50 protein-coding genes and 1 pseudogene (1 of these 51 running past the window's edge) are annotated in these 57,671 nt (G+C 53.2%); 18 read left to right on the forward strand and 33 right to left on the reverse strand.

The features are described from left to right. Positions 1–20 precede the first annotated feature (20 nt). Positions 21–173 (reverse strand): annotated as a pseudogene (locus BMZ40_RS09900) ((2Fe-2S)-binding protein); the annotation flags it as partial. Between the two features lie 118 nt (positions 174–291). On the opposite strand from BMZ40_RS09900, the gene BMZ40_RS20100 reads away from it, so the two are divergent. Beyond that, complete coding sequence (locus BMZ40_RS20100) at positions 292–432, forward strand: YnfA family protein (RefSeq protein ID WP_092374843.1); 141 nt, start codon at positions 292–294, stop codon at positions 430–432. Positions 433–612: 180 nt separating this feature from the next. Here BMZ40_RS20100 and BMZ40_RS09910 read toward each other — a convergent pair whose 3' ends face one another. The 12 genes from BMZ40_RS09910 to BMZ40_RS09975 all read right to left on the reverse strand — a co-directional run bounded on the left by BMZ40_RS09910 (position 613) and on the right by BMZ40_RS09975 (position 13,052). After that, positions 613–1,302, reverse strand: coding sequence for an MCP four helix bundle domain-containing protein (locus BMZ40_RS09910; protein WP_092374846.1), 690 nt, complete (start codon positions 1,300–1,302; stop codon positions 613–615). Positions 1,303–2,027: 725 nt separating this feature from the next. Further along, positions 2,028–2,186 carry a TFIIB-type zinc ribbon-containing protein gene (locus BMZ40_RS09915; RefSeq protein ID WP_092374848.1) on the reverse strand — a complete coding sequence of 53 codons (159 nt, stop codon included), beginning with the start codon at positions 2,184–2,186 and terminating at the stop codon, positions 2,028–2,030. A 168-nt stretch (positions 2,187–2,354) separates the two neighbouring features. Beyond that, entirely contained in the window at positions 2,355–2,918 is a 564-nt protein-coding gene (locus BMZ40_RS09920; protein WP_092374850.1) for a M23 family metallopeptidase, read from the reverse strand. 39 nt (positions 2,919–2,957) lie between these two features. Next, a complete protein-coding gene (locus BMZ40_RS09925; protein WP_177193102.1) occupies positions 2,958–5,147 on the reverse strand; it encodes a heavy metal translocating P-type ATPase in 2,190 nt (729 codons plus the stop codon). A gap of 24 nt (positions 5,148–5,171) precedes the next feature. Further along, positions 5,172–6,065 (reverse strand): UshA-like (seleno)protein family 2, encoded by an 894-nt coding sequence (locus tag BMZ40_RS19585; protein WP_420705188.1) that lies wholly within the window; start codon positions 6,063–6,065, stop codon positions 5,172–5,174. A gap of 15 nt (positions 6,066–6,080) precedes the next feature. Further along, the gene (locus BMZ40_RS09935) at positions 6,081–6,650 is read right to left on the reverse strand and encodes a tetratricopeptide repeat protein (protein WP_092374852.1); all 570 of its coding nucleotides are present in this window, start codon (positions 6,648–6,650) and stop codon (positions 6,081–6,083) included. After that, positions 6,643–8,538, reverse strand: coding sequence for a heme lyase CcmF/NrfE family subunit (locus BMZ40_RS09940; RefSeq protein ID WP_092374854.1), 1,896 nt, complete (start codon positions 8,536–8,538; stop codon positions 6,643–6,645). Before BMZ40_RS09940 ends, BMZ40_RS09935 begins: the two co-directional genes overlap by 8 nt. A 412-nt stretch (positions 8,539–8,950) precedes the next feature. After that, on the reverse strand, positions 8,951–9,370 hold the full coding sequence (gene tnpA, locus BMZ40_RS09945) for an IS200/IS605 family transposase (RefSeq protein ID WP_092374856.1): 420 nt from the start codon (positions 9,368–9,370) through the stop codon (positions 8,951–8,953). Positions 9,371–9,736: 366 nt separating this feature from the next. Beyond that, a complete protein-coding gene (locus BMZ40_RS09950; protein WP_092374858.1) occupies positions 9,737–10,372 on the reverse strand; it encodes a periplasmic heavy metal sensor in 636 nt (211 codons plus the stop codon). A gap of 898 nt (positions 10,373–11,270) precedes the next feature. Further along, positions 11,271–11,867, reverse strand: coding sequence for a hypothetical protein (locus tag BMZ40_RS19185; RefSeq protein WP_143075589.1), 597 nt, complete (start codon positions 11,865–11,867; stop codon positions 11,271–11,273). Positions 11,868–12,050: 183 nt separating this feature from the next. Further along, on the reverse strand, positions 12,051–12,581 hold the full coding sequence (locus BMZ40_RS09970; protein WP_092374866.1) for a periplasmic heavy metal sensor: 531 nt from the start codon (positions 12,579–12,581) through the stop codon (positions 12,051–12,053). Positions 12,582–12,677: 96 nt separating this feature from the next. Then, positions 12,678–13,052 (reverse strand): hypothetical protein, encoded by a 375-nt coding sequence (locus BMZ40_RS09975; RefSeq protein WP_092374868.1) that lies wholly within the window; start codon positions 13,050–13,052, stop codon positions 12,678–12,680. Between the two features lie 570 nt (positions 13,053–13,622). Here BMZ40_RS09975 and BMZ40_RS09985 point away from each other — a divergent pair. Together BMZ40_RS09985 and BMZ40_RS09990 are read left to right on the forward strand one after the other, a co-directional pair. Beyond that, positions 13,623–15,404, forward strand: coding sequence for an ATP-binding protein (locus tag BMZ40_RS09985; protein WP_245751077.1), 1,782 nt, complete (start codon positions 13,623–13,625; stop codon positions 15,402–15,404). Then, positions 15,388–16,752 carry a sigma 54-interacting transcriptional regulator gene (locus BMZ40_RS09990; RefSeq protein WP_092374872.1) on the forward strand — a complete coding sequence of 455 codons (1,365 nt, stop codon included), beginning with the start codon at positions 15,388–15,390 and terminating at the stop codon, positions 16,750–16,752. Before BMZ40_RS09985 ends, BMZ40_RS09990 begins: the two co-directional genes overlap by 17 nt. A 382-nt stretch (positions 16,753–17,134) precedes the next feature. On the opposite strand, the gene BMZ40_RS09995 is transcribed toward BMZ40_RS09990, so the two are convergent. The 9 genes from BMZ40_RS09995 to BMZ40_RS10035 all read right to left on the reverse strand — a co-directional run bounded on the left by BMZ40_RS09995 (position 17,135) and on the right by BMZ40_RS10035 (position 24,498). Further along, entirely contained in the window at positions 17,135–17,347 is a 213-nt protein-coding gene (locus BMZ40_RS09995; RefSeq protein ID WP_092374874.1) for a DUF4064 domain-containing protein, read from the reverse strand. Between the two features lie 259 nt (positions 17,348–17,606). Then, positions 17,607–19,349 (reverse strand): cobaltochelatase CobT-related protein, encoded by a 1,743-nt coding sequence (locus BMZ40_RS10000; RefSeq protein WP_092374876.1) that lies wholly within the window; start codon positions 19,347–19,349, stop codon positions 17,607–17,609. A gap of 69 nt (positions 19,350–19,418) precedes the next feature. After that, complete coding sequence (locus BMZ40_RS10005; RefSeq protein ID WP_092374878.1) at positions 19,419–20,417, reverse strand: DUF3150 domain-containing protein; 999 nt, start codon at positions 20,415–20,417, stop codon at positions 19,419–19,421. A 40-nt stretch (positions 20,418–20,457) separates the two neighbouring features. Beyond that, the gene (locus tag BMZ40_RS10010) at positions 20,458–20,739 is read right to left on the reverse strand and encodes a hypothetical protein (RefSeq protein ID WP_143075590.1); all 282 of its coding nucleotides are present in this window, start codon (positions 20,737–20,739) and stop codon (positions 20,458–20,460) included. 29 nt (positions 20,740–20,768) lie between these two features. Further along, the gene (locus BMZ40_RS10015; protein WP_143075591.1) at positions 20,769–21,056 is read right to left on the reverse strand and encodes a hypothetical protein; all 288 of its coding nucleotides are present in this window, start codon (positions 21,054–21,056) and stop codon (positions 20,769–20,771) included. Positions 21,057–21,127: 71 nt separating this feature from the next. Further along, positions 21,128–22,114: an AAA family ATPase gene (locus tag BMZ40_RS10020; RefSeq protein ID WP_092374884.1), complete on the reverse strand. Its 987-nt coding sequence runs from the start codon at positions 22,112–22,114 to the stop codon at positions 21,128–21,130. 75 nt (positions 22,115–22,189) lie between these two features. Beyond that, positions 22,190–22,546, reverse strand: coding sequence for a hypothetical protein (locus tag BMZ40_RS10025; protein WP_092374886.1), 357 nt, complete (start codon positions 22,544–22,546; stop codon positions 22,190–22,192). A 1-nt stretch (position 22,547) separates the two neighbouring features. Next, on the reverse strand, positions 22,548–23,759 hold the full coding sequence (locus BMZ40_RS10030; protein ID WP_092374888.1) for a hypothetical protein: 1,212 nt from the start codon (positions 23,757–23,759) through the stop codon (positions 22,548–22,550). A 70-nt stretch (positions 23,760–23,829) separates the two neighbouring features. Further along, positions 23,830–24,498, reverse strand: a complete 669-nt coding sequence (locus tag BMZ40_RS10035) for an ERF family protein (RefSeq protein ID WP_092374890.1) — start codon at positions 24,496–24,498, stop codon at positions 23,830–23,832. A gap of 351 nt (positions 24,499–24,849) precedes the next feature. On the opposite strand from BMZ40_RS10035, the gene BMZ40_RS10040 reads away from it, so the two are divergent. The 8 genes from BMZ40_RS10040 (at position 24,850) to BMZ40_RS10075 (ending at position 35,279) form a co-directional block, all read left to right on the forward strand. Then, a complete protein-coding gene (locus tag BMZ40_RS10040) occupies positions 24,850–25,062 on the forward strand; it encodes a helix-turn-helix domain-containing protein (protein ID WP_092374892.1) in 213 nt (70 codons plus the stop codon). Next, complete coding sequence (locus BMZ40_RS10045; RefSeq protein WP_092374894.1) at positions 25,059–27,185, forward strand: type I restriction-modification system subunit M; 2,127 nt, start codon at positions 25,059–25,061, stop codon at positions 27,183–27,185. Before BMZ40_RS10040 ends, BMZ40_RS10045 begins: the two co-directional genes overlap by 4 nt. Then, entirely contained in the window at positions 27,182–28,321 is a 1,140-nt protein-coding gene (locus tag BMZ40_RS10050; protein WP_092374896.1) for a hypothetical protein, read from the forward strand. The genes BMZ40_RS10045 and BMZ40_RS10050 overlap by 4 nt, the downstream gene beginning before the upstream one ends. Then, on the forward strand, positions 28,318–28,695 hold the full coding sequence (locus BMZ40_RS10055; RefSeq protein ID WP_092374898.1) for a hypothetical protein: 378 nt from the start codon (positions 28,318–28,320) through the stop codon (positions 28,693–28,695). The genes BMZ40_RS10050 and BMZ40_RS10055 overlap by 4 nt, the downstream gene beginning before the upstream one ends. Next, on the forward strand, positions 28,692–30,047 hold the full coding sequence (locus BMZ40_RS10060) for a restriction endonuclease subunit S (protein ID WP_092374900.1): 1,356 nt from the start codon (positions 28,692–28,694) through the stop codon (positions 30,045–30,047). Before BMZ40_RS10055 ends, BMZ40_RS10060 begins: the two co-directional genes overlap by 4 nt. After that, entirely contained in the window at positions 30,044–30,970 is a 927-nt protein-coding gene (locus BMZ40_RS10065; RefSeq protein WP_092374902.1) for an FRG domain-containing protein, read from the forward strand. Before BMZ40_RS10060 ends, BMZ40_RS10065 begins: the two co-directional genes overlap by 4 nt. A gap of 10 nt (positions 30,971–30,980) precedes the next feature. Next, a complete protein-coding gene (locus BMZ40_RS10070) occupies positions 30,981–34,091 on the forward strand; it encodes a type I restriction endonuclease subunit R (RefSeq protein ID WP_092374904.1) in 3,111 nt (1,036 codons plus the stop codon). Positions 34,092–34,226: 135 nt separating this feature from the next. Beyond that, positions 34,227–35,279 carry a PDDEXK family nuclease gene (locus BMZ40_RS10075; RefSeq protein ID WP_092374906.1) on the forward strand — a complete coding sequence of 351 codons (1,053 nt, stop codon included), beginning with the start codon at positions 34,227–34,229 and terminating at the stop codon, positions 35,277–35,279. Positions 35,280–35,592: 313 nt separating this feature from the next. Here BMZ40_RS10075 and BMZ40_RS10080 read toward each other — a convergent pair whose 3' ends face one another. The 4 genes from BMZ40_RS10080 to BMZ40_RS10095 form a co-directional block, all read right to left on the reverse strand. Continuing rightward, complete coding sequence (locus tag BMZ40_RS10080) at positions 35,593–36,210, reverse strand: hypothetical protein (RefSeq protein ID WP_092374908.1); 618 nt, start codon at positions 36,208–36,210, stop codon at positions 35,593–35,595. 186 nt (positions 36,211–36,396) lie between these two features. Then, on the reverse strand, positions 36,397–37,029 hold the full coding sequence (locus tag BMZ40_RS10085; protein ID WP_092374910.1) for a YagK/YfjJ domain-containing protein: 633 nt from the start codon (positions 37,027–37,029) through the stop codon (positions 36,397–36,399). Positions 37,030–37,404: 375 nt separating this feature from the next. Then, on the reverse strand, positions 37,405–38,874 hold the full coding sequence (locus BMZ40_RS10090) for a hypothetical protein (RefSeq protein ID WP_143075592.1): 1,470 nt from the start codon (positions 38,872–38,874) through the stop codon (positions 37,405–37,407). Positions 38,875–38,936: 62 nt separating this feature from the next. Then, complete coding sequence (locus tag BMZ40_RS10095) at positions 38,937–40,211, reverse strand: tyrosine-type recombinase/integrase (protein WP_092374914.1); 1,275 nt, start codon at positions 40,209–40,211, stop codon at positions 38,937–38,939. 334 nt (positions 40,212–40,545) lie between these two features. Between BMZ40_RS10095 and BMZ40_RS10100 the strand changes: the two genes are divergently transcribed. Continuing rightward, positions 40,546–41,025, forward strand: a complete 480-nt coding sequence (locus BMZ40_RS10100) for a hypothetical protein (RefSeq protein ID WP_143075593.1) — start codon at positions 40,546–40,548, stop codon at positions 41,023–41,025. Beyond that, complete coding sequence (locus BMZ40_RS10105; protein WP_092374918.1) at positions 41,022–41,342, forward strand: type II toxin-antitoxin system PemK/MazF family toxin; 321 nt, start codon at positions 41,022–41,024, stop codon at positions 41,340–41,342. Before BMZ40_RS10100 ends, BMZ40_RS10105 begins: the two co-directional genes overlap by 4 nt. A 128-nt stretch (positions 41,343–41,470) precedes the next feature. On the opposite strand, the gene mepK is transcribed toward BMZ40_RS10105, so the two are convergent. The 3 genes from mepK to pal form a co-directional block, all read right to left on the reverse strand. Continuing rightward, positions 41,471–42,016 (reverse strand): peptidoglycan L,D-endopeptidase MepK, encoded by a 546-nt coding sequence (mepK, locus tag BMZ40_RS10110; protein WP_092374920.1) that lies wholly within the window; start codon positions 42,014–42,016, stop codon positions 41,471–41,473. Positions 42,017–42,026: 10 nt separating this feature from the next. Continuing rightward, a complete protein-coding gene (locus tag BMZ40_RS10115; RefSeq protein ID WP_245751078.1) occupies positions 42,027–43,523 on the reverse strand; it encodes a L,D-transpeptidase family protein in 1,497 nt (498 codons plus the stop codon). 404 nt (positions 43,524–43,927) lie between these two features. Then, on the reverse strand, positions 43,928–44,458 hold the full coding sequence (gene pal / locus BMZ40_RS10120; protein WP_092374922.1) for a peptidoglycan-associated lipoprotein Pal: 531 nt from the start codon (positions 44,456–44,458) through the stop codon (positions 43,928–43,930). 441 nt (positions 44,459–44,899) lie between these two features. Here pal and BMZ40_RS10125 point away from each other — a divergent pair, with 441 nt between their 5' ends. The 4 genes from BMZ40_RS10125 to BMZ40_RS10140 are packed head-to-tail and all read left to right on the forward strand — an operon-like array spanning position 44,900 to position 47,904. Further along, a complete protein-coding gene (locus BMZ40_RS10125; RefSeq protein WP_342707891.1) occupies positions 44,900–45,334 on the forward strand; it encodes a universal stress protein in 435 nt (144 codons plus the stop codon). A gap of 40 nt (positions 45,335–45,374) precedes the next feature. Then, the gene (locus BMZ40_RS10130) at positions 45,375–46,190 is read left to right on the forward strand and encodes an amino acid ABC transporter permease (RefSeq protein ID WP_092374926.1); all 816 of its coding nucleotides are present in this window, start codon (positions 45,375–45,377) and stop codon (positions 46,188–46,190) included. Further along, positions 46,178–46,990 (forward strand): transporter substrate-binding domain-containing protein, encoded by an 813-nt coding sequence (locus BMZ40_RS10135; protein ID WP_092374928.1) that lies wholly within the window; start codon positions 46,178–46,180, stop codon positions 46,988–46,990. The genes BMZ40_RS10130 and BMZ40_RS10135 overlap by 13 nt, the downstream gene beginning before the upstream one ends. Next, positions 46,987–47,904 carry an amino acid ABC transporter permease gene (locus BMZ40_RS10140; RefSeq protein WP_245751079.1) on the forward strand — a complete coding sequence of 306 codons (918 nt, stop codon included), beginning with the start codon at positions 46,987–46,989 and terminating at the stop codon, positions 47,902–47,904. Before BMZ40_RS10135 ends, BMZ40_RS10140 begins: the two co-directional genes overlap by 4 nt. A 218-nt stretch (positions 47,905–48,122) precedes the next feature. On the opposite strand, the gene BMZ40_RS10145 is transcribed toward BMZ40_RS10140, so the two are convergent. After that, positions 48,123–50,621 (reverse strand): TonB-dependent receptor, encoded by a 2,499-nt coding sequence (locus BMZ40_RS10145; protein ID WP_177193105.1) that lies wholly within the window; start codon positions 50,619–50,621, stop codon positions 48,123–48,125. Between the two features lie 240 nt (positions 50,622–50,861). On the opposite strand from BMZ40_RS10145, the gene BMZ40_RS10150 reads away from it, so the two are divergent. Then, entirely contained in the window at positions 50,862–53,798 is a 2,937-nt protein-coding gene (locus BMZ40_RS10150) for a ligand-binding sensor domain-containing diguanylate cyclase (protein WP_092374932.1), read from the forward strand. On the opposite strand, the gene BMZ40_RS10155 is transcribed toward BMZ40_RS10150, so the two are convergent. The 3 genes in view from BMZ40_RS10155 to ftsA are tightly spaced (at most 52 nt apart) and all read right to left on the reverse strand, a layout consistent with a single transcriptional unit that may run on beyond the window. Then, positions 53,778–55,439, reverse strand: a complete 1,662-nt coding sequence (locus BMZ40_RS10155) for a radical SAM protein (RefSeq protein ID WP_245751080.1) — start codon at positions 55,437–55,439, stop codon at positions 53,778–53,780. The genes BMZ40_RS10150 and BMZ40_RS10155 overlap by 21 nt on opposite strands. Before the next feature lie 45 nt (positions 55,440–55,484). Continuing rightward, on the reverse strand, positions 55,485–56,735 hold the full coding sequence (gene ftsZ, locus BMZ40_RS10160) for a cell division protein FtsZ (protein WP_092374934.1): 1,251 nt from the start codon (positions 56,733–56,735) through the stop codon (positions 55,485–55,487). A gap of 52 nt (positions 56,736–56,787) precedes the next feature. Further along, positions 56,788–57,671, reverse strand: partial view of a cell division protein FtsA gene (ftsA, locus tag BMZ40_RS10165; RefSeq protein WP_015774769.1) — the 3' portion only. 346 nt of this gene lie beyond the right edge of the window; only the last 884 of its 1,230 coding nucleotides appear in the window; its start codon lies off the right edge, out of view — the gene reads right to left on this strand; the stop codon is at positions 56,788–56,790.

Consider the following 57,671-nt stretch of genomic DNA (forward strand, 5'->3'; position numbering starts at 1 on the left):
CGAACGTCTGAAAGACATCAGCGACCTTTCGGATTCTTTTCAGCACACTGGCACCCACCAGCCTTTTTTTCGTTCATGATACGTTCAAAAATTGTAGATTTTCCGTTTTGAATAACATCCTGCTCAATATCGTCGGATGTATAGCCAAAACAATAGCATACGAGTTCTGACATAATCAAACTCCTTAAAGAAATTTTCCGATGAATGCATGATTTTCTCTGAATTGATTACGGCCAGGATGACGGCGATGTCAATTTTTGGCTCTGACGTCGGAAGGAATTTTTCAACACGCTGTTAGGGTGCCCAGTCACAGTCGCCCTGGCGTGGCTGTGGCTGGTGGACGGGGTACGTCCACATGTTTGGGACTTTGTTGGTGCGGCGGTGACACTGCTCGGCATGGGAATCATTATGTTCGCGCCCCGGGGAGGATGACCGATTCCGAAATGACACCCAATTCAATTCCAGGTTTGTGGACAGTGGACGGAACCGGGGTTCAAAACCGGATACGAAGCGACAAGAACCCATCCAACTTAGTTGCGTCCCCCATAAAATTGAGAGAGGCGGGAGTGTACCCAGCGTCATCCTTCTGATTGATATCGAGCCTGTTTGAAGTCATCCAGGGCCATGACTGCAACGAAGAGCGAGGTCTTTGTCTACGGAACCGGTGATAGAGCGAATCGTGAAAAAGGAGATGAGAACGCTCACGATCACGAAACCGCCAAGAAGGATAAGAATATATATTTCCGCAGCGCTGGCCTGCTTGTCGGCATGAACAGAAGCAGCCAGAGATCTCTCTTCCATGACCGTGACCAAGTCGTCCAACGATTGCAGATATGCGCTCTGGGCTTGGCGCATTTCCCCAAACATCAATTGGAGGGCATCCTGAATTTGTCCTTCCGTAACCAACCCTATGAATTTATCCGAAACTTGGACGTATGTGTTTCTCAATTCCGCAGCTGCTTTGACTAGCGCCACGCCCTTTTCATCTGAAACTTTCTTTATCAATATCGCAAAAAGTTTATTTTCATTCTTTCGATAGACAGCTATACGCTGTAATTCATTTTCCTTTAGACTTTTATCAGGATCAATAATGATAGTTATGAACTCACTAGCGACGATACTAACATTATTAATAATATTATTTACTTGCGTAATTTGAAAAATAAGTTTTGTAATGTCATTAATATTACTTTTGCCTGCATGTAGAGCTAGTGAACTGTAAAGTCCAATACCAACCATGAGTATGGTTATCACTCCATAACTTAAAATCATCCGCGTACTAATTTTTATATTTTCAAGCATTATTATTGTAATTATCTTTCAAGCAAAACCATACAGTTAGAAAAATATCACATTTTTACTCTAAAAGACTCGGAGACATTCCAAAGTGAGACGTGCAACCATTCAGTGCCCAAGCATGGAGTAGCCATGCTGCGTACATTAAGGATACCGGGATCATGGCCTATGATCCCGGTATGTATATATAAACCCCGCTCGAAGGCGTGGACGATTTCAACTCGCTTTTATAGCACGTCATAATTGTAGATTTTTAGAAAAGTGCACGCATATACTTAGCCAGTCCTGAAAAACTCTAAAAACGCCCCGTCAGACACAATCCTATACCGGCCGAACTTTGGGTTGAAAAACGCGCCCAAACAACTTGAGGCACAAAAAATAGTATCCGGATGAAGTTGAACGCTGCGCAGGCCATGAGACTTCGAAAATTTTGCGCACGCCGCCTTCACCGATGCGCCGCCGAGTAGGTCAGGTCCGAGAAGCGGAGCCAGAAATTGGCAGATCTACCTCCCTAGGAGCGGGTCTTCCTGGCCAATTTCTGGGGATTTTTTATTTATTTCAGATAGATTTCCGTTTTAGCGACTGTAAAAACAACCCCGAAAGTCGAGATTCCTTAGTCAAAATCAAATATTTCCGACAAAAAACCTTCGCGCTTCTTTTTGTGACGACCGTCGTGGTTATGCGGTTGATGACCATAAGTAGGCATGGATTGATATGCTAGCGATGGTTTTTCATTTTTTTTGCGTAGGCACTACCACAGATCTTTCAATAATTTTGTCCAGTTCCCCTCTATCCAACCAAACTCTTCGACATTGTGGACAATAATCAATTTCAATTCCTTGCCGTTCGGACATAATTAAGTTGACATTATTGCAAATTGGACAGTTCATACTTTACTCTCCTCTTAATGTTGAATGGATTTTTAACTTCAGTGTTGTTGTGACAAAGTCTGGAAAAACATCCCTACAAGAATAGGAGATGTCTGGCCCGCATCGCATCCAATATCACTCTGTTTGAGGCAACATAAGATCAGTCTGATCTCGGCGCATTATAACTCTTTAGCCTGCAACAATCTTTGATGTGTCGGAGATTATTTTTGTTGGGTCAGATAATTTGCCCTTCACCCTGATTTCAAAGTGAAGGTTAGCCCCAGTGGTACGCCCTGTTCGCCCCACTTGACCTAGAACCAGTCCTCCACGAATTTGTTGCCCCTTGCGGACGAAAATAGTTCGAAGGTGGGCATAACGGCTTTTCACGCCATTTGCGTGGAGAATGTCTACCGTTTGTCCGTAATCCTCCACCCAACCTGCCTTGACCACAACTCCATCTGACCAGGCCAGTACCTCTGTACCAGCCGGGCGAGAAATATCGATACCTTTGTGAAAAGTCTTTCGCTTGTTGATTGGATCGCGCCGGATTCCAAATTTAGAAGAGGCCGCGAGCTTGCGTTTAGGTTTTACCGGTTTGTGAAGCCGTCCGTCAGTCATGGGAATTCCCGTGTCTGCGTTGCTTGGGATGGCTTCCAAAGTCAGCACGCTAACAATCAGAAACAAAATTGAATAGAACACAATCCGTTTTAAACGGTTCTGAGCAACGAGGCGTGTGGGGCCTTGATTCACCACGAATTCTCCTTCAGCTACTATAATCGGTGTGTTGATTTGCTATCGCTTGATTTGTAACAGACGCAAACCATTGAAGATAACCAAAAGTGACGATCCCAGGTCCGCTAGGATCGCGGTCCATAGCGTGGCCATTTGAAAAACCGCCAACAGGAGAAATACGGCCTTAACGCCCAGTGCGAACCAGATGTTCGCCTTGATTGTCCCCATCGTCCGGCGCGAATGCCGGATGAGCCAGGGCAGCTTGGAAAGATCGTCGGACATGAGTGCCACGTCGGCGGTTTCAATGGCTACATCCGTGCCGATTGACCCCATGGCGATGCCCAGATGCGAGGCCGCCAGCGCCGGGGCGTCGTTAACGCCATCGCCGACCATCCCGACCAGTTTGCCGGACGCCACCAACTCCGTCACCACCCGGGTCTTGTCCTCCGGCATAAGATCGGACCTGTACTGCGTCACCCCGGTTTCAGCGGCAATCTTTGCTGCGGTTTTGTCGTTGTCACCGGTAAGCATGACAATCGTGTCCACGCCGAGCAGGGCGAGTTCTTTCAGGGCGTCCCTGGATTGGGAGCGCACCCTATCCTCTACTGTGAGACAGCCCAGCACCTTCTCTTCAGTCCAGACCAGTACGAATGTTCCAGCAGACTGAGCATGGCGGTCGATGGCCTGCTCAAGCTCGTCTGTTCTGGCAACGAGCCCTGTCTCGGCTAGAAAACGCGGATTGCCGATGAAATACGTGGTCTCCCGGATGCGCCCCTGCGCTCCCAGGCCAGGTCTGGCCTGCGCATCTTCAACATGCACCAGAGGGGCTTCAATGGAAGAGGCATGCCGCATGATGGCCTGGCCCACGGGGTGGCTGCTGCGTGATTCCAGGGCGGCGGCCACGCCCAGCAGTTCTGATTCGGAAATGCCGCTGAATGCCGTCACCTCGGTCACGGAAGGCCTGCCGTGGGTGAGCGTGCCGGTTTTGTCCAGGGCGATGGCGTTCAGGGTGGCGGGCACTTCCAGAAATACTCCTCCCTTGACCAGCACGCCGTTTCGGGCCGCCGAAGCCAGCGCTGCGACGATGCTCACCGGTGTGGAGATCACCAGGGCGCACGGACAGGAGATCACCAGAATGACCAGCGCTTCATAAAACCATTTGTCCCAGGCTCCGCCAAAAAAAATGGGGGGGACCACTGCGAACAGGATGGCCACTGCGACCATCATCGGCGTGTATACGGCTGCGAATTTTTCCACCCATTGCACGGCCTTGGCGCGCCGGGACTGAGCTTGCTCCACCATGCGCATGATCCTGGCCAGGGTGGATTCGGACGACAGCTTGGTGGTCTCCACCTCCAGCGCGCCATCGGCGTTGATGGTGCCCGCGTAGACCACGTCACCGAGCGTTTTCGTCACCGGCATGGATTCGCCCGTTATGGGTGACTGGTCCACGGCCGATATGCCGGAGAGCACGACGCCATCCAAAGGGACACGATCACCGGGCCGAATCAGGACACGTGAACCGGTGGGGACATCCTGCACCGGGGTTTCAACCGGAGAGGCAGACAACGGAGAAAAAACAAGCGCTTTCTCCGGGGCCAGACTCATGAGGGCCTGGATGGCATTTCGCGCTCGCCCGATGCTCCAGGCCTCGAGTTGATTGGCCAGGGCGAAGAGGAAGGCCACGGAGGCCCCTTCGGAGTACTCGCCGATAGCCATGGCTCCACACACGGCCAGCACCATGAGCAGATTCATGTCCGGGCGCAGCGCGCGAAGCGAACGGATCGCCTTGGGCAGCACGTGCCATACGCCGCCGAGCGCCGCCAGAATCCAGAGGAGCTTGGCGGCGACGGGTGCTGCGCCGCTTGCCTTGAAGGCGGCGAGGATGGAGCCGTGCTCGGTCATCATAATGGCCAGCCCGCCCGCCCAGAGCAGCCCGCTGACCACGCAGAGCAGCTCACGCCCACGGCGTTCCCAGAGGCTTCCCCTGGCGGGGCACGTGCCGCCGCAGCATGCGCAGGACGGCAGCGCGTCCACAAAGAGTTCGGCTTTCATTCCCGTCGCATTGATGGCCTCCGCCACGTTCTCTGCGTTTACGAGCAGGCCGGAGAGGTCCACGTGCAGTTTGCGGCCGAGCAGATCGAATTCCAGCCGGGATTCCTGTCCCACGAAAGGCAGCAGCACCTTTTTAAGGACCGCAACCTCTTCGGAGCAGTCCATATCCTTGATGACGAATGTCGTTTTTTGCATTCGAAAACTCCTGATTCCTGATCGTCAGTTCCCGACACGCGCTGGGGTCAGCAGGTTGTCCATGGCAAGATCAACGGGTATCTTTTCGTCCAGAATGACTACGTCAAAACGCACCTCCGGCTCATGGTTTCTGGCTGACTCCGACTGCCGACTCATTATATTTTCCAGCCGAACCAAGCTCACATACTTGCCCTTGGGGAAGGGACGCACCCACGCTGTGGCGCTGTCAGGTGCCAGGATTCCTCGATTTCCAGGTCCCAATCCGCCTCCAAGTAAAACATCCAAAGGTTCCGAAGTTCCATTGAACTTGTCTAAAAACGCCTGCTCAGCCTGTGCACCCCAGGGACTAATACCAATAATCACGTCCACGGCAGAGCGCATCGTGAGAGCCTCTTTTCTGACTGCCTCCATGTCAGCAACGGAAGGTGCTGTTTCAGGAGTCGCGAGTACTGGGAAATACACCAGCCCAATGCGCATGTTCTTACGCTCAATGATTTTGCTCACCACCGTGCCGGGAGGTATCATCCAAGTTTTGAGTGCTACGGGCATATCCTGCCCCAGCACAGCAACGTCCGCTGGCGTGAGCATCATGGCGTCGTACTCCAGAGCGTCATAGGCTTGCCCAATAATTCCTGGGGACTTGGCCGCAGGGTTCAATTTTTGGTCGATACTGGACAATTCATAAGGACCAGCCAGAAAAAGTCGAACCGTCTCGGCTTCGCCTTCTTTTTTCTTCGAGGCAATGAGGGTGGCCCGCCGGGCCAACCCGCCAATGAGTTTACCGCCTCAGTCGGGGCACGGGTCAAAATACCCAGAGGTGTTGGCTGTGTAGTATATTTCGAGAGCCTGCCCGGCGGTATGGGCCTCTGCGGGTAGCAGAGCGCACAGAGCAAAGAAAAGAAAGAGAATACGAGTCATTGATATGCTCCTTGGCTACTTAGTCTCCGCAAGCTCGTTTTCGATCGCCATAACCAATTCCCGGTCTTCTGGTTTTAGGGCTAAGGCCTGCTGAAAGAATTTTTTCGCTTCGTCCGGTTTCTGAAGTCCGTACTTGTTAATCGCACCGAGGTAATAAAGGGCTTGGGGCGATTCAGGCTGGGCCTGTAAAATAAACTCATACTCGGCTATCGCCTCCGCATATCGTTCGAGTTGAATCAGCGTAAACCCTCGGTGGTAATGTGCTCCAATATTTTTCGGATCAAGTTCGACCACCTTTGACCAAAAATGTTCGGATTTTTGCCAATCTTTGGAACGGCTGAAGATTTCGGCCAAACCGATGAGGGCATCCGCGTCTTGAGGGTTTGCCTTGATTCTGGCCATGAGAGGAGCCAGTTCTGACATTTCGTCAGATTGGCCGGTTTTCTTCTGCCCAGCCTGGTGTTCAAAAGGGGCGTTTGCACCTGTAAAAAATGCGGTCAAAAAAATCGCAATGATAGCTGCGCCCATCATCGCCACGACTATTTTTCGTATTGGAAATTCAGCATATGTGGACACGTTATTCATCGGAATGATCTCCCTGCGCTCTGCGAGTGCGCCACGCCAGCAGTGGTAAAAGAGTAACGCCTAAGCTTCCGATCCATACCCAGTTCACCATGGGGTTGATGCTCACTTTGAGTGGCTGTACGCGCTCGCCTTCGATATCGTGGATTGTGGCGTAAAGTTCGTCTCCCAAGCTGAAAAGGGTTGAGACCTCGCTGTTGGGATGATCGTAGTTGCGGTACAAACGCCGTTGCGGGGTCAGTTCGCCTAAGCGTTTTCCGTCTTTGCTGACTGTGATTACCGCCTCTTCGATAGCCAGTTCGGGTTTTTTCTCTGTTCGGAGTTTCGTGTATTCGAACAAGTATCCGCCGAATGAGAAATTTTCACCTGGCGAGAGGGGTACTTCGTGGGTTTTCTGGAATGGCCCCGAGACAGCCACGCCCAGCACGAGTACAGCGAAAAGCAAGTGAGATCCGTGGCTGGACAGGAACGCACGTGAGCGAAAGGCTTTGGGCTGAAGGACGGCCAACAAGACTACGGATACAGCCACTGCCACGGCCGCTCCGACCGCCGTTACAGCCAGTAACGGCCTGACTCCCAGCCAGAGCCCGATGACGAAAACGCATATCCAGGCAGCAACCGGGATCATGGCGACCTTTGGTTTCCAAAAGCCACCCTTCCAGCCAAGCCAGGGGGCAAGGGCTAGTAGCATGGCCATGGCTGTGAACAGCGGCAAACAAATTGTGTTATAAAAGCCTTGATTAACCCCAACAGGATTAGTTTCCCACAACTGGCTGATCACTGGCCAAAGTGTACCCATGAGAACAATGGCACCCAAGACCATCAGTAGCCATACCAATAACACAACCATCCCTTGCTTGCTATCCAGATTAGGAAGAGAGGAGCCTTCCCCTGCCGGTCGCGCCAAAGCTACAGCCACGCTCACGAGCATCCCGAAAGAAATGGCCAAAATAAGGGGCAGCGCCACTCCTCCCTCGCCAAAGGCATGCAGGGATTCGACCACGCCGCTACGAACCAGATATGTGGCGAAAATACACAGGAGCAGGGTCAGGCAAGCAAGGAATACGTTCGTGCGTGGCAAGGCTCCGAAACGTCGCTCAATGATGGACGTGTGAAGAAATGCCGTGGCCGAAAACCAAGGGATCAGTGACGCGTTTTCAACCGGATCCCAGGCCCAGTATCCGCCCCAACCCAGCTCCATATATGCCCACCAGCCACCCAGAAGAATACCGGAGGTGAGTAGCGACCAAGAAGCGACATTCCAGTTATGAGCTCCTTCCACCCATAATCTGCGTTCTCCGGTCATTGTGGAGGCTAGAGCCAGACAGGCTGGAATGGTGAATCCCGCATACCCAATGAAAAGCAGCGGAGGGTGGAGTACCATGCCGAAGTTTCGCAGGAGCGGATTGAGGCCTTGCCCATCGACTGGTGGCGTGACAAGTGTGACAAAAGGGCTGCTCGGGCCGGTGAGAAGCAGAAGGAAAAATGCCTGCACCGGCAGGAAAAACATCCAGAAGTACAGCTTCGTCTTGGGATCGAGTTTTTGGTACGTGTTTGAGAACAGAAAAAGTACGCTTGCCGCGCCCATCACCAGCGCCCAGAAGAGCAGTGACCCGGCTTGGCCCGCCCAAAAAGCGGTGATGGCATAAAATAGCGGCAGGGTGCTGTCCGTGTATTGAGTGACGTAAGATAAGGTGAAGTCTCTGCTCACCAGCGCTCGGAGAAGAATAGCGGACGCGAAAGCCACCAGGATGACTGACGACATATTCAGCCGCTCCAGCCAGGGCAAAGCCTTACCACGCTCTGTCCATGCCTCGATACAAGCGAGTCCGGCACCCAAAATCGAAAGAAGCAACGCAAAGAGCATCGCTCCGTGAGCAAAGAGATACATCTAACCTCCGTAAAAACGAGGCCGAAGCCCCGGATAGAGTAATGGCGAGCGCAATGTGTTTCGCCTTTTTGAACAGAGCCGTCGTCATGAAATCTTACTGTTTTTTTCTTCAGTTGGCTGCACGGCAGTGCTCAAGGCAGAATTGATGAGTGCCCACATTATTTTTTTCCCCCACTCGTGATTCTTGCGCATTTCAGCCATCCGCAACGATTTTGTTCTTCTGTCCCATCACTGGGATACCGGACAGAGACCCTACAAAAGCAAATCTTGGGCCAGCATAAAAATACTGAAATTAATGAGAATATTTTAAAGAATCCTGGCCCAGAGGGCCAGGACTTGGGATAACCCCTAGAAGGGGTATAACTGCCTTGCCCCCAAAGGAGGCAAGGTTGCCGCTGTCCCCTTCGAGACACTATCTCTCAAGTTTACGTTCTTGTTCTTCTTGATATTTTACATACTTTCGAATTTTATCAGCATCTAAACCGACGGTATCGACACAGTAACCACGTGCCCAAAAATGATTACCCCAATAGGGCTTACGCTTCAGTTCCCGGAATTTGTTGAATATCCGTATGGCCGTTCGCCCTTTGACAGTCCCGACAAAGTTGGAAATACACACCTTCGGCGGAACATAGGTTAACAGATGCACATGATCTGGCTGGACGTTGAGTTCCAATAGCTGGCAGCCTTGGTGTTCACAAAAAGCACGAATGCACCGATCTGCCTCAACTCCAACCGCTCCTCCCAATATCCGAAACCGATATTTGGGGGTCCAGACGATATGATATTGGCAATACCATATCGTGTGAGATAGCTTGAAAAAGCGGCCCATGGTGTTCTCCTTGTTCAGTTGTGGGGACAACGGAACTTCGGAGATACCATGGGACGTTCAACTGGCATAGCCGTTGAACTCTGACCAGGCCCAGAGGGCCTGGTTTTCTATACTGTCAATAAATAAAAAACAAAAAAGACGCCGTCTTGCACAAGGGTTCACATTAGTCTGCACAAGCCTACACTAATTTATCCCCCTCACACTTAAATGACAGAAGCTCGTGTTGGAACTCGGTGAATCATTCCATCTTGAGCAGTTATTGCTTTGGGCTTCAGACTGCCTTTAAAAAAACATCCCCGCACGAACTCGTGTCCATGCGGGGAAAGGGATTGCTGGTTTCAATGCGCTGATATCGGTGTGGCAAGGTTACTGATTGACAGGGGCGTTGCCTCCGTGGCCAGTGGGGGTATGGTTAATAGTGCCGTTTCCAGGCTGCATTCCGTTACCCATCATACCCATTCCGCCTTGCTGCATTCCGCCACCCATCATACCCATTCCGCCTTGCTGCATTCCGCCACCCATCATACCCATTCCGCCTTGCTGCATTCCACCACCCATCATACCCATTCCGCCTTGCTGCATTCCGCCACCCATCATACCCATTCCGCCTTGCTGCATTCCACCGTTCATCATCGGACAGTTACCCATGGGCATAATACCCTCCTTGGCCATCTGCTTGTTCAGTTTGACTTGTTCTGTGTACAAATTGGCGCGTAAGGCATTGATTTCCGTGGTCAAGGCTTCGACCTTTTTGTCATCGGTCTTTCCGCTGTAAAGTTGGGCATTGAGTTCGGATTCCTTGGCTAAAAGTTGCTTGTTCAGGTCTGCTGTCGCGGCAGAGAAGTTTGCGTGCATCTTTTGCATGGTAGCCTGTTGTGCCGGGCTCATTCCCATCATTCCTCCACCCATCATTCCATGTCCCTGCCCACTTGCAAGGCCGGTGAAGATGGTTACAAAAGCCAAGGTCAAAGTCAGGGCAATAGCGTTACGATACGTTTTCATGATTGTTCTCCTTTTGAGGTTAATTTGATTTTTTCGCCTTGGCCGCAATCGGGCAAGGCGAAGTTGGCATTGATGAGCGTGCAAGGCAGTCTGCGCCGTGTGTGGTCTAAAGCATGGATCTCAAGTTGTTGTATTCCTCCATGTTAATTTCGCCCCTGGCCAGGCGAATTTTCAAAATTTGCATGGAGTCCGATCTGTCCGCTGAAGGGTTTCCTCCGCGTCGGTTCCACAATTTTGCGCATATGAGCATTCCCAAGCCCACCAGGAGTAAGATTCCCCATAGGGGGGAGTGCCCCATTATCCATCCGCCAAGGCCAAGTCCAGGGAGTGTCCCACAATTCCACATGACCTATCCTCCGTTGTGTTTCTCGTTGTCAGTTGGATCTTTATTTACAAGAGGCGTGCCATGAATGTCTCTTGCACATAACAATCCGATATAATGTGTTTTATATGTTTTGTACTGCAAATTAGGCAAAGCGATGTCCAGCAGAGCGAGTAATTTTGTGGCGAAAATCTGGACGACATGGGTAAAACAGTTACATGTCGTAGGCGAGAGGATTACCATGAACACCATGGCGGAATAAAAACGAAGCCCCGGATAAATCCGTGGCTGGTGGCAGGCTTGACGGTCATTCTGGGGCTTGCCGTGTCCGTGTTCACGGTGCTCAAGCCTACACTGATTTATCCCTTCACACTTAAATGACAGAAGCTCGTGTTTGAACCCGGTGAGTCATTCAATCTTGGCAGTTATTGCTTTAGGCTTCTGGCTGCCGGCTTTTGAAAGGACAACCCCGCACGCCAACGTGGACATGCGGGGATTTGGAGTCCAATCATACCTATTTTCAAGTTTGTTCGGGACATCTAACAGGAGAGTGTTTGTCGCAGATGTGAAACGGTGCTATTCTCTTCCGCCTCCACCTTCGTGGCCACCGCCACCGTCATTGCCGCCGCCGCCTTCGTGGCCACCGCCTCCGCCATTGCCGCCTCCACCTTCGTGGCCACCGCCTCCGCCATTGCCGCTTCCCCCACTACTACCACCTCGACCGTTTTCACTATCGCCATTCTTACCTCTGTCACTGTAGCCACCCATGCCGCTTATTTCGCTACCGTGGCTACCACCGCCAGCAGAGCCGCTTTTACCTGCGTGGGTAGTTTTAGAGGCATCCTTGCCCAATCCAGCGGTATGCTGAGATTCGATCTCATTATGATCCATAACCCCGTCTTTGTCGGCATCTACGTGACCATATCCATTGCCAATGCCATGTTCAGCATGGACAGCTTCCATCTCAGCATGATCAACGACTCCGTCCATATTGATATCCGAGTTTTCATATCCTGGATAAGCTGTGCCAAACTCTTTTGTGGACACAATACCGTCCTGGTTTGTATCTAAAGATCCTTTGAATTCGGACGCATCTCCAGATTTTACCCCATTCAGAGAGAAAAAAAGCAATGTCCCAAATGCAAAAATTGCAATACTATGTTTTTTCGGCACACATTCTCCATTTTATCTGTTAAAATGTTCATTTCTTGTGCTCAATGTTTATATAGGTAATAATTATGCACAATATCTACATTAAATTTTATTTCTAACAGAGATATTGTGCATAGTTTAAACATTAAAGACATTATAGTGCATTAATTTAGCATTCAGCTTATTCTTATAAGCCGGGCAATATCAGTAATGCATTCCGTTGCTCATGCCCATACAGCCATTCATCATCCCACCATGCTGCATTCCGCCACCCATCATGCCCATCCCTCCGTGCATCATAGGGCAGCCCATAGGCATTCCAGCCCCCCCGCTATGGCCTGTTGTGCCACCGGTCATGGGGCAGACGAAACCAGCAGAGGCGGGCAAGCCTTCCTTGGCAAGCTGTCTTTGCAAGCTAATACGTGCCTCAAGAATCTTGCCGTTGAGGTCGGTGATTTCCTTTGCCAGAACCTGAGTTCGCTTTTCATCGGTATTCGGACTTGCAAGCTGGGCGTTCAGTTCATACTGCTTGTCCATGAGTTGCTGACTAAGATTAGAGATAGCTTGCCCTTGTTCCTGGTAGATTTTCTGCAAAACTGCCTGCTGTTCAACCGACAGTTGTGAATTCCCCATGCCCATCCCCATGTGACCCATGCCTTGGGCGAACGCGCCCGTGGAAAGTCCGGAAGCCATCAAAAAAGCAGCCATCAAGGCGATAATTATGGTGCGTTTCATTGTCGTACTCCTTTCTTTTGCCCCGATGCCTCCAAAGCAGGCGACATCGGGGGTTATAGATTCAAATTTAGGACTCACTTTAGAGAGCGGGATGACCTAGTAACGGTTCCAACCACCCATCATACCTCCACCGTGGCCCATGTTGCCCATCATGCCGCCACCATGGTTCACGTTGCCCGTCATGCCGCCACCATGGTTCATGCCTCCCATCGTGGGACAAAACATTCCATTTCCTCCACCATGACCATAGCCATGCTGGCCTGTCTGGGTGTACCCTGCACCCGTCATGGGCTGAGGGTAGTTGTTATTGCTAGGCTGACCATACGCTGCCTGACTCGTCACTGCATTCGCGGCCTGCTTATTCGCAGAATCCTGTGCGCGAGCTGTGTCTGCACTTGCAACAACCATAGCTCCAACGACAAGCACAGCAGCCAAACTGACAGAAACACGATTTACGATCTTGCTAAACATAATAACCTCCAAATTGATGTTGATTTTTTTATTTTAAAACGATTATGACTGGTTAATAATTTTTTTCATTTCGAGATATGTCTCGTGCGTAATATCTCCCTTGGCCAAACGATATTTTATGATCTGCAAAGAGTCGTCCCTATCGTTAAATCGAGTTCTGCTTGATTTTAACAATCCCCGTAGAAATATTCCCAGTAGCAACAATACTATTACCGTTAAAAACCCACCAAATATCCAGTGAGCACTGAAGCTGCCCCATTGAGAAGAGTGAAAATATTCGCAACCCCACATAAATTGACCTCCTTTTGCTCATGGGCTTTAGCCACCGCCAGACTCGCCCTCGTTATCTTGCTATAAGCAACAGGCGTGCCAAAACGGCGGACTTGAGAATAACAATGCAAAATTAATGATTATTTTAGCTATTGGAAAAGCGATTAATGGAACCCAAGACTAATTCAGTGTAAATTTTACTCGCCAAACAGTGAAGTGGCGCGTACTTTTTACGCGCAGAATATGTTTGTTTCAAATGCTAACCACCAGCACAGGCCCTTCAGATTAAAGAGGTTGGAAATGATGAAGAAATCCTTGGATAGACAACGTTCCTGGATGAAAATCCCCCCCTGGCTTATCATCGGAGCGGCCGGAATCATGACCGCAATAGTCGTTGTCATGGCCGTTCGGAACACCCACCGGGAAAAGGCTTTGACTTCCCAGACGTTAATGGAAAAGGGAGCGACCATAATAAGAGCCTTTGAGTCGGCAGCTAGGACTGGCATGGGTATGCACTGGAGTGGACGCCAACTTCAAATTCTTCTCCACGAGACCGCAGGCCAAGCCAGTATCCTTTACATGGCAGTGACCGACGAGAATGGGATGATCCTTGCTCACAGCGATCAGACCAAGATTGGGGAAAAATTGTATGATCGGCAGAAGATTCAGTCCCTGGAAGTGAACACCGTTGAAAAATGGCGGATTGAGGACGGTTCCAACAAACAGCGAGTCTTTGAAGTCTATCGCAACTTTGCGCCTATGGCTGGGCGACCTGTGCTTGACCATAGCGGTGGAATGGGCGGACAAGATTGGTGCGATTGGGGGCAAGGAGGAGGTACACCCAGTCCGGCCCGACAAATCATCTTCGCCGGCTTCGATGTTACACCATTCGAGGAGGCCCAAGCCGAGGACTTCCGTAATACTGTAGTTCTTTCCTCCGTTCTTCTCCTACTTGGAATCGGTGGCGTCATGATGCTTTTCGGGGCACAAAGCTACCGCCTATCCAGGAGACAACTCCAAAACACTCAAGCATTCTCATCAGAGATTATCAAAAATCTTCCAGTCGGTCTCATCACTACTGGAAGCGATGGACGCGTGGCAGTCGTGAATGGGGCAGCAGAAAAAATATTCGGGCTTGAAGCGTCCCTCGTGTCGGGCAAACTGCCTGATGACATACTGCCGGCGAACTTGTGCAATCTGAATGATGTCATCGATAGCGGAGAAGCGATCATTGAGCGTGAAATCGAGTGCGCCGTTGACAGCAAGGCCATACCATTGAGTGTGAGCGCCGCAAAGATCACCAACGAAATGGGAGACTTTCTCGGAAACATCTTGATCCTCAGAGATCTTGGAGAAGTTAAACGGCTCCAGGAGGAGGTGCGCCGCAAGGAGAAACTTGCTGCATTGGGCAGTCTCGCGGCTGGCATTGCTCACGAAATCAGGAATCCGCTATCATCAATCAAAGGATTCGCTAAATATTTTGAAGGTCACTGCGAAGAAGGCAGCGAAGGACGGAAACTTGTTGCAGTCATGACCAAGGAAGTGGACCGTTTGAACAGAGTCATCACTGAACTGCTGGAGTTCGCCAAGCCTTCCGACCTGAAGACCCGCCCGACAAATGTAAATGACATCATTGAACACTCACTTCGCCTCATCCGCCAAGATGCTAATGCCAAAAGAATTCGAGTAGAATTTACCCGGGACGAACAACTCCCCAACGCTGAGATTGATCCTGATCGTTTCACGCAGGCATTGCTCAATCTCTACCTGAACGCAGTCCAAGCTATGGAAAACGGTGGAATACTTGCTGTTCGAGCATCCACTGCTGGCGTGAACGAAATCCGCATCGAAATAGAGGACTCAGGTAAGGGCATCCCGTCAGAAAGCCTTGGAAGCATATTCAACCCATATTTCACCACGAAATCCTCGGGCACCGGCCTTGGCCTTGCCATAGTCCACAAGGTAATCGAGTCGCACCAGGGAGAGATCAAAGTCAGGAGCGCTGCTGGCAAGGGCACTGCGTTCAGCATCTTGATACCTACTCAGAGAAGAAAAGGAGAAATACATGGCCGCCAGACATGAAACGACCGTTCTCGTCGTAGATGATGATGAGAGCCACCGAACCATCCTTCAGGCTCTCATCAAAGGTTGGGGGTATAAATTGGAGGGGGTCGATGACGGATCAAGAGCCGTGGAACTAGCTAAGGAAAAACCCTTTGACCTGATCCTCATGGATGTCCGTATGGCCGTAATGGGCGGAATCGAAGCCCTCAAGGAGATCAAGTCGTACAATCCTTCCATCCCAATCATCATCATGACGGCCTACTCAAACGTAGAGTCCGCAGTCGAGGCGATCAAAGCCGGGGCCTATGACTATCTGACCAAGCCTCTCGACTTTGACATGCTCCGACTGACCATGGAACGGGCCTTGGAGCATGTTTCCCTGAAGGCCGAGAATCAGGAACTTAAGGAGCGCTTGGTTTCTTCTTTCGACCCCGGAAATATCGTCGGCCGGAGTGAAGCCATACGACGACTCATGGATATGGTGGCCATGATCGCGCCAAGTGAAGCTACAGTACTCATTAACGGCGAGTCCGGTACGGGCAAGGAACTTATCGCTAAATCCATCCATTTCAACAGTTCTCGCAAAAATGGTCCTCTCGTCACCGTCAATTGCGCGGCCCTAAGCGAAACATTATTGGAATCAGAGTTGTTTGGGCATGAGAAGGGGGCCTTCACCGGTGCCGATAAGCGGCGGGAGGGGCGCTTTATGCATGCCAACAAGGGTACCATCTTCCTCGATGAGATCGGTGAGATCTCCCCTGCCATGCAGGTCAAGCTCCTGCGGGCGATACAGTCCCGGGAAATCCAGCGCGTGGGTAACGATCAGACCATCCAGGTGGACGTACGGATTGTGGCGGCGACGAACCGGGATCTAAAGGCGGAGGTCGAAGCGGGCAATTTTAGACAAGACCTTTACTACCGACTGAACGTGATGGCGGTCGTCGTCCCACCACTTCGAGATCGAAGAGAGGACATCCCGCTCCTGGCCATGCATTTCCTGTACAAGTTTGCGGATACCAACAGGAAAGTTGTCAAGGGCTTCACGCCTCAGGCCATGGACATGCTCCTCAAGTACGACTGGCCCGGCAATATCCGAGAACTGGAGAACGCTGTGGAGCGAGCTGTTGTGCTCATGCCGGGTGATTATGTGACTGAGCGGGAACTACCGTTGAGCATAGATCAATCCTTTGAAAGTCATGACAATGCAACATCCAAGATTGTCCAAAGTGAAGATATTCTTCCTTTGAATGCAGTTGAGAGAGAAGCTATTCTGGCCGCCTTAGAAATCACGAAAGGAAATAAAACTGAGGCAGCAAAAAAACTTGGGATAACCAGGAAGACTCTCTTGGCAAAGCTGCAACGTTAAGTAGAAAACAACACCTCCATTCGTTTATTATTTGCTGTGACCCTCAGAATACGCAAAAAAATGTTGGTAAGTGTCTTTTCTGTTGCTCTCCTCCAGAGGAGACTATGCAGGAAGTTCCCCTTCGCCTAAGCCCCACAGCTTTCGCTTGCTCCAGGCGATGTCGCAGACACGGGCAGTCTGTTGATAAAGGCAGAAGATCATCTTGAGTCACAGTCGTTGCCCAGACTAACGTCCTGCACCCGCAGGACACCGCAAATATCGACGTAACCCAAATTATTGTTGAGCCGCTTCTCTTGGCGCAATAGGCCATAGTTGAAAATCCACTTTACACAACGCTCCTGAATAGGGATGGAGGCTTAGCCGTCCATCCCCATCATAACCGCTACTTCATATCAACCTCTACATCATGAACGGCGGCTGCAGGGTTGTCATCTTGAGCACCACCATGCTCTGAATCATCGGACGACGTTGCGTTTGACGACATTTCCGACATCACCGCCACCGCAAACACGCCGAGAACTCCGGTCAAGCATCCGCCAATAAATGTCAGTATCTTCCCCATTCTGTCCTCCCTGGGCATGATTTCTTCAGTCATCGAGAGTCTCCTTCACAATTTCGAGTACTGCGATCGCGATCGCAATGGCAGGTCCCCAACTCATATGGTCTTTCCTCCTGCATAATGCCCACGAGGGCAGGTTTGCTGGACATGTCCCAGACGAATGATGATCCTGTCAGGCGGACCGAGAATCGGTCCTTGGAATTTCCTTCCTTTCATAACGCCTCCTGTTGGATTGGTTGAAACAAAAGGGGGACCATTGGCCCCCCCCGCACGGTTGTTGACTGACTGGAATGGATCAGCGTCCAAGAATCGCGCCCTCAAGCAGAGTGAACATGGCGGGCACCAGTTCCGCCATGGAATTTACCACGGCGTTACGCCTTGGCAGGAGCACGTTGATTCCGGGACTGGTGATTCCGATGCCATATATTTCAAACCCTGCCTTTTCCCCCTGCTCAATGGCCTGAGTCGCGCACTCCAGAGAATCCGGCTCCCCATCCGTCACGACGAGTATGAGCTTTCGCAGCTCGCTCAAAGGCAGCATGTTCTGCATGACCCACCACAGGGCTTCCCCCATGGGCGTACCGCCTGCGGGTGTGAGGTCCAGATTGGTATGCACCTTCTGGCCGTGCGTGATGACGGGGGCGACGGTTGAGTAAGAGCCATTCGGCAACTGTGAACTGGGAAACGCGGTCACGGCGACATTGATCTTTGAAGCCTCCAAGGCGGAAGCGACGGCGTAGCAGGAACAGCAGGCCAAGCGGATCCTGCGCACCATGGATCCGGAGCAGTCGAGCAGGATGTGGACTGCGGTATTGATCCCGGTTCGCTCGGCCTTGGTCCGAAAAAGCCTGGGATCCGAAACGGCTAGACGATGGAGTTGCCCGGTATCCAGACGCCCACTTCTGCCGCTTGAAGCTCGTGCCAGGATCTTTGTCTGCAGGAGGCCCTGCAGCCTGGTCCGCAGCGCCATGGACGCCTGCCTTGCCTCCAAAACATCTGCCTCGGTCAGGGAGCCTGCACTTTTCGACGTGGGTATGGCCACGGTGACGGCTCCTTCCTGGGACTGCCGAGATGTGGCTTGCAGGGCGTCCGCCAGGATATCGCCTAGGCTTTGCGGGAGGGCGTCCTCCCCTGCCCCAAGGAGATCACGGACATACTCTCTGACCTGGTCCTGACTCCCGTTGACCGCAGGTAACGCCGAGACATCGGCATCATCCGAGTTGCCCCCACCATCATGGCCATCTCCATCATCCGGAGCTTCGCCCTGCTGTGACTCCCCTCCGCATTCAGACTGGTCGCTGTTGTCATCTTGGGTGCCGGGGGGTGTTTGTTCGTTACGCCCGTTAGCGCTTTGTTCATCAGGTTCGGACCCGTCATCCAGTGGTGCGCCCTGGTCAGGCGACACCGGTTGCTCGGTTGAATTCGCATACAGATCCAGAACGCGCACGATTTCGCGGGCGAAGTCTATGGCGTCCTGAGTCGAACGACACCTGGTGCGGACCGTTCTCAGCACGCGCTCGATCTTCGGTCTCACACCTGGAAAGGCCGCATCAATCTGACCAGCCAAAGCGTTCTTTCGGTTGCGAAGCGCAGCGACATCCCAGGACCGGACTTCGAGCAGGAGCCAGTTGAGAATGATGGCCGCAGGCTGAGATGGCTCCTTTTGAGCCTCCGTGTCGAAGACATGCGCAATCAGCCAATCGAAGTTCTGGCGGCACCCTGGGAATATGGACGCAAGTTTGTGCTCGACCCTTCGATCTTCCAAAGTGTTCCACACATGCTTTTCGAGCGGCGTGAGCGAAGCAGCCTTCAAGGCCAGGAAGTCAGTATCCCGAACATGCCCGGCCTCGTGGTCCAGGTAGCCGCGAGCCATGGCCAGAAGGGTATCCGGGACATCGCCCGGCAAGGACGGCAGCCGGATGACCGTGCCGTCCGTATAGGCGTCAGTACCTCCTATCTCGACTTTTACTCCGTATTTTCTGCCGAGCACGCTTGCCACCAAGGGCAGTGAGCGCATCACGGCCCGTGTGTCGATCATCGGTGCCTCCAAATGCGAACAGCCCCGGAGCTTGTGACTCCAGGGCTGATCGGCTGTATATGTTCGTCATTACCAAAGCCCGCAGTTGGGCATTACCGGCTGCATGGGTATGTCAGGGAATATCGGCGGCAGATCGTCCAACGTAGGCACGATACCCACCTCATCCTGGACGTCCAACTCCGACATCTCCCTCTGCCCTTCGACCAGGAGGGACAGAAGGTCCTTGGAGGTCGTGCCGTCCATGATCTTCTGCCCATGCTCGATGAGGCCGTCCGTGTCCCGCAACAGGGAGACGAGGCCCTGGAGCATGAGCAGGTTCGCTCCTTCGATCCTGCCACGTTTGGGCAGGTGTTCGAACGCGGTGTGAATTAGGTCCGCAACCGGAGATACCCGTGGTTCGACAAAGCTCAGACCCGAGAGTTTCTGGTGGATGGTCCGCAGGGGCGAAAGTGCCTTGCGGGTGATCTCGGTCTTTCCTGCAAAGCATTTGTGCCAGGCTTCGGTGGCCGCTTTGGACACTTCGCCGAACAGGGTCTGGCCCAGGCTTGCCACCTCGTCCTTGAGTCCTTCCATGACCGGGTCGGCCGGATCTGGAGGAACAATGCGGTAGAGCCGCCAGATGAAGCCCATGCGACTTCGGACATAGTCGGCGCTGACGGTCGAATCGGCGATGATCTGTTCCCAGCCCGAGTGTTTGGCGATCCAGTCCCGTACGGATTCATCGTAGCGCGACAGGAAATCCTCCTTGGCAGCGTTGAAATCCCGCAGGATTTGCTCAAGCTCGGTCACGATGGCGTCCGCCTGGCTCTCGGGGATGGCCCATCCGCCAAGGAAACGGACACCGTGCCTGTCCAAGAGGCTCACGGCCCTGGCCTTCAAGGTCCCGAAGACCCGCAGGGCTTCCGGATCACAGACCCTCTTGCTGCCCAGGGATGCCAGGTCCTCGGGGGGTAGCGTGGCCCCGGCAAAGTCCTCGGGGCTCAGTTTCTTGCGTGCGGTCCATATGTTTACCTCAAGGTGCAGGGCCAGCAGGCTGTCCAGGACCTTGATGTCGGTGTGCGTGTTCATGCTCTTCTCCTCAAATGAAAAGAGCGCCTGATGTGGCGCCCTAGTTTCCGTTCACGATGATGAAGTCCTGCCGGTCGATCTTGACCAGCACCCTGCGCCACATCTCCTGGATGGGGCATTCGTTCTTGCACTCCCGACTCTTGATGGTGCGAGTGACGCAGGTCTCAAATGGCTTGCTATCAAAGCCTCCCACCCACATGCGGATGGTCAGCCCCAAGGTGTCGACCTCGGCCTTCCAGTGATATCGGAACCCCGTCTCGGGGACCTGCTTGGCCAGTTCGATGGACTGGCGAAAGGGGAAATCCGGGTGAGCTATATCCATATAAATGCTCTCTTTGGTTATGTTGATTTTCAAAATGTGACCCAGCAAAGCCCGTATCCCTCGTTGATCTTGGCAAGCGCCCTATCCATCATCTCCTGCACCGGATTGCCCTGAGCGCATCTGGAGATATCAAGGACGCGACCTTGCCCGGCGGTATTGAGTCGACCCCATTGCAATGCCAGTCCGTTTGGATGAGCCACGGCTTTCCAGAACTTGCCGCCATGTGGCGTCGATTTTTCCAAGAGAACGGAAGGGGGATGGGCGCAGTTGTTCAGGTAGGAAGGGTTTGCGGCCATGGCCTGAATGACCGAGGTCATGGCCTGGCGCACTTTGGTCAGGTCGTCGGGAGTGGTCGCATCTTTGTGCGTTTCAGCAGCTGCACTCCTCTCTACTCCCCCATGGACTGCGGGAAGACGCGCTGGGCGAGTTCGTGGAGCATGGCCCTGGTTTCCCTGGTGGCGCGAAAGCCCAGTGCCCGGTCCAGGGCATAGGTCACAGGCTGCACTCCTTGCCTGGACAGGGGCTGAAAACGCACGGTCAGGTCGGCCCAACGAAGAAGGGTCCGGGTCGAGAACGTGACCTCGATGCTGTTTGCGATCCCGACGCCGGCTTCACCCATGAAAAGCCTGCGGACCTCGTTTGCGTATTCGACCATTTTCTGACGGATGCTTTCAGGCAATTTCGGGCAGCATCCACCCAGAAGTTTCTCCTCGGCTTCCCGTGCAGGGTAGCCCATCTCACAGAGCCAAAAGCGATCCAGAAAAGCGAGGTTCTGCCGAAGCGTTCCTTGGTACAGGCCCGTCTCATCGGACCCACCATTGGTATTGGCCGTGGCTGCAAAGCGGAACATGGGGTGCGGGATGATGAGCTCGCCGCCATTCTCGGCGATGCAAAGCGCCTCGCCATCCAGAATCCCATTCAAACCCGTGGCGGTTGCCGGTTCGAGCAGGTCGATCTCGTTGAGCAAAAATATCCCCCCAAACCGCATGGCCAGGGCCAGGGGGCCGTATTCGAAAGCCATGCTGCCGTTGCGAACCGACAGGTGCCCCACCAGGTCGGGGAACTCCAGACGGCTGTGCCCTGTGACCTCGAAGACGGGATAGTTGAGCCTGGATGCGAGCTGCTTGATGGCGCTCGTTTTACCACTGCCTGTGGGACCAAAGACATACAGCGGGTCGGAAATGTTCATGAGCCAGACCGCGATGTCGCGGCTTGTCTCGTGGAAAATGTAGCCGGGATCCGGAGTAGGCGTGTAGGTGCAGGGGCTGGCATAACCCCGGATGATCCTGCCCGAGGGGCTGCCGCTGAAGACTGTCCCTGCGTCCAGTTCCACGGCCTGAAGTTTTTCAAGTTCGTCATGGATGGTGTTGGTCATGTTGTGCTCCATAAAATGAAAATCCCGGCCACCCTGTTACGGGGAGCCGGGATCTGTTGGTGTTGTGCAAACGTATTATTCTTCGTCGAATCCGATTCCTCTGGTCAGGCGCATCCCGAACGGATTGTCCCAGAATCGGCCGCGATACTCGACGTCATCGAGGTTCTCCCCGACACGGATGTAAAGGTACAGTTCATCGTCCAGGTCCGAGAGATACCCTGCCAGAAAGACGATATCCGGATCACTCGAGTACCATTTGAACCCTTCCCAATACCAGGCGCGGTTTCCTTCACCCTCCCTGGTGAATTCGGAGTCTTCGAAGAGACTGCGGACTTCTTCCTGAAGGGACTGGGGCAGCGTCTGGATCTTGGCCTCCAACTGGGTGAAGGCATCTTGCGCCAGGCAGATCCCGACATGAGAGCGGTATCCCATGTCATCCCTCCTTTTTCCTGTTGATCTTGTTTATCATCAGCCGGTCAAAGGGCTTTCCCTCCGACTCACACCTGGCGATGAGCGCATCTGCGTCGTACTCGCCAAGGATCACTGAGAGTTCCAAGCGTAATTGCTCCTTGCTCAAGGTGCGCCTACCATTTTGAGCCGAGACCCGGAAACGATGACTCCCTGCGTTGATCCAGGAACCACCGACATCACTCAGGGCATAGGCGTTCTTCAACCCCTCCTCGATTTCCGAAATCTCGACTTCAAGCACGCCCTGCATGGTCTTCAATTCATTGAGTTGGGCCAGCGTGTCGATCCACTGCGGCTGGTCGAGCCCATAGAACTTCGGGCAATCGGCGTTGAATTCGCACCACGAGCACAGGGGATGAAACCCTTGTGCTGTGGGAAGGTGGTCGAGGCCTGCATCATTTTTCTTCAACTCGTCGACGTTGTGCCAGAGGTCCTCGGCTGTTTTGAGGCAGAGATTTAGCATGGTGTCATCCGGCAGATATGGCCCAAACGCTTTGGCATCCGACATGGACAGGCACAGCACCCATGCCTCGATATCGACCGCTGAAGGATGGGCTGGCATTTCGATGCCAAACTTCTCCAGGCAGAGCTGCGGAAAAGTGAGCCCGTCACTCCCCTGTCTACCTGCTTCACCATGGACACCAAATGCCGGTTGGTCCCAAAGTGCGCGTAAGAGGCCGACTTGGCCATAAACCTGAGTTTCATAAGAAGAATACAAGGTTTTAGGGATTTTTTCGCAGCTTTTAAGCTCCAAAATCCGGACCGTGGGCTTTCCTACTGAGCTGGCGAAAACAAAATCCAAATGCGCCTTGATCGGCACCCCGTAATAACTCGTCACGATCTCAAGTTGCTCGATCACGGGCAATCGTTGCTGCCTGAAGACCTGGGCAATACCCGCCTCAAACCAATGTCCTCGTTGCAGACGAAGTTGTTTGCCGATCAGTGCCAGGGCGGCATGCTGGTCCAGTTCTAGTCCATGGTCATTACCAAAAAGCTTTTGCCCCACCGCTGCACGTGGACACTCCAAGGCTCGGCCAATATCCGACATGCCGATGTACTGGCTCCGATCTCCAAGCGATGAAGCGGTTCTCTGCGCCGACGATTCAAGAAGCCCTTTCGCGAGCAGCGTCATGAGGCCATGGGATCGGTCCGCTTGAGCTTGCAAGGTTTCACTCATGCCCTACCCTCCAAAATGACGAAAGCTGCCCGCATGGAGCAGCCTTCGCTTGTGTTTTGTGTCCGGATTTTCATGATGCCTGCGCATACTTCCACCACATTTTTCGCTGAGGATTCCATTTGAACCCGGCTCCGGCCAAGAGTTCCTTCTTGGCTTGGGTATTGCCGGTGGCGACGATGCACAACTGCCCGTCTGTGGCGGTGATCTCTTGGTAGGTGATGCCGTCGAGTTTCGGGAGTTGGGTTGGTTGTGATTGGCTGGGAGGATGGGGAGACGGTGCAGAGTCCTGCATGGCTGGAGCCCTTTTCTGACGTTGCCCACCTTTTCCTGAATCCTTGGGCAGGTTTCCGTCCGTGTCTTCCTCTGTCACGATACCGAGCATGGCAGAAATGGAGTAGCGCCGGATGTAGGTCATGGCGATGCCAAGTCCTTGAGGATCGTTCTTAGGCAAAGGCACCACCGCATGGGAAGATTGCCACTGACCGGATTCAGCATGGACCAACTTTGTCACAAGTCCGAGATGACCGGGGTCCGAGGGGACTGGGTACTGGGTGAGCCAGATGCCGTTGGTGAGCAGCGCTTCTCGGCAGGAATCCATGACGCTGTTCAGGGTGGCGTACTTGGAATGGGTGAAAGGATTAAGTTTGTCCTTTGTAGCAGGCTGCAAAGCCCGCTGTACATGGATTAAAGCATTAGCCAGTTTTGTTGTTTCGGACGAGCAGTAATTTTGGTCGTGCATAATCACTCCTTTGATAAATACACTATACTAACATTTATCGATGAGCTTCAATATAGTGATATATATTTTAATAAATTTGAATAACGAAATTTGAAAAAAGAGAAGACTTGAATGCCTCTTCGTTGCTGGCACTACCCTTACTTACCAGAGAGGCGAAGATAGTGTCGGGCACCAGTTGCTTTTTTTGTCGCGCAAGCTTTTTGAAAACGTGCTTCACGGGTGGCACTGGGATGTATCGGAAAAATCTCGCAACTGGCCAATTTTCCTGATTTTCTTCTTGTCATTATGGGTGGCCAGGGTTATCTTTCTTTATCAAATTCTCGCTACAAATCTCTTCCGAACGGTGATGTCATGGATAAACTCGACAGATGGCTGACCATTGATGAGGTGGCGGGCTACATAAAAATGAGCCGAACCAAGCTCTACGGCATGGCCCAACGTGGAGAGGTTCCCGCCTCCAAGATCGGTAACCAGTGGCGTTTCGACCGGGAGGGGATTGATCAGTGGATGAAGGCACACGCGACCGGAGCAATCGGATCTGACAATAAGGACAAGAATCAATGAACGGAGAAACCCACAGCCAACTGGCCAACTTTATCTGGTCCATCTGCAACCTGCTACGCGGCCCCTACAAGCGCAACGAGTACCGCAAGGTCATCCTGCCCCTTACTGTTCTGCGCCGCTTCGAATGCCTGCTCGAACCGACCCGCCAGGCCGCACTTGAAGAGTTCCAGTCGCTGAAGACCAAGCCAGAACGTGTCCAGCAGGCACGGCTGCAGCAAATCACCGGCCACCGCTTCTACAACCTTTCGCGTATGCAGCTCACGTTGCCAGGTGAAAAAATCCACTCACTGCTGGATGACCCAAACAATCTCGCGCCAAACTTGAACAGCTACATCAATGGCTTCTCCCCGAACGTTCGCGCCATCATGGAGAAGTTCAAGTTCAGCGAGCAGATCGCCCACATGGCAGAAAAGAACATCCTGTTCGAGGTGATCAAGGCCTTTGCCAAGATCAATCTCTCCCCCCAGCGGGTAGATCAGATCCAGATGGGCTACGTGTTCGAGGAGCTGATCCGGATCGGGGCAGAACAATCCAACGAAGAGGCCGGGGAGCACTTCACCCCGCGCGAGGTGATCAAGCTGATGGTCAACCTGCTGCTGGCCCCGGAGCAGGATCTCGCCAAGAGCGATGTGGTCAAGACCATCTACGACCCAGCCTGCGGCACCGGCGGCATGCTGTCTGTTGCCGAGGAGTACATTCGCCATCTCAACCGCGACGCCCGCCCGCATCTCTACGGCCAGGACTGGAACGACGAGGCATGGGCGGTGTGCAAGTCCGACATGCTGATCAAGGGCGAGGACGCCGACAACGTCATCCTCGGCGACACTTTCACCCGCGACGGCTTCGACCGCGATTCAGACGGTAAGAAGTGGACCTTCGACTACATGCTGGCTAATCCCCCCTTCGGTGTGGAATGGAAGCAGCAGCAGAAATACATCAACCAGGAGGCCGATACCCTCGGATTTGCCGGGCGTTTCGGTGCGGGCACCCCACGCATCAACGACGGGGCGCTGCTCTTTTTGCAGCACATGATTTCCAAGATGCGCCCCGTCGATAAAGACGGCAGTCGCATCGGCATCGTCTTCAACGGTTCGCCGCTCTTCACCGGTGACGCGGGCAGCGGCGAAAGCGAGATTCGGCGCTGGATCATCGAAAACGACTGGTTGGAGGCCATCGTCGCCCTGCCGGAGCAGCTCTTCTACAACACCGGCATCGCCACCTACATCTGGGTGCTGACCAACCGCAAAAATACAGAGCGCAAAGGAAAAATTCAGCTCATCGACGCCCGCAACTTCTGGGTGCAGATGGAAAAGTCACTGGGCAACAAACGCCGTCGTATCGGCGACCCACAGGACAAGGCCAAGGACCCGGACCACATCGCCGAAATCACCCGCATCTACGAAAACTTCCAGGACGGCGAGACCCGCACCTTTCTCGTTGATGGCACGGAAAAAGAGCTGGTGGTCAGCAAGGTGTTCGACAACGACGACTTCGGCTACCACAAAATCACCGTCGAACGCCCGCTGCGCCTGAACTTCCAGGCCACGGCGGAACGCATCGCCCGGCTGGAAGAACAGACCGCCTTCAAGAACCTCGCGTCCAGCAGCAAGAAAAACGAAACCATCCGTCAGCAGGAGATCGAGACAGGCAAGGCTCGTCAGCAGACCATCCTCGACCTGCTCGCCGCCTTTGCCAAGCAGCACGGCGATACCCTATTCCAAGACCGCAAAAAGTTCCTGCTGGCCCTACGCGAAGTGGACCGCGCAAGAAACGTCAAACTCTCCGCGCCCGAGTTGAAAGCGGTACTCGCCGCCATGGGTGAGCGGGACGAGACCGCCGCGATCTGCAAAGACAAGAAGGGCGGACCGGAGCCGGATACCGACCTGCGAGACACCGAAACCGTGCCGCTGAAAGAGAGCATCGAAGAATACTTCCACCGTGAGGTGCTGCCCCATGTGCCCGATGCCTGGATCGACCACGGCAAGACTAAAATCGGCTATGAAATCCCCTTGAATCGCCACTTCTACCGCTACGAGCCGCCGCGTGAACTGGCTGAGATCGAGGCCGAAATCAAAGGGCTGGAAGGCGAGATTCTTGAACTACTCCGGGAGGTGACCGCATGAGCACAACCATTCAGTTCCTGACACCCCGCTTGGTTGGCAAACGCTTCGAAGGGCATGCCATTCCTTTCGAGGTGTTGAAAAACATGGCGGTCCTCGAAGATTTGGTCATTGAAGCCGCCAAGTGGAAATATTTGCAAGCGCACCCAGATCGTCAGAGAGTTCCTCGCGGATTTACTGAGGGAGTTTCGCTACAGCTCACTGAAGTACGCGATGGAAGTGCCATCCCTGTTATTGCGCTTACGCTCCTGACCACAACTCCAATGTTTCCGGAGATTGGCAGCCACCAACAATATTTCGAGATGGGACGAGATGCGATTATCGCTACCGTTACCGCAGCTGAAGCGCAAACTCATGGTGATAATACATTGCCTTCTCACCTGTCGGGCTATTTTGATCAGCTTGGGAGATCATTGCGTGATGGGGAGGCGCTAGAACTGGACCCAAGAAACCTTGATAATCCCGCCCGGTTGACCAAGGAAACCCGCCGCTGGATTTTACTGCAGTCCGATAAAATCCAGGAGTTAACTGAAGAAGTCGTCCTACGCGGAATGATTCCAGAGATGGACCAGGAAAGAATGACCTTTGAGTTTCAACTGATCTCCGGACAGCGCATCAAAGCGCCGCTCGAAGTCCAGCACCTCGATTCGATCCTGGAAGCATTTAATGGGTATCGCGACAACAGAAAAATCATGATCCGTGGCATCGGACGTTTTAACCGCAACGAAAAACTGCTGGGACTGAGTTCGGTGGAACACGTTTCCATCTTGGATGATCTGGATACTGGCGCACGCTTGGAGGAATTGAAGACACTTAGAAACGGCTGGTTGGACGGCAAAGGTATTGCGCCTACTCGCAACGGACTGGATTGGTTGGCAGAGGCGTTCCAACGAAGCTATCCGGATGAACTGCTCCCACCTTATCTCTACCCGACTGCAGAAGGCGGAGTGCAGGCCGAATGGTCGGTGAATGATTGGGAGATCACCCTTGAAATCGACCTCGATCAGCATCTGGGCCACTGGCACGCCCTGGATATGACCAATGAGCAGGAACAGAAAAAATCACTCAACCTGAATGAACCCGCTGACTGGCAATGGCTGGCGACGGAGATCACCCAGCGGATTGGGGGGGACGCGTGAACAACAGCACCCTTCTGCTGCGCCAGATCCACCCCGGTTTCGTGCAGGATGGGCGGCCCTCATCCCAGGCCTTCCGCCCTACACCTAAGGATGAACAGAGGCTTTCCGTCTACGATGGCGACCAGATCACCCCCGCCGATGCCTTTTATCATTACACCAAAGACCTCATGCTGGGTAGCAGTGGAGTGCTGGCGGTGACCTTAGCGGAATGCGAGACGCTCGAACTGCCCGTGACGCCAGATCCTGCGCCCTTTCCAGAACATGCGCTGATCGACTTTTCGGCCTACAACAAGAATGCCACCGAAAAGAAGGCCAAACTGCTCAAGGCGCAAGCGGAAGCGCGCGGTTGGCTCTACCGGGAGGTAATGACATGAGGTATCCGACTTATCCCGAATACAAGGAGAGCGACGCCCAGTGGCTGGGGCAAGTTCCGGGACATTGGGGCGCTGTATCGTTGAGGTGGATTTCTCAGCGTTACGCAGGCGGGACACCAGATAAGTCCAACGATGCCTACTGGGAAGACGGTGACATTCCTTGGCTTAACTCAGGATCAGTCAATGATGGTTATATAACTGAGCCATCCGCCTATATTACACGAGAGGGATTTGCAAATAGCAGTGCGAAGTGGATTCCAGAAAATGCATTGGTCATGGCGCTCGCCGGACAAGGAAAAACAAAAGGGATGGTTGCGCTACTTGGCATCCGTGCGACATGCAACCAATCCATGGCCGCGATTATTCCAAAAGAGAAGTTAACCCCGCGTTTTCTCTATTGGTGGTTGGTGTCCAATTACCAGAATATTCGCAACATGGCAGGCGGAGAGCAAAGGGACGGCCTCAATCTTGATATGCTGGGTTCAATTCCGTGTCCGCTGTTGCCTCTCACTGAGCAAACCGCCATCGCCGATTTTCTCGACCGGGAGACGGGGCGGATCGATACTCTGGTGGCGAAGAAGCAGCGACTGATCGTGCTGCTCAAGGAGAAACGCACCGCGCTCATCTCCCGCACCGTCACCCGAGGCCTGCCCGCAGACGCCGCTCGCGAATTCGGCCTCGATCCCCACTCCCGCTTCAAGGACTCCGGCATCGAATGGTTGGGCGAGGTGCCGGAGGGGTGGGAACCGACTCCACTAAAGTTTATCGCTGGAATTCAAACTGGTTATGCTTTTAGTAGCGATGATTTTACCGACGAAGGCATCCCAGTTCTTCGTATTGGTGATATTTCAAGAGATGGTTGCGTTGATTTCACAAATGCCAAATATCTTCCTGAAACCTACAAGATTGCCTATAGCAAAGTGCTGATTACTCGTGGTGCCATCGTGATGGCAATGACAGGGGCAACCATTGGGAAAGCTGGAAAATACGACCTTGATGACCCTGCATTACTGAACCAGCGAGTCTGTTCTTTTTACTCGACGGGGGATAATGACCAAAGTTTTCTTTGGTATCTTCTAAATGCAGATTTTTATCTGGAGTATATCAAACTAACGGCTTTCGGTGGTGCTCAACCCAATATTTCCGACACAGAACTATTGGGCTGCATTGTCGCAGTTGCGCCTTCTGCAGAACAAACCGCGATCGCCGCCTATCTCGACCGCGAAACTGCCAAGATCGACAAACTGGTGGAAAAGGTCGAAATGGTCACCGCACGGTTGCAGGAGTATCGCACCGCCCTGATCACCGCCGCCGTCACGGGAAAGATTGATGTTCGTGAGGCGGTAGCATGAACGAGTTCATCATCAACAGTTTCGAGAAGTACCTGACCACCGTCCGCGACAATATTGGTGTCACCGATCAAAAAGGCCAGCGCAAGCGCCGCTATTTTCGCGGCCAGACCAAGCGGGCTTTTGATGGTTACGACCTCAAGCCCTCCATTGGCCGTTATGCCCACCTGAACAGTCTGCCGCCCGCCGAGCGCGACCGGCTAGAAAACGAGGTACTGGAGACCTTCAGCAACCATCTGCTCACCTATGTGAACCACCTGCCGCGCAATGACTGGGAGGCGCTGGCTATCGCCCAGCACCACGGTTTGCCAACCCGTTTCATGGACTGGACCACCAACCCGCTGGTGGCGCTCTATTTTGCCTGCCGCGATTCCAAGAAGGACAAGGACGGCAACCCGCACGACAGCGCCGTCTATGTGCTGATCAGCGAGCCACCGCGTTTCAGCGAATTGCGTCGACAGCAGAAGAACGGCGCGGCCAATGTGGATGAGCCGGAATCCGCTGCGCCCGTTTCAGGCGACGACGACGGCTACAACGACTTTGGGCTTGATGAAAGCGGTGAAGCAACCGTGTTCGTTGACGACGAACTGGGCACGGCCACAGCCACCCGTCCCCGCATCCAGACAGAAGTTACCAAAGAAGGTGAGCTGTCACCCTTCGACATCTCCAGCAACGTCATCTACGACCCGCCGCACGTCTCGCCGCGCATCCGCGCCCAGGATGGCGTACTGCTGGCCTGCCATCAGCCGATGCAGCCGCTGGAGGAGAAGGACGTGCTGGAGCTGGTGATCAGCCAGGCCGCCCATGACGATATTCGCCGCAGACTGGACCAGTACGGCGTCTTCGACAAACAGCTGTTCCCCGATCTCGACGGCATCGCCAAGTGGCTCAAGTATCGAGTGTTCGAGATCAACGGAATGACCTGAAAGGAGAGCCATGAAGCAGACCACCGAAAAAGCCTTCGAAGCCTACGTGGAGCAGATGCTGCTGGCCAAAGGCTGGCAGCCTGGCAATGTGAGCGGCTGGGACCGGGAGCGGGCACTCTTCCCGCAAGCGATCACCGACTTTATCGCCGCCACCCAGGCCCAGCTGTGGGAGACGATGCGAACCCAACTCGGAGTGCAACTGGAAGCGATGCTGCTGGCCACCCTGGTCAAAGAACTGGCCATCAAGGGTTCGCTGCATGTGCTGCGTCACGGCTTCAAGTTCTACGGAAAGACCTTCCGTCTGGCCTTCTTCAAGCCCGCCCACGGTCTGAATGAAGAGGTGTTGACGCAGTACCGGGCCAACCAACTCACTGTCACCCGGCAGGTGCCCTGTCATCCGGGCGACCATTCTACTGTCGATCTGGTCTTTGCCGTCAATGGCCTGCCGGTGGCGACATGCGAGCTGAAAAACCCTTGGACCGGTCAGAGCTGGCGGCACGCAGTGCGTCAGTATCAGGAGGACCGCAACCCGCGCGCGCCGCTGTTCGAGTTCAAGCAGCGGGCTCTGGTGCACTTTGCCGCCGACCCCGACGAGGTGCATATGACCACCCGGCTGGCCGGGGGCAAGACCTTCTTTCTGCCCTTCAATCGCGGCAGTCATCCCGGCGAGGTACAGTGCGGCGCAGGCAATCCACAACATCCTTCCGGCTACCGCAGCGGCTATTTCTGGGAAGAAGTACTTGAATGCGAGAGCTTCCTCGACATCCTCGGTCACTTCGTCTTTATCGAGAAGAAGGAAGAAAAAGTCGAGGACGGCAAAGGTGGCAGCCGCATGGTGACCAGGGAGGCGATGATCTTCCCGCGTTACCACCAGCTCGATGCCACCCGAAAACTGATCTTCGCCGCCCGCGCCGAGGGACCGGGACAGAACTATCTGATCCAGCATTCGGCAGGCAGCGGCAAGACCAACTCCATATCCTGGCTGTCGCACCGCCTGGCCAGTCTGCACGATATTGATGATCATAAGGTGTTTGATTGCGTCATTGTCATCACCGACCGACAGGTGCTCGACCGCCAGTTGCAGGACGCAATTTACCAAATTGAGCACGCCCAGGGGGTGGTCAAGGCCATCGACCAAGATTCAAAACAGTTGGCCGAGGCGCTGATCGACGGCACCAAAATTGTCGTCACCACCCTGCAGAAGTTTCCTTTTGTGCTGCGCGGTCTGCTTCATGCCGCCGGGGCCGAGAGCGCTGACGCCCCGGATGAAGCGGCCAAGGCGCAGGCCAGGGCCTGGGAGGCGGAGATCTGCAAGCGCCGCTATGCGGTAATTGTGGACGAAGCCCACTCCTCCCAGACCGGCGAAACGGCGCGGGAGCTGAAGGCAATTCTGGGGGAGAACACAGGCGGCAACGGCAACGACGAGGAAGCCGACTGGGAAGACCGCCTGAATGAGGTGATGGCATCGCGCGGTCGGCAGCAAAATTTAAGCTTTTTTGCCTACACCGCCACGCCCAAAGGCAAGACGCTGGAGTTGTTTGGCCGCACCGGGGCCAGCGGAAAGCCGGAGCCTTTCCACATCTACAGCATGCGCCAGGCCATCGAGGAGCGTTTTATCCTTGACGTGCTGCAGAACTACACTACCTACAAAACCTATTTCAAACTGGTCAAAGCGGTGGATGACGACCCCGACCTGCCGAAGAAGAAGGCGGCGCGGGCACTGGCCAAGTTCCTGGTAATGCACCCGACCAATATCGCCCAGAAGATCGAAGTGATCGTCGAGCACTTCCGCAGCCATGTACGCACCCACCTGGGTGGTCGTGCCAAAGCCATGGTGGTGACAAGTTCACGCCTACAGGCGGTTAAGTACATGGAGGACTTCCAGCGTTATATCGGTGAGCATGGCTACGACGACATCAGGCCATTGGTGGCCTTCAGCGGCACGGTGCGCGACCCGGACACCGGTAAGGAATACACTGAACCAGGGATGAACTCCGATGTGGTCAACGGCAGACCGATCAGCGAGAAGCAGCTGCCAGAGCGGTTCGCCTCGCCCGATTACCAGGTTCTGCTGGTGGCCAACAAGTACCAGACCGGCTTCGACCAGCCGCTCTTGATGGCCATGTACGTGGACAAGCGGCTGGACGGGGTGCAGGCAGTGCAGACACTGTCGCGCCTTAACCGCATGGTACCGGGCAAAGAGACACCCTTCGTGCTCGACTTCGTCAACGAGGCCGAGGATGTCTACCGTGCCTTCAAACCCTACTACGATGCCACCAGCCTACAAGAAAGCTCCGACCCCGCCCAGTTCGAACAGCTCAAGCACGAACTGGACGCTTTTCAAATCTATCACTGGAATGAGGTGGAGGCCTTCGCCCGCATCTTCTATCGTACACCAAGCAAGCAAAACCCGGCCGACCATGCTCACCTGCAGCGCCATCTGCAACCGGCTGTGGACCGTTTCAAGGTTATGGACGATGAAGAGCAGCGTGGTGATTTCCGTGATAAGCTGAGCGGATACGTCAAGGTGTACAGCTTCCTGAGCCAGATCATCCCCTATGGCGACCCCGACCTGGAAATGCTCTACAGCTTCGGCCGGTTCCTGCTGCCGCACCTGCCACTGGAGCGCGACACCAGCACCGTTAAGCTCGGCGATGAGGTGGGCCTGCAGTACTACCGCCTGCAGAGGGTCTTTTCCGGGGCCATCGAACTGCGCGAGGGTGAAGGTGAATACGGCGTGAAGAGCCCCACCGATGTCGGCACCGGAAAGGCCAAGGAGGAAAAAGCGCCGCTTTCGGAGATCATTGAGGTTCTGAACGACCGCTTCGGCACCAACTTTACCGAGGAAGACCGGTTGTTTTTTGAGCAGATCAAGGAGAAGGCCGCAAATACCCCGGAAGTTGTTCGCCTGCGCCAGGCCAACCCCTTCGACAAATTCCAGTTGGGCCTGCGTCAGATGCTGGAAGACCTGATGATTCAGCGCATGAGCGAGAACGACGCGATCGTCTCACGCTACATGGATGACAAGGCTTTCGAGGATGCGGCGTTTGCGGTGCTTTCCAAGGTTATTTACGACACCATCCCCGCAACGGATGCAGTCGATTCTAGTGGTAAGCGATGAAAACCTTTCTGCCCAGTTCATCGCCGACAGACTAAACAGTATGTATGAACTGTTTTTGGAGAAATGTGAAAATGGGCGTGCTATTTTACTTAACCCATAGGTTAGTGTCGTGAGCCCAATAATTGAGATCAGTAGATGTATACTCCCAGTGACGAAATTCTTAATCGACCTAAAGAGCTTTACGAGCTTCCATTCTATACGGGCTTACCCGAAAATCCCATCACTATAGATTGGTCCTGCGGTAGCATGGATGAGTTCTTGAAGTTGGATATCCTAACTCTAGATGGCGCTCAGCCTCCTGAGGAAGAGCACTGGCGAGCGAACAAAGGGGTACTGTATACTGACATTACGAAAGAGTCTTTTGAGATTTATTCAAAAAGAAAAGCAAAATTCCAATTGGTTAGTATTGTTGTAAATGCATATTCCTTCAGAGATGTGAAAGGGGTTATCCACGCAAAACCATACAATATTAGCTTGTTTCCCTTTTCAAAGAGAGAAAAAGTACAATATATTCCAATTGATTATTTGAAAGCTATATCAATGTCTGAAATCAATAGTCGTAGTTCGATTTATATAGGCTTTAATCCGTTTAAAAAAGCTTACGGGGTATTTTCTCCAGGTGGACTCATGACAGGTATGAACATTGAGTCAGATATGATTGGCTTTATTGATAATACTTTTGCGGTTGTATCACCCTTTGATCATAATTCGGTTACTCCTCCATTCATTCAAGATTCTAAAATTGCCAATGATTTTAATAAGTATAGGAACAGAATTTACTTTAAAGCGTTTAAAACTCTTAAGCCTAGAAAAATTTGGGGATGTGATTCGCCGATTGAACTTTTTCTACTGCAGGCGATGGACTATTTAGGACTGTCTCCAATGATACAAACTATGATTGGCGAAGATGGCTATATTGCATCAAATTACCATACGCTTTGGAATGACAAGAAGCTCAGAAGAGAATTTAAAATTATAACAGAAGCTGATTTTTATTTCCCTGAAGAGAAACTTGCTGTCTTTTGTGATTCAAAAGAATTTCATTCATCAGACAAAGCCAAAGAGAAAGATAGCCTTATAGATAAGAGATTAGATTCTATCGGGATAAAGTCTCTTCGCATCTATGGAAAAGATATCGTGGATTCACCCATGAATTGTGCGAAACGAGTAGAGTCCGTACTTAGTTGATTCGTGAGACAAAAGTTTTGCAGCGAATGACAAATGCGGAGGTTGATTTCACCCACCATCCAGTCAACCCAATATGCATCTATTTTTAAGACCAGTACTGTCCATCACAAGGCAGAAATTCAGCCTTTTTAAGGTGTCAAATCACACCCTATAATAGACATTTTTTACCATAAATTTCTATATTTACGATCAAGCAGCAAGATTCTTCATTGCACAAAATTGTATCAAAACACCACAATTTGAAATTAGAGAAGATGTAAGAAAATATATTCATACATCTTCTCTAAAAATGACTCTGCAAAATAATCAATGCTTATTTTTTATCCAATTCTTTTATGATAGCATCAGCCTCACTTCCGCATAACTGATCAAGTTTTTTTCCAAACTTATTATACACATAATTGTGATGATCTATAGACTTTTTTTTACCTTTCATCTCAATCAGGTCAATCTGCTTTTGCGTCGCTGGTTTACTTCCACCGCCATTACGCACTTCTGGTGCAGCTGGTAGAGCCTCTTGCTTAACTTCTCTATACTCCACATCAATCACTTCACCAGAATAATCCTGCGATCTAACTTGCCCAGCATCTTCAACCATGTTTTTAATATTCAGCGCATCGGATAAAGCTCTGCCTTTTGATCGAGTAGATGCCATACTGACATAACGTCCAGCACACCCCCTAGGCACATTGTCAGGAGAAGCATCCCCAACGTCCGTAAACTCTCGCCCATCATCAAAAACAACGGTCGTAGAGGCTATAGTCATGTATCCATTGTCTACTGACGGTAACTGAACAATCTTGGTTGAGATTTTTTGTATTCCTACCTGGTGCGCGACATCTAATACACCTTCATAGGTGACAATATCTTTACCATGAATATTCATGATGCCACTTTTTTTAATCTTGGGATTTTTCTTACTATCGGACATGACTGTTTTCCTGTTGTAAAAATGTGATAAAAAAAAGGCACCCAGTAGTACGCTACTGAACACCCCAATATTGACCTCAAGACACCAAAATAATCCCTGATAAATTAAACTTTTCAAAGAGTAAAAAACTCAATGACCTGAAAAGAAGACCAATTCCGCACCTGTGAAAATAATACTAAAAAACCTCTATTTTTTAAGCTGAGATCCTCCCCTAGAATGAGACCCTTTTCTCAATCCCTCTTTATCGCGAATTTTCGCTAAATAACTCGCCTGATAAACCATCTTGTCTTTAACCTCCGAACACCGTTCATCACCTCGACGATACATCAAGCCATTATCCTGTTTCTCTCCTGCACGTCCCTTATTGCAATAATTCACAAGACCCTGATTCTCACTCCTCAAAGCTTTCCCCCAGTAATGTTCAGCAGCCTTAAGAATCGTGTACTCAGACTGAATAGCGTTGCCATTAACAAGCGCATTACAGTGATAATGAGGAAACACAGAAGAATCTTTCTGATCAGGAGACCAGTCTAGTTTCAAATCAACCTTGTGATTAGACTTTCTCATTCGAGAAAAATGTTTTTTAAAGCCATCACTAAATTTATAAATGTGAGTTTTATCAAATTTCACAGAACCATCGGAAGGATAACGCAAATCAAATCTGGTTTGCATAACTTTGTTATGCTTGATAGTCATATCCTCTAGATGTTGGTGATACCTTTCCAGAGTAGGAACAAAACAACCTAGATTTTTTTCTTTTGAAGTGTTAATCGAATAACCATTGAATTTTTCTTCAAACGTAAGATTTTTCTTTTTCATTTTTCTTTCCTTTTGTTTTTCTTCTTTTGAAATTAAAAAAGGGAATAATATACTTGGCGTATATTATTCCCAGTCTCTTTTTGTTATTGTTTAGTTTTATTGAATTTATATTAAATTAATTGTATTAATTATTTCTCTATAGAATATATAGTAGTGTTATTTATTATATAAATTAATTTTAGTTTATAAAGAAGAATATATAATAAGGTAATACCATATATACCTAAATAATTCATCCTTTATATCATACACTCTTATAAGTAATTTTAGGATTCAATCTCTCGAAAAATCAATAAATTTTGGTTTCTAAAAATCTAATTTTAATATTTACAAAAAACCATCACAATAATGGATATCAGAACAACTTAAAATACTCTATACTGTAGACCTCCTAGTCCTCAACTTAGGCTTCGGAACTTGATACTCTTCAGCAAGCTTGAAGACGTGCTCAACGATAATTCTTTTGATAAACTTATCACCATGCCTAAGTGTGTCTTTATTTGACTTTATATCTAGCAACTCGCGAATTTTTATAAAATTTTTCATATCTTTAACTTCATCATACAACTCTTTATCAGTTATACCATCAATTTTTTTTATCGCAATAACTGATAAAATTTGATTTCTATCTGACATTTTACCTATATATTCCCATGCAACCTTAGCAGCTAATAGATTAGTTGCATCAAATTGATCTTTTTCCTTTACACTAATACTCTCAAAACGTGCAAGATAAAATTGCAAAACTTCAAACTCGTCGCTATCCTGACAACCTTTTAAGACAATATCATTCAAAATTTCGTAACGATAATCATTTGCGCAAGTTATCGCATTTTCTATAGGTGAATTATTTTTTACATATACCTTATACTTTTCATAACTTAAAAATTCATGCGAATAACCACATAATTCTTTATATTTAAAGACAAAATGGTTTAAAAAAAAGAAAAAAATATTGTCTGCAAGCTTTAAGAACTTAGTGACTAATTTTTCATCTAAATCTGTTTCTATAGCTTGCCGAAAAAGCGAAGATAGTTGAAACTTTACTAACTTATATGATTTTTCAGTAATTTTACGATCTGTATCAGGAAATAATTTCGACAAAACTTGATAGTCTTCAAGAAGTACTGAATTTGAACGATAATGATAATCCGCCATTAAATTATGAAATCCCTTAAATTCACAGTTGTCAAACAAACCATCTTTGTGAATTACAAGATAACCTCTCCCCTTTATTTCATCATAAGCTTCATACACCAATTCATAAATACGACCGTATTCGATTTTTCTTCTATCATACTCAACAATTAACAGCCCATTGGAATCAACATATATCTGAAATATACCAAACAAATAATTTAACTTATAATAAATGTCATAGATTTTATTTGTTAGTGGCACAAAAACTACATGCGTGTTTGCATCGACAAATTTTGACTCTCTCAAAAATTTGGAAAAATCTACAAAACTCGTCCCATCTTCTCTATATAGACAAACTTTATTCAATAATGCAGCCAAAGCAAAATTTGGCTCTTTTACATAAAACGAATCAGAAAGCCTAATGCATTCTTCTTTCGTTACCCTATACGTATCAAATCTACTTCTAGATGATTCCACAAAACTACAGTCTGGAGGAGTTGGCTTTCTGTATATAATTTTATTATTTTCGCATTTATATATATATTCATCTATAAAAATTTTTATTGATTCTAAAGCTTCTTCTTTTGTATTAAAATTTTTAGTTATAAAATCTTCAAATCCATAAGCTGACGCGAAAGAACTACACTCGTCATATTTACTAATATAAATAAATATTTCACGATAAACAATATATTTTTTGGTCATCGCTTTTACTGCCTACTTTTTCTAATTTTTTGTATATTCACAGATTAATATTTATCACGTCATTATGATTTTTTCTTATAATTAAACTCAAGAACGTTTGAATTCTCGGGTTGCATCATGCCTTCTAAGGCCATCATCGCTCGACGCCGCCCGACATCCCCACTATGCTGATAACGTAATGCCATACTTGGCGTTTTCCATCCTGCCAGATCCATCATGTCCCTTAGAGGAATTCCCGACTGACCAAGTTTTGTTGCTCCACTGTGCCTTAACGAATGAAACACCAGTCTATCCAGCTTATTTTTCCCCTCGTTCAACCCTAACTCTTCGACAACATCCCGAAACACCGATGGTGCTTGCTTATACTCTTTCCCCTGTGCGGACAGAAACACTCGCCCCTTCCCCCTCGCCTTACCCACACTTAGCAGCATATCTACAAGTGTATCTGAAAGTGGAATCTCCCGGTTAGTTCCGTTTTTTGTGTTGCGAAACATTGCCCTGCCCACTGCAAGATCAATATCTCCCCATTCCAAATTTGCCGCCTCACTGAACCGACAACATGACAGCGCGCAAAACAAAGTCAACCAGTAAGCATGTTGGTCACGCACACGCAAAAGCTCAAGTATGGACTGTAGCTCTTGATTAGTGACAGTTCTTGTCCTGCGGTTGCTATTTGGTTTCAACGTCGCTCCTATCAGCTTCGCCCGGGGCGGCATTTCTGAAACCATGCGACGGGCAAAGGCGTGTTCGAGAACAAGGCGCAAAGTCAGACAAGCATACTGCCGCGTCCGAGGGGATAACCCCCCGTCCACCATTGCTGACAAAAGAAAATCCCACTGGGTAATCCCAATTTCTTGGATTTTGAGATGGCCAAGCAAAGGGTCGATCCAGTTGTTGAACAGCGACACCTCCCTCCCCCACGATTCCGGCTTCTTTTTCTTCTGCGCCGTAGGCAGGTAGTTCTGGTGGAAATACTCGTGAAGGGTGACCACCCGTTCTGCCCTTTGCTTTGCATCGCGCTCCTCAGCTTCTTTCATCTTCTGCTCATGCTCACGCAAACTTTTCAGCGTGCATGGGCCTTTGCCAAGTTTCTGGTTTCGCTTCAGTTTTTCCAAAAGAACAAAACAATCCGAGGGTTTCACATCTTCGCTTGCCCACCCGACGCCTTCAAGCCAAGCTTTCTTGCCCTCTCCATTCTCTTTCTTCCACCAATAGGAGATCGCGTAGTAGCGGTCAGGAACGGCACCATGCTTTCGGGTCTCGTGCTCACGGTATCGAACGCCGCCATGACCATCGGCGTTCGTGATCGCCGTCCAAACTCTTTTTTTTTGCCCCATGACCGCCCCCTAATCCAGTACAAGAATAGTACAAGAATTGCTCGTGACAGAGTAGCATTTCGAGTGACACTGCGTGACGGCAAAATACATTGGTATCATTGAACTAGCAAGCATATTCTTGTACTAAAATCATTTGAAATGACACTACGTGATACGAAAGTTTTCGGATTTAAAATCCCTTGCCCTTCGGGGCGTGCCGGTTCAAGTCCGGCCCTGGGCACCAATGAATTTAAAGGACTTGTAGCTATATGCGACAAGTCCTTTTCTGCGGTACAGCTCCTGAGACATTCCGCCATTCGTTGACTCTGGCCACATCGTGTTATAGCCGTAGGACATGGCAAAGCACGTGGCGCAAGAAGAATCCGAGGCCGCCAAGGTACTTGGTGAACTTGCAACCAGAGTCGAAAGCGACAAGGTTGACGAATTCACTTTGTCACGCCTTGAAAAGCTGGCAGCTTCGTCGAAAGACAGGGACTGGATCAACTACATCTATGTTATGGGTGCGATCAGCGCGATCCGGAACGACGTGGACGCCGTGAGAAAGTATTACACTCAGGCACTCGACGTCGAAGGAAACACCTTTAAGACAAGATTCAACTTCGCCCAATCCCTTGCGCTGGTTGGGAAGTTTGCAGAAGCCTACGTACAAGCCAAAGCCGCGGAAACGATCTCGCCGACATCCGAGCATATCACAGGACTCATGAAAAACATCTCCGCCAAAATGCTCGATGAGATGTGGAAAGATATGAAGGAAGATACCGAGGAAGACCTGACGCGAATGTGCATGATGAATTTTGCAGCAGGCGAAAAATGATCAAACGGGGAGACATCTTCGTCATGCCGTTTCCCTTCACAGACCTCAAGAATGCAAAGGTTCGTCCAGTTCTGGTTCTCAGCTCACTCCCTGGAAATGACTGCATCGTTTGCATGCTCACCACCCAGCCAAGCCGATCTCAATACGCAGTACCCTTGTCCCCCAACGACACCAAGAACGCTGCTGTCCGCCCAGGATTGATCCGTGTAGACAGGATCGTAACCTGTGAGGATCGTATTTTTCTTAAAAAAATTGATGAACTGAAGCCTGATAAGTTGCAAGAGACACTGGATGCAACGAAGACTGTTTTTGACTAGCTCCGAAAGGGGCTTTTCTCTTTTGAGGCACTTGATCAGCGCTCCGCGTTTCCATTTTTTTTAAGAGACAGCTGAGTTATTCACTGGCTTCGAAAAAAAAAGACGAACCCGAAGCGCAAGCGGCTTTTCTACCAGCTACGCACCGCGCCGGTATCGACATGCACAAAGCCGTCCTGCGGGTAGAAGCCCACTCCTCCCTTGCGGGAAGCCTTTGCGGCATCGCGCAGATCGACGAGGGACACATCCGCCAGGCGCAGGTCAAGGGCCTTGCCTTCCATGTGCAGGCTGCGCTTGGCGACGCCGCCGCCCCCTTTCCTGCGCAATTTCGTGTTGGTGGCAGGACACCGGTAGCCGGAGACGATCTCAAAGGGCTCAGTGCTGCCCAGTGTCAGTTTGAGCTTGTACAGAAGATCAAAAAGCTTGGGGTCCATCCGCCCGATCTGTCCTGTGTAGTGGTCGCGCAGGAAACGATTGAGCGTTTTCAAGGCGCCTGGAACATACTGATTTCCGCTGGAGTAGACGATGTGCAGCTTCTCGCCTGTGTGCGTATGCGCAAAGGTCAGGCTGCGCGCCCCGGGCTTGGACGCAAAGGCCGAAGGAGCGATGGACAGGGCGACACCGGCCACGGCCAGATTGGCCATGCTGCAAAGAAAATGACGACGTGATTGTTTCATGTAATATTGATCATTGGCTGGTTTGAACAGACCTGCGCAAGGCCTGATCGAGAAGTTTGTCTTGGCCGTATATGTCCTGGAAAAAATGGACGCGACCATCGTTTTTGACCTGTACCGTGTTGTAGGCCAGCACGACCTGAGGAGGTTCACGCAAACGAAGCGTGGTGGAAACGCCTGAACTCATCGCTTCGCGAATGCGCTCCTCGCCCCAGACCTGATCGTGCTGCAGGACAAATTTCGCCAGCCCTACCGGGTCTTCCACGCGAATGCAACCGTGGCTCAAATCCCGCCGCTGCTTTTCGAAAAGATGCGTGGTCGGCGTATGATGCAGGAAGATGCTGTCTTTGTTGGGAAATATGAATTTGATGTCACCCAGTGCATTTTTAGGCCCAGGCCGCTGACGAATCCGCATCTGCCCTATGCGTACGGCCTCCAAATCATCCATGGATAGCGTCGTGATGATCCGCCCGTCGGCAGCCACGAATTCAAACCCCTGCCGCGTGAAATAACTTGGATCGCGCAAAATCTTGGGCACAACCTCTGACCGTGCGATGGACAGGGGGACATTCCAATAGGGACTGAACTCGATGAACCGCATCCGGCCGTCAAAGAGCGGCGTGCGCGTGTCCAGGGCGCTGCCGATGATGACCCGCATCGATGTCTGAACGTCGATCGTGCCGTTCTGCACCTCGTAGGCCTCAAGGATGTGCTCCGGAATATTCACGGCGATCATGCGCGGTGCATGCAGAAGCGGAGTCCAGCGCAGCCTCTCCATGGACAGCTCGATCTGCCGCACGCGGGCGGAAGGACTAACCGCAAGCTGCGCAAGCGTCTTACGGCCGATGACGCCGTCCGGCTCCAACCCATGACGGACCTGAAAATCCATGATGCCTTTCACAATGTGCCCTTCATAGCGCTCGGTCACGATCGTCTCGCGTGGCAGGTCGCCAAGGGCGATGAGACGCAGCGTGACCAGCGGCATCCCGGCATGGGTATCCCCGATTTCCAGCTTGCCGTTGGGCAGGGGAGGTAGCGGCGACTGCCACAGTTTGCTGAAAACCGGATCAGCCGCCAGTCCGCGATAGTGTGCCAGGACCTGGCGCAAGCGGTCATAAAGCGGCACCTGCGGAGCGGCCTCGGCCACGGCTTCGCGCAAGCGCATGGCCCGCACCGCCCGCCGCAGATGGGCCGCCGGATCAAACCTGTCGGGGGTATTGGGAGTGAAATTTTCCTGAATTTGACGGGGATCGACCTGGCCGAAATGCAGGTCGTTGAAGTAGCGGAGCATGGCGTCCGTCAAATCCTGCTCAAGGCGCATGATGACGCCTGGCGACAGCGCCTCGACTCCCTGGGCTGCCGCCAGCGCCCGGGCAAGGGAGTCCGCGCCGTATTTTCGGGGCGAGAGCCCCTCCTCGGAGGCATCCGCCAGGATGGCGACCGCCTCCAGCGCCTGAGCGACTGGTCGGCCATCCTGGAACCAGAGCGGGCGGTCTTCGGCAAGGGCCACTCTTCCTGGGAAATTCACACATAAAACCAAGCCTATCAGCAGGATGGACACTACACGCCGACTCTTTTTTGCTCCGGCATGAAGACGCGCGTGACAAGAACGGTTGCAACAGCTCAAATCGAATCTCTCCATGGACAGTTGTAAAAAATCAATTCCGAATGACGAGAATCCATCCCGGACCGCGATCAGAAATTCATCGTGGGCTTCGCAGCAACACGAACCAATCCGGAAAACCGGGACCGAACCTTTAAAAAACGTCACCGGAGCGCACGGTATTGCCAAGAAAAACATTCCGGCCAAGAGCTCGCAAACGAAAACGCCGCTCAAGTTCCATTGTGCACAGGAACATGAGCGGCGTTATAGTGTTCTGCGTTCAGTAGTTCAAGATGAAAGAAGCGAAGATCCTAGTTTACCGAAGCCTTGAACTCGTCGCGCCTGTTCTTGGCCCAGGCCTCTTCGTTGGAGCCGGGCACGGCAGGATATTCTTCGCCGTAACTGATGATCGTCAACCGGCCGGACTCGATCCCCATGAGGACCAGATATTCATAGGCAGCCCTGGCCCGACGTTCGCCAAGAGCCATGTTGTACTCGTTGGTGCCGCGCTCGTCGCAGTGCCCTTCGATAAGCAAGGCCAGGGACGGATGCGCCTTCAACAACTCGGCCTTCTCCGCCAGAATCTGGCGGGACAGATCCGTCAGTTCGCTTCTGTCGAAGGCGAAATGGATCCGGTCGGCACCGATCTTGTCGATGGCCTGACGCCTGAGCTCCGCCAGACGCTGCGCTTCGAGCTGCTCGGCACTCAAACCACCCATGTCCGTGCTCGAACCGGCGGCCGAGGTACCTGCGGGAGTGGAGCTCACTTTCTTGGAACAACCGCCGGCCATGACGAGGCTGAAGGCCAGAACGATCAGCACGATCACGCTAGATTTTCTCATGAAATCCCCCTGTGGTGAAGATGTTGAAGATTATTCGCATCCATTTTTTCATGGATTCCTAACGTATTTTCAAGACAAAGTGTAGCGTAATTCCTTCAAGTGGTTCGCTGATTCCTGAAATTCACACACAAGCCCGTACATCAGCGTGGAAAATCCGGACCACCGGCGTACGAGAATGCGAAAATCCGTCAATTCGGCGACAACCCGTTGACCTTTGTCTCTCGAAGGTTAAAAAGAATTTCCAAATGTTTCGACATGATCGCTTGATAAAATCCATTTCGGGCATACTTTCAAACCATTTTTGGGCGCCTTCGTGAAGCATCCGCAATCCGGTCATACACGGCTTCCGGCCTTGCAATGTTTACCAGCTGTGCTAATTTTAGACCATGAAATCGACCTGATAGGTACGTCAACCATCTGCCAGGAGGTAGAGAAATGAGCATGTTTTCCAAAATCCTCTGTCCCGTGGATTTTTCCGAATCCAGTGCGGCCATCGCCAAGACGGCCCGGGAATTCGCCATCAAATTCGATGCCGATGTCCTTGTGGTGTATGTCGCGCCGTCGATGATCCAGTATGAGATCTTCGACCTGCCTGCCGCCTCGCTGCCGCAGCTTGTCGGAGACATCGTCACCGGGGCGGAAAAAACCATGACTGAATTCGTGGACAAGCATTTCTCCGATGTCCGGGCAACGGGCAAAGTGGTCAGCGGAGACGCAGCCGAAGCCATCGTCAATCTGGCCCAGGCGGAAAAAGCGGACATCATCATCATGTCCACGCATGGCCGTCAGGGCCTGAACCGCCTTCTTTTCGGCTCCGTGGCCGAAAAAGTCGTCAAGACATCGGCCGTGCCCGTCATGACCATCCGCCCGCAATAAACCGTCTTCCCGCGGCCCGGTCCGGGCCGCGGGATCTGCCATGATAGCCAGATTTCATTCCTTGAGGTGCCGATGCGGAACGGCATGTTCCGTCGTCGCCTACGCCCTGACCATGATCTGCGTGGCATGGATCGTGTTGCGCGGCGCGGAGAGCATGGGCTATAATTGGCAGTGGTACCGGGTTCCGCGCTTCATCCTGCTCCCGGACGGCAGCCCCGGCCCCTTGCTGCAAGGCGCGGGCATCACCCTGCTTGTCTCGGGGCTTGGCCTTGTCGGCGCGGCCATCCTCGCGCTGGGCACCGCCCTGCTCAGGCTGTCGAACTCCGTGGTCGGCCAGGCCATGGCCCGGGGATATCTGGAACTGATCCGCAACACACCGCTCCTGGTCCAGATCTTCTTCATCTATTTCGTCCTGGCTCCGGCCGTGGATCTTGGCAGGATGTCCTCGGCGGTGCTTGCGCTGTCCCTGTTCGAAGGCGCCTACGCCTCGGAAATCATCCGGGCAGGCATTCTGGCCATCCCACGCGGGCAATGGGAAGGAGCGCTCAGCCTGGGCATGAAAAAGCCGAGCATCTACATACAGGTCATCCTGCCCCAGGCCCTGCGCAACGTCCTTCCGCCCCTGACCAGCCAGGGAGTCTCCCTGATCAAGGACTCGGCCCTGGTCTCGACCATCGCCATCTACGACCTGACCATGCACGGCCAGGCCATCATCGCGGAGACATTCCTGAGCTTCGAAATCTGGACCGTGGTGGCGGCCATCTATCTTGTCTTCACGGTCACGCTGTCGTCGCTGGCCAGACTGCTGGAGCAACACTCATCATCACCACATTTGGAGGATTCATGCACAAAATAACCGCGATTTTAATCCTGTGTCTCAGTCTTTGCGCCAGCCTCATGCCCGTGGAAAGCTCGGCCACTGAAAAAGGCGTGCTCGATCAGGTCATGGAGAGAGGCGTGCTGCGCGTGGGTTTCGACACGTTCGTGCCCTGGGCCATGAAGGACAAGAACGGAGAATACATCGGCTTCGAGATCGATGTGGCAAGGCGCGTGGCTGCGGACATGGGCGTGGAGATCGAGTTCGTGCCCACCAAATGGTCGGGCATCATTCCGGCCCTTTTGACCGGCAAATTCGATGTCATCATCGGCGGCATGGGCATCCAGCCGGCCCGCAATCTCAAGGTCAACTTCAGCAGCCCGTACGAATTCTCCGGCATGTCCCTGGTCGCGAGTATCGAAGCGGCGCCGAACCTGTCCTCCCTGGACGATTTCAACAAACCCGAGATCATCCTGTCCGCGAAAACCGGCGCCACCTCCGTGGCTGCGGCCAAGAAACACATGCCGAAGGCCACGGTGCGGATGTTCGACGACGAGGCCCAGGCCCTGCAGGAAGTCCTGAACGGCAGGGCGCACGCCATGGTCGCATCGGCCCCCTTTCCTGAGCAGCAGGCCATCCGCAACAAGGACAAGCTCTATCTGCCGTTGCAGGGTGAAACATTCACCAAGGAGCCCATCGGCTTCGCGATACGCAAGGGTGATCACGACTTCCTGAACTTCCTGAACAACTGGGTGCTTGTGGCCGGAGCCGAGGGCTGGCTGGCCGAGAGATATGCATACTGGTTCAAGACCATGGATTGGGAAGCCCAGATCAAGTGAGCCCCGCAACGCGCCAGCCCCCGGGGATCGGACTCCGGACAGGACGTGGCCCAAGGCCGCCCCTGACGAAACTCGACGCCGTCCTGCTCATTTTCCTGGCAGCCTGCGCGGGGTACGTTGTCTGGCGCGTCAGCGCCCAGAACGGAAAACCATGGGAGTGGGGAGTGCTCGGCCAATATCTGGTGCGAGCGGACGGACGCCCGGGTCTGCTGCTGCAGGGCCTCTTCACCACCATCCGCCTGACCTGCTGGTCCGCGCTCATCGCCCTGTTCCTGGGCGTCTGGGCCGGGCTGGCGCGCACCAGTCCCAGTCTTTACCTGCGACTTGTGGGCAGCACCTATGTCGAGCTGTGCCGCAACCTGCCACCCCTGGTGCTCATTTTTCTGTGTTATTTTTTCCTGGCCGATCAGATCGCCCCGGCCATCGGCCTGCAGGACGCGCTGCGCACGGCTCCGGACGGAGTCAAGGCCGTGGCCGGAGTGTTGATCGGCCGCCTGGATCAGGTTGACGCCTTTGTCACGGCGGCCTTCACCCTTGGACTCTACGAAGGGGCATATGTCGCTGAAATCGTGCGCGGAGGGATTCGGTCTGTGGACGCCGGGCAATGGGAGGCAGGGCGCGCGCAGGGGTTCCCGCGCCTTGGGCTCATGGTCTACATCATCATGCCCCAGGCCGTGCGCAACATGATCCCCCCGCTGGCCGGCCAGATCATCTCCACGATCAAGGATTCGGCCATCGTCTCGGTCATCTCCATCCAGGAACTGACCTTCCAGGGCATGCAGCTCATGGCCACGACCTATCTGACCATGGAAGTCTGGACCTGCGTGGCGCTGCTGTACTTCGTACTGACCTTCTCCTGCTCCATGGGCGCGGCCCGCCTGGAACATCTACTGCGCCGCAGGTACACAGTCTAGGCGGCAGTCCGGAACTCGCTCCGGATGTGTAACTCCCGAACAAGTCCCATCAGACTGGCTTCATTGGTCCACGGACGGATCGAACTCAACGCCCGGCGGCCGTTCAGGACGTGTTCTGGCAAGGCGCGAGCCGATTTTGGAAGGCGATGTGTAGCCCACTACATGAGCCTTGCAAAATCGGGGAGCAACGCAGTCCAGAACGCGTCCTGAACGGTCGCCTAGAATTCGCAGCTAATGCCGGCGTAGTAGCCACGCCCGTATTCGCTGCGCGGAAGTTTCCCCCCACCACCAAGTTCGGACACTCCCGTATGCCCATCGGAGGCGAACACGTTGAATATGTCCAGCAGCAGACTGATCGTGAGCAACTCCTCCTTGACCACATCAAGCGCCAGCGAAACGTCCGTCACCAAGCCTCCGGATATGATCCCCTCCTTGAAGGCATCGTGATACAGCCCCTCCTCATCAAGCCACTTGGAGCTTGGAGTCGTGGATTTCTTCTCCACGGTACCAAAGGGGGTTTCAGCAGCGGTGCGCTGGTCATTCATCAGGCCGCTGGTTGAATCGCGCCAGCGAGAGACGCAATTGATCCTGAACCTGTCATCGTAAAAGCTGCCCAGCCAGGACAGCGTGACAACAGCGGGGGAATTGTAGTCGTTGGGAGGCAGTTGGCTGCGATCAATGAGCTCGCCTTCAAAGTAGACCCTGTCGTAATCGTAGTCGCCATCCTTGTACTCGTCGATCTCGCTGTCAAAGGCGCCGTTGAAGGTCTGGGACCAGGACTTGGTCACGCCAAGGGAGAGCGCATGAGTTCCGAAGCGTGCGGTCTCAAAGGATCGCATCAAGGACAGGGTAATGCCGTCGTAAGTGCTCTTGCCGTCGTTGGTCAGTTCATAAACGCCCTTTTCCCTGGCCTTGCTGATAATCTGCTCCCGGTGATCCCGGTGCACGAACTCCAGGCCATACTCAAATCCCGCCACGTCCCCGAGAATCCCTCCCATGAGCTCGTCGGAATACGGAGTCTCCAGGCCCTTGGCCTGGTAGCTGTTGTCGGTGCCTACCTTGATGGGAGGCAAAATGTCAGGATCTGTATTGTACTTGATCATCCTTGTCAGGGACGGCCGATGCCGGTCAAATGCGTAGGCGCGCAGCTGCCCGCCATAGTACCTGTTGACCCCGGCCACCAGCCGCAACGCGCCATCCCCCATGGTGTCCAGCTCCATCTTGAGGCGTGTGGCGACATCGGTATTGAAGGAAAAATCGTCATGATCGATGCGCAATCCGGGCGTGAGCGTAAATCGCCCCCACTGGACCTCGGCCTGGCCGTACCAACCCAGCGTGTTCAGGGTTTTGGTCTGATCGCTCTCGGGATAGGTCGTGAAGACGCGGTTCCATTTTCCGCTGGAGGGTATCGTCACGATTTCCAGACGGGCCTCCTCGTTCCATATGTTCGTGGTCACGTTGCTCAGATCCAGACCCGAAGAAAGCCGCCACACCAGAACGCCGGTCTCGAACTCCGCAAGGTCGAAATCAATACCGGCATCAATGCTGCGGTTGGTGACCTCGGCGTCCCCAAGTCCACCCCGGAAATATTTCTCCTCGTCGGGCACCCCGGTCCCGGAATACGTCTCACGCAGATTGTTTTTGGAATCCCTGCTGTACCCGTTTCGCGAGTAGGCCGCCTTGCCCGTCAACTCGCCCCATGACCCACCGACAGTCGCAGAGCCGGCCAATCTGTACGCCTTGTTCTGGGTTTTCCAGTCACTTTCGTCGTACACCACCTTCCATCGCTCTTCCACATATGGCGCGTATGTCGCGTCCAGGGTCAGCTTCAGATCCGCCCCGGGGATGATCAACAATTTCGCGAAAAAATTCTCACTGCTTCGCTTTTGGTCATCGTCGTAAGTGGAGTCGTCGGGCTTATCCCTCTTCAAGGGAATGACCGAACGCCTTTGCGACGCCGCTACCAAAAGGGCGGTATTTTCCGAAAGAGGCCCGTCCGCGCTGGCGCTCAAGGCGTAGGATCGGAAACGGGGCTGATTGGCGGACGACGTCGACTCTTCGTCCGCACCTCTCAAATCAAACCACTCACTGCGGGTATGGCCGCCCGAAAAAACGGCATGCCAACGATCCAGGCGCGGATCAACCAATTCGGCATCCACGACGCCACCCACGAAGTGCCCGTACTTGGCCGGCACGTTGCTGGAGTAAACAGTTACCGTGTCCACGAGCCTGCTGTCATAGAAAATTGTCTGATCCGCACCATTGACGTGCAAATCACTGGGGCCGACGGCATCCCCATCCGCATCCAGGCCGTTAGGATTGAGCGTATTGCTGACGCTCAATCCGTCGATGAGAAAATTGTTTTCGTAGGGCTTGGCCCCTGCGATGGAGATACGAGGCGGACGGATCTCTCCGCCCGTGAGGCTTGAGGTCTCTTCGTTAGAAAACTGAACGTTGGAAAAGCCCTTGATGGCCTCGGTGATGGAGCCCGTACGGGAAGGAAGGGATTGCAATTCGTCTCCCCCGATCGTCGTCTTGCCGGGCAAATGTCTCTCTCCAAGCACTTTCACCGGATCGAAGCGATAAATCAGATCGTCCTGATCAATCAGGAGGTCTGGCCACTGGGTGGCCGATTCGTTGAAAATATCCGTTGTGGCATTGCCCGGGTCGGTTTCGTTGCTTCCTGGATGTGAGTTGTCCCCCCCTTCACCTGACATGGAGCCTTGGGGCACCGGCAAAAAAGCTCCGTCCGTGGAGTTTTCCGCCCAGCCGCGCCCATACATCAGTAAGAACAACAGAAAAAAAAGAGAGATAGAGCCTCTCCTTTTTTTTCCCTGCTTTTTTTGAAGTATGATGGTTGCTCTTTTTTCCGACAAATGCCACGCACCTGGTGAACAGTAAGTACTCAGCGCCAACTTCCACTTGTGAAGTATGTATTACAAAACATCAAGCACTCCATGCGAACTCTGATTTTCATACTCACATTGTTGCTCCTTCCGCAACAAGCCCTTGCCGTCCAGGACATTCCCCTTGATGTCAGCAAGTTGGACATTTCCCTGGAGCGCAACAGCCACAACAGCGTCATCGCCACCGCCCAGGATTCCCAGGGCTACATCTGGCTGGCCTCCATCCGGGGACTGCACGTGTATGACGGACGGTCGATCCGTCCCGTGCTTGGTGATGTATTACAGGGAAAGAACGTCCGAGACCTGCGCATAGACGACAATGACATCCTGTGGGTGGGCACCAATTCAGGCGTGCTTGCCTACTCCCTGGCGACAAAGACCCCCCGCTGGTACACGACAAGCGAGACTCCAGCCGGACTCTCCACCGCGACCGTCTTCATCCTCCACGAAGATCAGAAGGGCTTCCTCTGGGCAGGAACCGGCAATGGGGGACTGCATCGTTACGAACCGTCCTTCGACAAATTCGAAAGCGTCGAGATTATTCCTCCGAACCCGGAAAAGTCCTGGACGGTTTTCGATATCGCCGAAAATGCCCAGCGGGACATGTGGCTGGGCACAGGGCAGGGCGTGCTTCGGTTGACAGGCACCAGGGGACCGGCCACGGCCATCCCCCTGCCTTCGGGCGCACCCTACTCCGCCAAAAAACTCACCTTCGACGGCGCGGGCAACCTCTGGGTCGGCGTTGCGGGCAAAGGTTTGTGGATCCTGCCGGCACACGCACCGAAGCAGGAACTCGTTGCGGTGAACGAAATCACCGAAGAGCGCATTCTCGATCTCTACACCGACAGCAACGGCGATGTATGGATTTCCACCGCGCGGGGCCTGTTCCGCTACGCTTTCCGACAGGGCAGAATTTTTCACCACCCCTTTCACATACTCGATTCGCGCGGCAAGGTGCCGCTCTACATCGCGAGCATCCATGAAACAAAAACCGGGACGCTTTGGATCGGGACATACAATCATGGGGTGCTGCACCGGCCAGCCTATCCCGGCGCCAAATTGCTCGAACTCAGGATCAGGGGGCAACGCGAACCGTTGATCAACACCAATGCCATCTGCACGGTGAGCCCTGTGGACTCCCGCATCTATGTCGCGCTCAAGGACGGCGGACTGTATCGCTCCTTGCCGCTGGATTCCGACCAACTCTCCTTGTCGACCAGCCTTGAAATCGAACCATTTCTCGATACGCCACGAATCCGATCCCTGGTCTGGGGCTCCGACAATTCCCTGTTCTGCGGCACCCAGAACGCCCTCCTGCGCATCACCCCCGACGGCAAAACGGAACAAACGCAGCTCGTTTTCGATGACACCGATCCTGCGCTGCCGAACAGCTACATCCGCCACATCGTACCCATGAACGACGGGAGAATATGGGTCTCCAACACTGCCGAGCTGTACTCCTGGAAACCCGGCGAGCCAGGCGTGCGCAAAGAGATGTCCTTTTCCCCGCAGCCGGGAGGTTCGTTTCTCATGAAATCCGGCGCCGAACTCTGGGTCGGGCATTTGAGCTCGATCCACAGGATCGATACCCGCTCCGGGCATACCATCCAGTATTCCCTGCCGGAACCAGCAAAAGAGGGAGAGGCTCAAAGCGTCAAATGCATGCTCAAAACCGGCCCCGAGGAACTGCTCATCGGGACGACGAGACAGTTGCTCCGCTACGACCTGAAATCAGGGCTGGCCACACCCGTGCACACGATTGAAAATGCGCCCATTCCAAGCGTTCTGTCGCTCTGGGACGACAACGGGCACGGCATCTGGATGCATACCCAATCAAAAATCCATCACCTCCCGGCCGGATCAAACCAGGCGCTGGAGATGGCCATCGGCGCGGGGCATCCCGCGTCCAGTATCACCGCTGCTCCCGTTGTCCTGGACCAAATGCTCGTCTACGGACATTCCGACGGATTGCTGCTCATTGATCCGCAAAAACTCATCTCCAGGCCCCCCACGCGCCCCAAAATATCCGATGTGCGCATTTTCGAGCGCAAGGTGCCTCCCACCCCTTTGGGTCGGATGCCCAAGGCTCTTGAACTTGATCATCTTCAGAACTTTCTGACCTTTTCCTTCGCCATTCCTGAAGTCAGTCCCCTCAGCACACCCAGGTTTGTCTACAAACTCGAAGGCGTGGATTCCGCCTGGACCGACGCAGGAAGGCAGTCGTCGGTCAGCTACGCGCATCTGCAACCGGGGCGCTACGTGTTCAAGCTCAAAGACGGGTTCAACGGTTCCGTCACCGAGTCCATAAGCGTCACCATCTCTCCGCCCTGGTGGATGACTCCGTGGGCCAAGACCGGCTACGCGCTGCTTCTTGTGGCCACATTCCTGGTCTCTTCGCTCCTTTTTGCCCGCTTGCAAACCACGCGCATCCGCAAGGAAATGCTCGAAAACCTGGTCATGCAGGACCCGCTGACGGGCGTGCCCAACAGACGCAAATTCCAGGAAGTGCTCGTAGCCGAGAAAAGCCGGTGCAAACGCAGCAACCACCAGATCTCGGTGCTCATGATCGACATTGATTATTTCAAGGGATTCAACGATCGCTTCGGTCATCAGGCTGGCGACTTGGCCTTGCGCAGCGTCGCTCAAACCTTGAACGTCACGCTCAAGCGGCCGGAGGATTTCGTGGCCAGATATGGCGGGGAAGAATTCGTGGTGGTATTGCCCAGCACCAATCGCAGTGGGGCGGAGCGGGTGGCTCAAAAAATTCAGCAGGCCCTATTCCTGGCCAACATTCCCTATCCGGGCTCACCGCTTTCGGACAGAATCACGGTAAGTCTGGGCATTTCGACATTCAGCCCGCAAACCGACCTGCACATCGATTCGGGACTCTTCTCGGCGGATCAGGCCCTCTATCAGGCCAAACGTAACGGGCGGAACTGCTTCTTCTACAAGGATCACTGTCTGGCCTTAACTCCCGTGCGGCAATGACAGGAAGCGGTCCATCCCGCAAATCCCGCACTCGCTGCAACCGGACTCGGGGCATGGAGGAGTGATCATTCCGTGCTTGTATTTGGTCCACTCCGAATACAGAAATTTCCTTGAAACCCCTATGTCCAGACGCTCCCAGGGAAACACGCTGTCCCGGTCAAGCGGACGGGCAAGCACCTGCCGCACCATCTCGTCGAATTCCTTCACGGCCTCGCCAAGTCCTGTTTCGGCCGCCCGTTCCAGACAGGGAAAAATTTCTTCCCCGCCCCTGGCCAGAAACATCTGCACTCGCGCCTGACCGGGGTTCTCTCCCGCGAAACGCATGCCCTTGAAGCGTCCGACAGCGCCCTTGAAGCGCTTCATGGCCTTCTTGAACCAGTCCTCTTCCGGGATGGTCGCCCATTGCAGGGGAGTCCAGGCCTTGGGCACAAGGCAGCTGACCGACAGGGAGACAAGCTCGACCCCCTTCTTGCGGTTGCCCTGCCCCATCTTCCTGGCCTCATCGATGCGGCCCAGAAAGGACTCGAATTCGGCCCAGTCCTCTTCACTCTCATCCGGCCAGCCCGTGATCATGTACAGTTTCAAGGTGTTGAACTGCAATCGACTGATGCGCGTCACGGCGTCCAGAAAGGCCTCTTCCGAAAAATGCTTATTCATGGCCTGGCGCAGGCGGCGACTCGCCCCCTCCAGGGCCAGGGTCACGGAACGGGTGCCGGTATGGCGAAGAAATTCGAGCAACTCGTCGGTCAAGCCGTCGGCGCGAAGCGACGACAGCGAAAATTTGATCTTGCGCTCCTGCAGCCAGCGCAAAAATGGCAACAGGTCCGGCCAGTCAGTCAGCGCCGTGCCTACCAGACCCACTTTTTGCGGAGCGCAACGCGTCACGATGTCTTGCAGCGTCTCCAGCTCGGCGTGGCGGGGCGGCTTGTAGATACTGCCTGCCGCGCAAAAGCGGCACCCGTAAGGGCAACCCCGGTTGACTTCCAAAAGCAGCATGTCCCGAAACTGGGCCTCGGAACTGACAAAGCAGGAATAGGCCGGGTCGTGCAGATTTCCGGACGCGGACGCATCCACGACCCTGCGCACGGGTTCGGTGCTTTTGCCGGGAATCAGCATTCCGGGCAGCCCCGCGATATCCTCCAGAACGGCGGCCTTGTCCCCGCCGCTGTTCCAGGCGTTGGCTATCTTGTCGATGACGGCGGAAAGCCCCGCCTCGGCCTCGCCGACAAAAATTCCGTCCAACGCCGGCAAGATCGGAAACGGGTTGAGAAACGCCAGGGGCCCGCCAGCCAGGATCATGGGCCAGGACTGGCGCGCATCGGCTCTGACCGGGATGTCCGCATCCTGCAGGAGGCGTATGGCCGTAGGGAAATCACCTTCAAAATTGAGGCTGAACAGAACAAGGGGGAAGAGGCCCAGGTCGCGTCCGGAGTCAACGGACCTGGGCCTCGGAGAAGTGGAATCCCAGAAGAAACGCTCAACGGCCAGCTCCTCGCGACTTGCGAGCAGCCGGTAGACAACCTGCCAACCCAGGGTGGAGAGTCCGTGCCGCGCTGCCTCCGGAAATACCAGGGCAACAGGCAGCCGGCCTCCCCAATCCTTCAGTCGTGGGGCGGTTCGGCCTAGATAGAGCTCGGACACAGTTCCCTCCACGGACGGGGTGACAAGTCGGGGAGACTTGTAATGCTAGTCTGCCTGCATTCTGATGAATGACGGAATTTCAAATTCCTCCTCTTCGAACAGGAACTCGGCGTCATCGCCCCCGTTCACGCATTTGCGAACCTCATGCCGCTTTTCTTCCGCGCCCGGCTGGGTCTTGGCCCGAATATAGGCGGGAACGCTGAGATCGGCGCTCTCGTTGACCGTGATTTTGCGGGTGCGCGGACGGATGAAGGAGCCTTCACTCTCGGCCCCGAGGCGGCTCGCTGCCGGATTCGCGGCGAAAGGCGTGACCTTGGTTCCTTTTTCCAGAGGCGCATTTCCGTCCTGAATGCCGGTGGCGATGACGGTGATGCGCATTTCATCCACGCAATCCATGTCGAAGACCGTGCCGAAGTAGATCTTGGCATCTTCGTGAGCGGCTTCATGCACGATGCTGGCGGCTTCGCTGACTTCTTCGATGGTCAGGTCCGGGCCGCAGGTGATGTTCATGAGCACGCCACGAGCGCCGTCGATGGTCACGTCCTCCAGGAGCGGGCTGGTGATGGCCTTCAGGGCCGCCTCGCGGGCTCTGCCGTCGCCGGAAGCGATGCCCGTGCCCATCATGGCCAGACCCATCTCTTCCATGACCGCCTTCACGTCGGCAAAGTCAAGGTTGATGAGACCGGGAACCATGATCAGGTCCGAAATGCCCTTCACGGCGTGAAAAAGGACTTCGTCTGCCTTGCCCAGCATGTCCACGAAGGAGGCCTTCTTGGATGCCAGGGTCAGCAGGCGGTCATTGGGGATGGTGATGATGCTGTCGACGATCTCGCGCAGATCCTTGATCCCGCGTTCGGCCTGCTGCTGCCGACGCTTGCCTTCAAAAAAGAAAGGCTTGGTGACAACGGCCACGGTCAGCGCGCCCATGTCCTTGGCCACCTGCGCGATGACCGGAGCGGCTCCGGTACCCGTGCCGCCGCCCATGCCGGCGGTGACGAAAACCATGTCGCAGTCGCCCAGGATATCCCTGATCTGGGCCTGGCTCTCAAGCGCCGCGTCCCGGCCCATGTCAGGATTTGCGCCAGCGCCAAGGCCCTTGGTCAGTTTGTCTCCGAGCTGAATCTTGTACTCGGCCTGGGAATGCTTCAGAGCCTGCATGTCCGTGTTGGCGGCGATGAAGGTCACGCCCTGCATGGCGGCCTTGATCATGTTGTTCACCGCATTGCCGCCTCCGCCACCCACTCCGATCACTTTGATCAAAGCATTGTCTTCGCGTTCAATTTCTAGGAAATCCATACTTCCCCCACGTTTTTCGTTGTTCCCGTTCTCCGTTTTTCCCTGAAACCCATCAGCTGATATCCACGAACCATTTCTTCATCCGCGCCAGGATGGAGTGAAAAATGTTCTTGTCGCGGATGCGGATCTTACTGTCCCGCCCATGCTTTTCCGCGCCATAGAGAAGCAGTCCCACCGCCGTGGCATAGGTAGGGCTGTCCACCACATCCTTGAGTCCGCCCACTCCGGCAGGCGAACCCGTCCTGGTCGGCAGGTTGAAGACCTGCTCCGCCAGTTCCTGAATCCCTTCGATACGCGACGCGCCGCCAGTCAGCACCACTCCCGCGCCTATAAGTTTCTTGTACCCGGAGCGGATCAGCTCCTGGTCCACCAATGCAAGCAATTCCTCCATGCGCGGCTCACAGATCTCCGCCAGGACCTGCCTGGTCAGCTTGCGCGGCTCCCGGCCACCAACGCTCGGCACTTCGATGATCTCATCCTTCTTGACCAGCTCCGCCAATGCGCAGCCGTACTTGATCTTGATCTTTTCGGCGGCCTGGGTCGGCGTGCGCAGGCCAAAGGCGATGTCATTGGTCAGGTTGGTCCCGCCAAGGGCGATGACCCCGGTGTGCTTGATGGAGTTGCCGTGAAAAATCGCGATATCCGAGGTTCCGCCCCCGATATCCACCAGCGCGACGCCGATCTCGCGCTCCTCGTCGGTCAGCACGGCCTTGGACGAGGCAAAAGCCTCAAGCACGATGTCTTCGACGTCGAGCCCCGACTTGTGACAGCTCTTGACGATGTTCTGGGCGCTGGTCACCGCTCCGGTGACGATGTGCACCTTCACCTCAAGGCGCACCCCGGCCATGCCCAGAGGATCGGCGATGCCGGTCTGGTCGTCGACGATGTACTCCTGAGGCAAAATATGGATGACTTCCCTATCGAGCGGGATGGCCA

Source organism: Desulfomicrobium apsheronum (genome assembly GCF_900114115.1).
GTDB lineage: Bacteria > Desulfobacterota > Desulfovibrionia > Desulfovibrionales > Desulfomicrobiaceae > Desulfomicrobium > Desulfomicrobium apsheronum.

Coding starts and splice junctions, on each gene's coding strand:
- ftsZ (WP_092374934.1), bottom strand. CDS start 56,735: ATGGATTTCCTAGAAATTGAACGCGAAGACAATGCTTTGATCAAAGTG.
- BMZ40_RS09975 (WP_092374868.1), bottom strand. CDS start 13,052: ATGTTTAGCAAGATCGTAAATCGTGTTTCTGTCAGTTTGGCTGCTGTG.
- BMZ40_RS09990 (WP_092374872.1), top strand. CDS start 15,388: ATGGCCGCCAGACATGAAACGACCGTTCTCGTCGTAGATGATGATGAG.
- BMZ40_RS10010 (WP_143075590.1), bottom strand. CDS start 20,739: ATGGATATAGCTCACCCGGATTTCCCCTTTCGCCAGTCCATCGAACTG.
- BMZ40_RS10150 (WP_092374932.1), top strand. CDS start 50,862: ATGCGAACTCTGATTTTCATACTCACATTGTTGCTCCTTCCGCAACAA.
- BMZ40_RS10065 (WP_092374902.1), top strand. CDS start 30,044: ATGAACGAGTTCATCATCAACAGTTTCGAGAAGTACCTGACCACCGTC.
- BMZ40_RS10135 (WP_092374928.1), top strand. CDS start 46,178: ATGCACAAAATAACCGCGATTTTAATCCTGTGTCTCAGTCTTTGCGCC.
- BMZ40_RS10130 (WP_092374926.1), top strand. CDS start 45,375: ATGATAGCCAGATTTCATTCCTTGAGGTGCCGATGCGGAACGGCATGT.
- BMZ40_RS10035 (WP_092374890.1), bottom strand. CDS start 24,498: ATGCACGACCAAAATTACTGCTCGTCCGAAACAACAAAACTGGCTAAT.
- BMZ40_RS09925 (WP_177193102.1), bottom strand. CDS start 5,147: ATGCAAAAAACGACATTCGTCATCAAGGATATGGACTGCTCCGAAGAG.
- BMZ40_RS09950 (WP_092374858.1), bottom strand. CDS start 10,372: ATGAAAACGTATCGTAACGCTATTGCCCTGACTTTGACCTTGGCTTTT.
- BMZ40_RS10040 (WP_092374892.1), top strand. CDS start 24,850: ATGGATAAACTCGACAGATGGCTGACCATTGATGAGGTGGCGGGCTAC.
- BMZ40_RS10005 (WP_092374878.1), bottom strand. CDS start 20,417: ATGAACACGCACACCGACATCAAGGTCCTGGACAGCCTGCTGGCCCTG.
- BMZ40_RS10025 (WP_092374886.1), bottom strand. CDS start 22,546: ATGGGATACCGCTCTCATGTCGGGATCTGCCTGGCGCAAGATGCCTTC.
- BMZ40_RS10020 (WP_092374884.1), bottom strand. CDS start 22,114: ATGACCAACACCATCCATGACGAACTTGAAAAACTTCAGGCCGTGGAA.
- pal (WP_092374922.1), bottom strand. CDS start 44,458: ATGAGAAAATCTAGCGTGATCGTGCTGATCGTTCTGGCCTTCAGCCTC.
- BMZ40_RS09985 (WP_245751077.1), top strand. CDS start 13,623: ATGATGAAGAAATCCTTGGATAGACAACGTTCCTGGATGAAAATCCCC.
- BMZ40_RS10125 (WP_342707891.1), top strand. CDS start 44,900: ATGTTTTCCAAAATCCTCTGTCCCGTGGATTTTTCCGAATCCAGTGCG.
- BMZ40_RS10095 (WP_092374914.1), bottom strand. CDS start 40,211: ATGGGGCAAAAAAAAAGAGTTTGGACGGCGATCACGAACGCCGATGGT.
- BMZ40_RS10060 (WP_092374900.1), top strand. CDS start 28,692: ATGAGGTATCCGACTTATCCCGAATACAAGGAGAGCGACGCCCAGTGG.
- BMZ40_RS10105 (WP_092374918.1), top strand. CDS start 41,022: ATGATCAAACGGGGAGACATCTTCGTCATGCCGTTTCCCTTCACAGAC.
- BMZ40_RS10075 (WP_092374906.1), top strand. CDS start 34,227: ATGTATACTCCCAGTGACGAAATTCTTAATCGACCTAAAGAGCTTTAC.
- BMZ40_RS09935 (WP_092374852.1), bottom strand. CDS start 6,650: ATGAATAACGTGTCCACATATGCTGAATTTCCAATACGAAAAATAGTC.
- BMZ40_RS10000 (WP_092374876.1), bottom strand. CDS start 19,349: ATGATCGACACACGGGCCGTGATGCGCTCACTGCCCTTGGTGGCAAGC.
- BMZ40_RS09940 (WP_092374854.1), bottom strand. CDS start 8,538: ATGTATCTCTTTGCTCACGGAGCGATGCTCTTTGCGTTGCTTCTTTCG.
- BMZ40_RS10100 (WP_143075593.1), top strand. CDS start 40,546: ATGGCAAAGCACGTGGCGCAAGAAGAATCCGAGGCCGCCAAGGTACTT.
- BMZ40_RS10030 (WP_092374888.1), bottom strand. CDS start 23,759: ATGAGTGAAACCTTGCAAGCTCAAGCGGACCGATCCCATGGCCTCATG.
- BMZ40_RS10050 (WP_092374896.1), top strand. CDS start 27,182: ATGAGCACAACCATTCAGTTCCTGACACCCCGCTTGGTTGGCAAACGC.
- BMZ40_RS09910 (WP_092374846.1), bottom strand. CDS start 1,302: ATGCTTGAAAATATAAAAATTAGTACGCGGATGATTTTAAGTTATGGA.
- BMZ40_RS09995 (WP_092374874.1), bottom strand. CDS start 17,347: ATGACTGAAGAAATCATGCCCAGGGAGGACAGAATGGGGAAGATACTG.
- BMZ40_RS09970 (WP_092374866.1), bottom strand. CDS start 12,581: ATGAAACGCACCATAATTATCGCCTTGATGGCTGCTTTTTTGATGGCT.
- BMZ40_RS09915 (WP_092374848.1), bottom strand. CDS start 2,186: ATGAACTGTCCAATTTGCAATAATGTCAACTTAATTATGTCCGAACGG.
- tnpA (WP_092374856.1), bottom strand. CDS start 9,370: ATGGGCCGCTTTTTCAAGCTATCTCACACGATATGGTATTGCCAATAT.
- BMZ40_RS10085 (WP_092374910.1), bottom strand. CDS start 37,029: ATGAAAAAGAAAAATCTTACGTTTGAAGAAAAATTCAATGGTTATTCG.
- BMZ40_RS10070 (WP_092374904.1), top strand. CDS start 30,981: ATGAAGCAGACCACCGAAAAAGCCTTCGAAGCCTACGTGGAGCAGATG.
- BMZ40_RS10015 (WP_143075591.1), bottom strand. CDS start 21,056: ATGACCTCGGTCATTCAGGCCATGGCCGCAAACCCTTCCTACCTGAAC.
- BMZ40_RS10045 (WP_092374894.1), top strand. CDS start 25,059: ATGAACGGAGAAACCCACAGCCAACTGGCCAACTTTATCTGGTCCATC.
- BMZ40_RS10090 (WP_143075592.1), bottom strand. CDS start 38,874: ATGACCAAAAAATATATTGTTTATCGTGAAATATTTATTTATATTAGT.
- BMZ40_RS10080 (WP_092374908.1), bottom strand. CDS start 36,210: ATGTCCGATAGTAAGAAAAATCCCAAGATTAAAAAAAGTGGCATCATG.
- BMZ40_RS10145 (WP_177193105.1), bottom strand. CDS start 50,621: ATGTCAGGTGAAGGGGGGGACAACTCACATCCAGGAAGCAACGAAACC.
- mepK (WP_092374920.1), bottom strand. CDS start 42,016: ATGAAACAATCACGTCGTCATTTTCTTTGCAGCATGGCCAATCTGGCC.